The sequence below is a fragment of the Streptomyces sp. NPDC050625 genome (genome assembly GCF_040654755.1).
Lineage (GTDB): Bacteria > Actinomycetota > Actinomycetes > Streptomycetales > Streptomycetaceae > Streptomyces.
The window spans coordinates 1-54,848 of sequence record NZ_JBFAIQ010000036.1 but is presented as its reverse complement, the minus strand read 5'-3'; the positions used below and the strand labels follow the sequence as shown (position 1 = coordinate 54,848).

Here is a 54,848-nt window from a genome sequence, read left to right as displayed (position 1 = left end):
CCAGTTCACCACCCCGCTCGGGCCCACCGGCGCCACCGCGGCGCTGCTGACCCTGGCCACCGGAGCCGCCTGCTGTGCCGCGTGGGCCACGCCCGTGCCGGCCCTGCGGCTCGCCCTGCGCCTGCTGGCCCTCGGGATCACGCTGACCGCGGCCGCCCTGGGCTCGGCCGTCGGATGTGCCCTGGCCGCCGGCGTCCTGCTCTGCTCGCTCGCCGCGGGCCGGATGAGCCGGCGCGGCCCGGGCCTCGTGGGGCTGGCCCTGGCGGCGGCCCTGGCGGCCGGAGTGACCTGGGCGCTGGCCGAGCACACCCTGCCGGAGGGGCTCACCGCCGCCCTGGAGGGCCGGCTCACCCAGCACCGCGTCGGGCTGTGGCAGGACGCGCTGCGGCTGGCCCGCCACAACGCCGCCCTGGGCATCGGCCCCGGCCGCTTCGGCGAACTGAGCACCACCGCACATCAGGCGCTGCTGCCCGACGGCAAGCCGCACTCCGCGACGTTGCAACAGGCGGCCGAACAGGGGCTCGTCGGTGTGCTGCTGCTGGCGGCGGCGTTCTGCTGGGTGCTGTACGCCCTGTGGCGCAGTCCCCGCAGCACTCCGGTCGCGCTCAGCGCGGGCGCCGCGCTCACGGCCCTGGCCGCGATCGCCGCGGTCGGCAACGCGCTGAGTTTCACCACGGTGTCGGTGGGCGCGGGACTGGTGGCCGGCCTGGCCACGGCCCGGCCGCTCGTCGCGCACGCACCCACGGAACGGTGACTCGGGCCGCCCGGCCGCTCGCGCGGGCCGCACCAAGGAGGTCCGATGTGACCCCGCACGGCTCCCGCGACGTCAGCGAGCGGTGCCCGGGGCGATCGACCGCAGCCGGTCGCGGATGGCCGTCACCGCGGACTCCGCGTTGTCCACGGTGATCGTGAACGTGTGGCCGTCCCACAGGCGCAGGACCACACCCTCGCCCCGGCGCACGACGACCGCCGTGCCCTTCTCGGGACGCCAGCGGTAGCCCCAGCCGCCCCAGTGCCGCGGCGTCACCATCGGGGCGAACTCGGCTCCGGCGACCTGGTCGAGCGGGATACGACGGCGGGGCACACCCATATGGCCGCAGCGGACCTCGACGCACTCCCGGTCGAGCTTCAGGTCGACGTGCACGAACGCGAGGGTGCCGAAGAGGACCAGCAGTCCGGCCGCGATGCAGCCCACGACGGACATGACGAGCGGGGCGACGCCCGAGGTCCAGGCGGAGTCCACCGCCAACTCGATACCGAGCGCCATGCAGGCCGCGCCGGCCAGAGCCGGCAGCCACTGGGCCCGGTTCGTCGCGCGTCCGGTCCACACCTCGGGCTGCGCGGAGTCCGCGTCGTGGGGGTGGTCCCTCATGGCTACGAGGTTACTCAGATTTCGCTGCGCGGGTACCGCGTCGCGGAGGGTGACTGCCGCGGACGAGGGGACGGCCGGGGTCAGCGGGCGGGGGTGACGGCGGGCAGGAGCCTGCCCTCGGCGTAGTTCAGCGCGGGCACGGGCAGCTCGCCCTCGCGGCCGCTCAGCAGCACGGTCAGGGTGCCGTCGGCCGGGGCCCCGGGGGCGGGCTCCTCGCCGATCCGGCGCAGCGCCTGTGCGGCCACCGCCCCGGCGGAGCCGTGCAGGACCAACGGCGGCGCGTCCGGCCGCTGCACCGCGGCGCGGATACGTTCCGCCACCAGTTCGTAGTGGGTGCAGCCCAGGACGACGGTCGTCACATCGTCGGGCGTCAGTGCGGCGGCCACGGCGACGGCGGCGTCGATGGCCGCCTCGTCGGCGTGCTCCACGGCCTCGGCCAGGCCCCAGCAGGGCACCTCGGTGACCGGGACGCCGTCGGCGAACTCCTCGATGAGACCGCGCTGGTACGGGCTGCCCGTGGTGGCGGGCGTCGCCCAGATCGCGATTCGGCCGCCGCCGGCCGCGGCGGGCTTGATCGCCGGGACGGTGCCGATCACCGGGATGGCGGGCTCCAGCCGCGCGCGCAGCGTGGGCAGGGCGTGCACGGTCGCGGTGTTGCAGCCGACGATGAGCGCGTCGGGCCGGTGGGCCGCGGCGGCCTCGGCGACGGCCAGGGCACGGCTGGTGAGATCCTCCGGGGTACGCGGCCCCCAGGGCATCCCGTCGGGGTCCAGGGAGAGAACGAGATCGGCGTCGGGGCGCAGGCGCCGTACCGCGGCGGTGGCCGCCAGCAGGCCGATTCCGGAGTCCATGAGCGCGATCTTCACCCGGCCACGATAGACGATGGGCCCCTGTGGACCGGCCGGGTGGTGCAGACTGCGCGGGTGAGCGCGATCGTGTGGATCTCCGCCCTGTCCCTCGCCGCCTGGCTGTGGCTGCTGCTCTGCCAGGGCTTCTTCTGGCGTACGGACGTACGGCTGCCGCCGCGCAGGGATCCGGACGACTGGCCGCCCGTGTGTGTCGTCGTACCGGCCCGGGACGAGGCCGCCGTGCTGCCGGCCAGTCTGCCGTCGCTGCTGGCGCAGGACTATCCGGGGCGGGCGGAGGTCTTTCTGATCGACGACGGCAGTTCGGACGGCACCGGGGAGCTGGCCCGCGAACTGGCCGCACGCCACGGCGGACTGCCGCTGACGGTGGACTCCCCCGGCGAACCGCCCGCGGGCTGGACCGGCAAGCTCTGGGCGGTGCGGCACGGCATCGCCCTGGCACGCGCGCGTGGTCCCGAGTACCTGCTGCTGACGGACGCGGACATCGCCCACGCGCCCGACAGCCTACGCCAACTGGTGGCGGCGGCGCGCACCGGGAACTTCGACGCCGTGTCGCAGATGGCCCGGCTGCGGGTGGAGAGCCTGTGGGAACAGCTCGTGGTGCCCGCCTTCGTCTACTTCTTCGCTCAGCTGTACCCGTTCCGCCGGATCGGCCGGCCAGGGGCCCGGACGGCGGCCGCGGCTGGCGGCTGTGTGCTCCTGCGCGCGGATACGGCACAGCGGGCGCGGATCCCGGACGCCATCCGGCACGCCGTCATCGACGACGTGGCCCTCGCCCGTGCCGTGAAGGGCGGCGGGGGCCACATCTGGCTGGGGCTGGCGGAGCGGGTGGACAGCGTGCGCCCCTACCCGCGGCTGCACGACCTGTGGCGCATGGTCTCGCGCAGCGCGTACGCACAGCTGCGGCACAACCCGCTGCTGCTGCTCGGTACGGTCGCCGGGCTGGCACTGGTGTACCTCGTGCCGCCCGCGGCCGTGGTGGCGGGTGCCGCGGCGGGAAGTACGGCGGGCGCCCTCACCGGTGCTTCCGCGTGGCTGGTGATGACGGCGACGTATGTCCCGATGCTCCGCTACTACCGCCTGCCGGCGTGGCTCGCTCCCCTGCTGCCCTTCACCGCGTTCCTCTATCTCCTCATGACGGTCGATTCCGCGGTGCAGCACTACAGGGGGCGCGGGGCGGCCTGGAAGGGCCGCACGTACGCGCGTCCGGACACCGTGCCCGACGAGGGCTGACCCCGCTACTTCCGGCCGGGGGTCCAGTTCATGCCCCACCCGTAGGCGCGGTCGACGGTCCGCTGCGGGCTCACTCCGCGATCCGGCACCAGGTATCGCGCCTCGCGCTGGACGACGAGGTCGGCGCCCGTGTTGGTGATCAGGGCGAGCGCGCACACGGTGGAGGGGACGGTGCACTCGTCGAGGGAGAAGTCGACGGGGGCGCCGTGCTGCGGCTGGAGCGTGACCGTCGCGTGCAGGTCCGCGAAGGAGGAGGCGCCTTCGTAGATGGTCACGAAGATGAGGATGCGCCGGAAGTCGCGGGTGTGGTCGAGGTTGACGGTGAGGTTCTCGCCGCTCGCCACGGCGCCGGTGCGGTCGTCGCCGTCGAGGTGGATGTACGGGGGCCGGTGCAGCGATCCGAAGGCGTTGCCGAGGGCCTGTACGACTCCCTTGCGGCCGTCGGCGAGTTCGTACAGGGCGCACAGGTCGAGGTCGAGGTCTCCCTGCGCCGCGCCCCGCCGGCCGCCCCAGCTGGGGAACTGCTTGCGCATCTGCCAGTTGAGGTTGACGCGCAGGGTGCCGGACGTACCGCCCTGCTTGGCCAGCGACACCGAGGGGGCCGCCTTGGTGAGCGTCACCTTGCTGAGGCGGACGGGCTGGGCGGGCGGCGCCGACGGGGGCGGAGGCAGATGGACCGGGGGCCCGGACGGCGGGGGGAGGTGGGCGGTGGAACCCGGGGGCGGGGGCATCGGGGCGGGCGGCGCAGGCGGGGGCGGCACGGTCACCGGGGGTGCGACGGGCGGAACGGTGGGAGGTGCCGCGTGCTGCGGCTCGTCCACGGTGATCCCGAAGTCGGTGGCCAGGCCCTCCAGCCCGCTGCTGTAGCCCTGGCCCACGGCCCGGAACTTCCAGCCTCCCTGGCGGCGGTAGAACTCGCCGAGCACGAAGGCCGTTTCCACCGTGGCACCGGGGTTGTCGAAGCGGGCGACCACACCGCCCCGCTCGGCGTCCTGGACCTCGACGTACAGGTCCGGCACCTGCCCGAAGGCGCCGCCGTCCGCGGAGGCCGCGAGGACGACCCGCTCGACGGCGCCCTCCAGGCGCGCGAGGTCGACGAAGAGGGTGTCGGTGACCCGTCCGCCCGTGTTCCGTTTGCCCTCGTGCCGGACCGCGCCGGAGGGGTGCGCCGGCTGGTTGTAGAAGACGAAGTCGCCGTCGGAGCGCACCTTTCCCGCCACGAGGAGCAGCGCCGAGGCATCCGCGTCCGGCACGCCGGGTCCGGAGCGCCAGCCCAATTCGACGCGCAGGGCCTTCGTCGGCACCGGCGCATTCGACCCTTTCGGCATTGACATGTACGCCCCCATCTCCTGTGTCACCCCGCCGGGCCGCACCCCGGCCGTGGGTTTCCATCCCTACCCGCCCAACCTATTCCCGAGGGGCGGCGAACTCCCATGGGCGGCGCAGGAAGATCGCTGGCCAACCCCCGGTAACCCGCTGGGAACTCGGCCTCTACACGATCAGAACGCTGATCGCCGCCCTTTTTTGCCAAGTTCGCTCGGATTAGGGATCCCGCGTCACTGCCGACACGGAAAACAACCCTCTTATCGGTCTCCCCAACCAGCACATCGTGGGCTTAACTTATGTGCCATGACCTCCCCCCGCTCCACTTATGGTGGCGGCTACTACTCCGCCTCCTTCCCGGACACCCCGATCTACGACTCGCTCGTGGCCGAGCGGGGCACCCCGCAGATCGCCCCGATCCGGGTCCCCGCCGCCTACGACATGGGTGGCAACCTGCCGGCGATGGGCAGCAACCTGCCCGCGCTGCCCTCGGCACTGCCCGCGCTCCCCGCGGGTCCGTCGCACCACGTCCCCTCCTACGGCTACCCGCAGGCGGCGCAGCCCGCTCCGCTGCAGCAGGCCCCCGCGGCCTACATCCCGCAGCAGGCCACCGCGCCCCGCGGCTATCCCGGCCCGCAGATGCCGCAGATGCAGCAGCCGCCCCGGCCGATGGCGGCGGGCACCGGCTACGAGGCGATGCGTCCCGCGGCTCCGCGGCCCGCGCCGGCTCCGTACCAGGACCCGTACAACCAGCAGCAGTACCGCGGCTACTGAGCGGTCTCCCCGGCTGTCGGTGCCGCCTGGCACCATGGCTTCATGGGGAACGCGATACTGCAGTCGATTCACGTCCACCCGGTCAAGGCATTCCGGGGCATCTCACTGCGGCAGGCCGTGGTGGAGCCCTGGGGACTGTCCGGGGACCGGCGCTGGGCTCTGATCGACGACGGGGGAAAGGTCGTCACACAGCGCGAGCAGCCACGCTTGGCGCTGGCCGCCGCCGAGCTCGTGCCCGGCGGCGGTGTTCGCTTGTCCGCGCCCGGGCGGGAGCCCCTGACGGTGCCCGTTCCTGAACCGTCGGGCACGGTACCGGTGAACATCTTCGGCACCAAGGTGGAGGCGGTCCTGGCGGAGGACGCCGCCGGCACCTGGTGCGCCGACTACCTTGAGGCCGACGTCCGTCTCGTCCATCTGGACGATCCGGCGACCCGCCGCCCGATCGATCCGGACTTCGCCCTGCCGGGCGAGACGGTGAGCTTCGCGGACGGTTACCCGCTGCTGGTCACCACCGTCTCCTCCCTCGACGCCCTGAACTCCCTGATAGCGCAGGGCGAGCACGCCCACGAGGGCCCGCTGCCGATGAACCGTTTCCGGCCCAGCGTGGTCGTGGCGGGCACCGAGGCATGGGCCGAGGACGACTGGTCGCGCCTCGCCGTCGGCGAGGTGGTGTTCCGCGTGGCCAAGACGTGCGGGCGGTGCGTCGTGACCACGACCGACCAGGGCACCGCGGAACGCGGCCGGGAGCCCCTGCGCACCCTGGCACGGCACCGCCGCTTCGGCACCGCCCTCGTCTTCGGCCAGAACCTGGTGCCCACGTCGCCCGGCACGATACGGGTCGGTGACCCGGTACGGATCCTCGACTAGGGGGTGCGGATCCTCGACCAGGGCTCCAGGAACTCGACCGGCACTCCAGACGGGCGCTGTGTTCTGGAGGAGGGGAACCGGACGCCGGGTCCCGGTCGTTGGGATGTGGTGAGAAGTGCTCAAGGGGTCCCGGTCAGAGGGTCAGAGGTGATTTCGCTCTCTCTTCGACCGGCCCGTGGGTGAACGGCTCCGCCGGGGGTTATCACGGAGCGGGAAGGGGGGTGCGGGACTGTGCGAGCAATCAGCGGTCTGTGGCGCTGGCGGCGCAATCCGCTGCGCCGCACGAGCGATCTGGCCGAGGCCTGGGTGGCCCTCGTGGCCCTGCTCCTCATCGTGGTGGCCGCCCCTCTGATCGGTTCGCTCGTCGGGGCGTTGGCACAGGACGCGCTGCAGCAGTCCGTCGTCGACCAGCACCACTCCCGCCATCCGGTCACCGCCACCGTGGTGCGCAAGCTGGACAGCGCCCGCCTGGAGCCCGACCCCGACTCGACCTCGGCGCACGACAGCCGCAGCCGTGTCCTTGCCGACTGGACCGCGCCCGACGGCACCCGGCACCACGGCCCGGTGATGTCGGACCTCAAGTCCCCGCGCAAGGGCGACCACTTCAGACTCTGGACGGACGCGCACGGCCGCGTGGTCGCCCGCCCGCTGGACTCCGCGACGGCGACGACACACGCCGTGCTCGCCGGGTTCGGCGCGGCGCTCCTGACCGCGGGGGCGGTCGAGAGCGGCAGACGGCTGATCGTGTGGCGCATGGTCCGCCGGAGGTACGCGCGTTGGGACCAGGCCTGGGACCGGGCGGGTCCGGACTGGGGCAGGACCGGCACGGGCAGCTGACCGCCTTCCGTCTCTGGTCAACCCACTGCCTGCGCGCACGCTACGGTGGACCGCCGAACCCTTCGGCATCGACCCGCGCGCGAGGGAGTCGTAGGGGCCGTATGCCCCGAAAGCGAACGAGCCATCAGCACGACGAGGTGGGGGCACAGCAACGCCATGGCACAGGGCACGGTCCAGGTGACGCACACCGGCACATCGCGGTGGCGGCGCCGCACGGGTGAGTACTCTTCGCTCGCCGCCGCCCTGGAGGCCGCGGCCGACGGGGACGTCCTCACCGTCGCCCCTGGTACCTACCGGGAGAATCTCGTCGTCGAGCGGGCGGTGACACTGCGCGGGCCCGAGGGCTCGCCCGGTTCGGTACGCATCGCGCCCACGGACGGGGTGCCGCTGACCCTGCGCGCCTCGGCCGTGGTGCAGGACCTGCACGTGGAGGGGCAGGACGCGGCCGCGCCCGCGCTGCTGGTGGAGGAGGGCACGCCGGAACTGCTGGACGTCCGGGTCGTCACCCGGTCCGCCGCGGGAATCGAGGTCCGCGGCGGCGCCCGGCCCACCGTGCGCCGCTGCACCGTCGACAACCCCGCCGGCGTCGGCATCGCCGTACTCGACGGTGGCGGTGGGGTGTTCGAGGACTGCGAGGTGGTCGCGGCCGGCCAGTCCGGCGTCGCGGTACGCGGCGGTGCGCACCCCAGGCTGGACCGCTGCCGGGTGCACCACGCCTCCGGCGCGGGCCTGATGGTCACGGGCGAGAACTCCGCGCTGGAAGCGGTCGGTTGCGAGGTCTACGAGATCCGGGGCTCCGGAGCCCAGGTGACCTCGCGGGCCACCGCACACCTGACCGACTGCGATGTGCACCGCACCACCGCCGACGGCGTCACGCTCGACACGGAGGCCGTGCTCACCCTGGCCGACTGCCGTATCCACGACATCCCGGAGAACGCGGTCGACCTGCGGTCCCGCTCGGTGCTGACGCTGACTCGGACGACCGTGCGTCAGTTCGGCCGCAACGGCCTGTCGGTGTGGGACCCGGGCACACGCGTGGACGCCAACCAGTGCGAGATCTTCGACAGCACGGGCGACTATCCCGCGGTGTGGGTGAGCGACGGCGCCACCGCGGTGCTCGACTCCTGCCGGGTGCACGACGTGCCGGACGCTCTGTTCGTGCTGGACCGCGGCTCCCGCGCGGACGTCGTCGACAGCGACCTGTCCCAGGTGCGCAACACGGCCGTGTCGGTGAGCGACGGCGCCACCGCGCAGCTGGACGACTGCCGGATCCGGGACGCGGCCACCGGCGCGTGGTTCCGGGACCACGGCAGCGGCGGCACCCTCAACAACTGCACCCTGGACGGCACCCAGACCGGTGTCATCGTCACCAAGGGCGCCGACCCCACCATCGAGCGCTGCACGGTCGACTCCCCGGCGGAGGCGGGCTTCTATGTGTCGGCCGGCGGCCGGGGCAGCTTCACCGGCTGCCGGGTGACGGGCAGCGCCGGATACGGCTTCCACGTGATAGACGGATGCCGTACGACGCTGAAGAAGTGCCGCACGGAACGGTGCGCGCGCGGCGGCTACGAGTTCGCCGACGCGGGCCCGGGCGCGGCATCCGGCACGGGCCCGGTCGTGGAGGACTGCACCAGCGACGAGAGCGGGGCCGGGATCGGGCGCCCGGCCGCGGCGGAGCCGGCGGTGCAGACGGCGAACCAGTCCTCCGGTCTGCTGGGCGCGATCCCCGGGCAGCGCACGACCGAACAGGAACCGCTCGTCACCGCCACCGAGCCGGAGAAGCCGTCACGGACCTCCAAGGCCGTGCTCGGTGAACTCGACGCGCTGGTCGGCCTGGAGAGCGTCAAGCGCGAGGTCCGCGCCCTCACCGACATGATCGAAGTCGGCCGGCGCCGCCAGCAGGCGGGCCTCAAGGCGGCCTCGGTCAAGCGCCATCTGGTCTTCACCGGCTCCCCCGGCACCGGAAAGACCACGGTGGCCCGGCTCTACGGCGAGATCCTCGCCTCCCTCGGCGTCCTGGACAAGGGCCATCTCGTCGAGGTGTCCCGGGTCGACCTGGTCGGCGAGCACATCGGCTCCACGGCGATCCGCACCCAGGAGGCCTTCGAACGGGCTCGCGGCGGTGTGCTGTTCATCGACGAGGCGTATGCGCTGTCGCCCGAGGACGCCGGCCGTGACTTCGGCAAGGAGGCCATCGACACGCTGGTGAAGCTGATGGAGGACCACCGGGACGCAGTGGTGGTCATCGTCGCGGGCTACACGGCCGAGATGGAGCGGTTCCTGTCCATCAACCCCGGTGTGGCGTCCCGCTTCTCGCGGACCATCACCTTCACCGACTACGGCCCCGGGGAACTGCTGCGGATCGTGGAACAGCAGGCCGAGGAGCACGAGTACCGGCTGGCACCCGGCTCCCCGGAGGCCTTGCTGAAGTACTTCACGGAGATTCCGAAGGGCCCCGCCTTCGGCAACGGGCGCACGGCTCGCCAGACGTTCGAGGCGATGGTGGAACGGCACGCGAGCCGGGTCGCCCAGGTCGTCGAGCCGACCACCGACGATCTGACCCTGCTCTACGCCGAGGACCTGCCCGAGCTGCCCTGAGAGCCGGCCTCCCCGTCCGGGTCCGGCCCGGCGGGCGGCTCGCCCCGGTGCCGCGGGCCCGGCACATCCGGCCGCAGCCGGGCCAGCAGCAGGGCCCGTTCCTCGGCGAAGGCCGGGTCCGCCTGGTAGTCGGAGTGGCCGAGGATGGGGGCGGGCAGCGGGTGCAGGGCGGTGCGGCCGTAGGCGAGCGGGTCGTGCAGCGGCTCGCGGTCCACCTCGGGCCCGCAGTCGCCGGGCAGTCGGACGGGGCCGCCGATGGGGTCGGTGAGGCGGTAGAGATTGCGCCAGCAGGCGACCTCGCGGTGCAGGGAGCTCAGCGCGGGCGGCCCGAAGTGGGCCGGGAACCAGCGGCCGTACAGGCGCTCCAGCGGGGAGCCGTACGTCAGCAGCGCGACCTTCTTGCGTACGGACGGTTCGAGCTGCCAGGCCGCGGCGGCCGCGAGCACGCTGCCCTGGGAGTGCCCGGAGATGACCACGCGGCCGCCGGTGCGCCGCGTCCAGGTCGCCATCCGCCAGGTCAGATCCGGCACCGCGCGCTCGGCGTAGCAGGGCGGGGCGAAGGGGTGGGCGGCGCGCGGCCAGAAGGTGCCGACGTCCCAGAGGATGCCGATGGTGCGCCGGGCCGAGGCGTCCTTGTAGGCGCGGCGGCCCCAGGTGACGAACAGAATGAAGCCGAGTCCGACCAGCCATGAGCCCAGTGCCTGCGCGGTCTCGGCCGCGCCCTGGACCACGGCGTTGGCGCGCCGGGCCGCCTCGCCGGGGGTCCGCTCGCTGACCTGGGCGCCCGCCAGCGCCCCGGCGCCCAGCAGGAACGTGGCCGCGGAGACGACGGCGACCACGAGGGGTGCCCGGTCGGTGAGGGCGGCCATCGCCCGGGTGCGTGCGATACGGCGGGTACGTGCCGTGTCCTCGGGCTCTCCCCGGTGGCCGTGTTCCACCGTGCGCCGCTCGGCGCGGCTGCGCCGCCAGGTGAGCCAGGTCAGCACCGCGGCCAGGGCCAGCACGGCCAGCAGCAGGGGTGGGATCACCAAGGCCTGCCAGGTCAGCAGCACGGGCGGGCCGGTGAGGGAGCCGCCGGTGCCGTCCAGCCAGTCGGCCACGCGCTGTGCGACACCTCCCGACATCACCCCGCCCAGCGCGCAGGCGAGCAGGGCGACCGCCGGTCCGCCCAGGCCGCGCAGGGCGGCGCGCGGGTCGGGGTGCCGGCGGTGCAGGTCGTGGGCGACCACGCCGAGGGCGATGACCAGCACGCCCTGTGCGAGGGCGATGCCGCCGAAGGCCGTGTCGCCGGGCAGCCGCCCGGTCGAGTGCCACCCCGGCCGCGGCCAGAGCGCGTACACCAGGGTGAGGGCGAGCAGGGCCAGGGCGCCGAGCGGCAGGCGTCGTACGAGGTGCTCGTCGAGCTCCTGGTCGAGGCGGTTCTCGCTGCGGCCCCGGCGGCAGATCACCCCCACCGCGACGGCCGCCCACAGGGCCGTCGCCGCGGCCAGGAGCGGGCCCAGGATCTCCGGTGCCGCGGATCCGCCCGCCCGGCGGTCGAAGCCGAGCACCGGTGTCATGACCGCCGCGGCGACCGTCAGCAGTCCCGCCGTGGTGTGGGCGGCGCGCAGCCGGGCCACCGGGCGGCGGCCGTACCAGAAGCCGGGGCGGCCCAGCGAGGTGCGGTCGTCGTGGTCGTCGGGTCCGGGATCGCGGGTCATCGGCTTCTCGGACTCGTACGCGGCCCAGGTGCGGTGCGAGAGGTACCAGAGCAGGCCGGTGAGCGCGGTCGGGACCAGCGCCGCCACGGCGAGCCGCCGCCCGGGGCGGCTCCACCAGCCGTCGCCGGAGACGGCGGGCGAGAGGAAGCCCAGCCAGGAGTGGTGCCGGGCGCAGGCACCGGTGCCCGCGCACTGCCAGGCAGCGAGGTCGAGTGCCACCTCGCAGGCGGCCGCCACCAGCAGCACCGTCAGGGTGAGTCCCGCGAGGCGCACCAGCAGGCCGTACAGCCGCACCGCCCGTTTCCGGCCGCGTGCGGCGGGGCGCATCCAGTGGGCGAGGTTGACGACCATGAAGGGCAGCAGCAACAACCAGAGGGCGCGGGCTCCGTTGCCGGAGGTGAGGTTGCACCAGACGTACGCCTCGGGCACGGGCGCGTCCCGGTGATCGTCCGGTGCGGACTCCGCGTCGGCGTCGGCGGCGCGCCGGAAGACAGCGGCGGTGTCGTCGCCGGTGATCCGTACCGTTCGCGGGTCGCCGAGCATCTCCTCGGGTGTGGTGCCACCGACTCCGTGGACGAGGAGTTCCAGGTCGGTCCGCGGTCCCCCGGGCCGTGCGGCGAGGCCGTCCGGTCCGTCCTTCGCTGCACGTTCCTGCGCACGTTCCACTGTTCTCGCACTTCCCCCGTGACCCGCCGTCGGCTGTGTCCGTGCGGCCTTCAGGATCTCCGCTCCGGATGCGATGTACACCTCTCGTCACGGAATCTCCCCGGTCCGAGTGACATCCGCCGGGACAGGTGGTGACCGAATGGCATGTGCGCGTCGGTACGGGTAGTGGCGCAACCCGCACCCTCCCGTGAAAGGATGAGACGCCCGCGCACCGGAGAGGGGCGGAACGTCCTGGTAGGGGCAGGTGCGCAGGGCGTGTCGGACGGCTTGTCGAGACGAGAGGACCGGAGCGTACGTGAGTGAGAATCAGAACCTCCTCGCGGAGCAGCGGCGCGCCCTGATCCTGGACGAGGTCCGGCGCCGCGGCGGTGTGCGCGTGAACGAACTGACCCGCAAGCTCGGCGTGTCGGACATGACCGTGCGCCGTGACCTCGACGCGCTGGCCCGCCAGGGTGTGCTGGAGAAGGTGCACGGCGGTGCCGTGCCGGTGGTCGAGGCGAGCACGCACGAGCCGGGTTTCGAGGCCAAGTCGGGTCTGGAGCTCAGCGCCAAGGAGGACATCGCGCGGACCGCGGCCCAGCTGGTCACCCCGGGGACCGCGATCGCCCTGTCGGGCGGTACGACGACCTATGCGCTCGCTCATCATCTCGTCGAGGTGCCCGATCTGACCGTGGTGACGAACTCGGTGCGGGTCGCGGACGTCTTCCACGCGGCGCAGCGCACCTCGGGACCCCGGCAGGGCGCGGCCACGGTCGTGCTGACCGGTGGGGTGCGCACCCCGTCGGACTCGCTCGTGGGGCCGGTGGCCGACCAGGCGATCGCGGCACTCCACTTCGATCTGCTGTTCCTCGGTGTGCACGGGATATCGGTGGAGGCCGGCCTGTCGACGCCGAACCTCGCGGAGGCGGAGACCAACCGGCGGCTGGTGCAGTCGGCGCGGCGGGTCGTGGTGGTCGCCGACCACACCAAGTGGGGCACGGTGGGCTTGAGTTCGTTCGCGGCGCTGGAGCAGGTCGACACCCTGGTCACGGACGCGGGCCTGCCGGCCGAGGCGCGGGCGGAGATCTCCGAGCATCTGCGGCGGCTGGTGGTGGCGGGCGAGACCGACGACGAGGATGCAGACTTCTGACGGACCGTCAGCTAGGGTGACCGGCCAACGGCCCGTTCGCTCCCGTGTCTTCACAAGGGGGTTGTCGTCCATGGCTCACCGTCTGCGCCCGGTGGGGATCGACTTCGTCGAGACCGCCCCCGTACGTCTCGTGTTCGCACAGGAGATCACGGCCGCCCCGGACGCGGTCTTCCGTGCGCTCGCGGAGGACGTGCCGGGCTGGCCGCAGTGGTTCTCGGCGGTGGCCTCCGCCCGGCCGACCGAGGGCGGACGCGAGGTCCGGCTCAGGGGCGGTACGCGCTTCGAGGAGACGGTGATCGTCACGAGGGCGCCCGAGGTGTACGCGTACCGGGTCGACCTGACCAACATCCCGGGCACCCGCGCCTGGGCCGAGGAGTGGCGGCTCTCCCCGGCCGGCACCGGCACACGGGTGCAGATGACCTTCGCCGTCGACGGAACGGCCCCGTTCCGCTTCCTGTTCGGCCTCGCCCGCGCGGGCACGGGCAGGGCGTTCCGGAAGGCGGTCACGGCCCTGGACCGGCGCCTGGCCGGCTAGGGTCCGCGCGTGCCCAGCGCCGCGTGGCGGGCGGGATTGTCGGACGGGCCCCGGGTCCGAGGGCCGGCCGGGGTGAAAGCGCCGCTCAGTCGGGCCAGACGCCAGTCTCCAGCAGGGACTCGATCGCCGCCGCGTACGGCGTGATGTCCAGGCCCTGTTCCGCCAGCCACGCGTCCGAGTAGTACTTGTCGAGGTAGCGGTCCCCGGGGTCGCACAGCAGGGTCACCACGCTGCCCCGGCGGCCCTCGGCGACCATCTCGGAGACGATCTTCAAGGCGCTCCACAGGCCGGTGCCCGTCGAGCCGCCGGCCTTGCGGCCGATGGCCCGCTCCAGGGCGCGGACGGCGGCGACGCTGGCCGCGTCGGGAACCTTCATCATCCGGTCGATGGCACCGGGCACGAAGCTCGGCTCCATGCGCGGCCGGCCGATGCCCTCGATGCGCGAGCCGCAGTCGCAGGTGACGTCCGGATCGCCGGTGGTCCAGCCCTCGAAGAAACAGGAGTTCTCCGGATCGGCTACGCAGATGCGGGTGTCGTACTGCATGTAATGGACGTAGCGCGCGATGGTCGCGGACGTGCCGCCGGTGCCCGCCGTGGCGACGATCCACGTGGGCTCCGGGAAGCGCTCCAACTCCAGTTGCCGGAAGACGGATTCGGCGATGTTGTTGTTGCCGCGCCAGTCCGTGGCCCGTTCGGCGTAGGTGAACTGGTCCATGTAGTGGCCGCCGGTCTCCACCGCGAGGCGGGCGGACTCCTCGTACATCTTGCGTGAGTCGTCCACGAAGTGGCACTGCCCGCCGTGGAATTCGATGAGGCGGCACTTCTCGGCGCTCGTCGTGCGCGGCATGACCGCGATGAAGGGCACACCGATGAGCCCCGCGAAGTAGGCCTCGGAGACGGCCGTCGAGCCGCTGGACGCCTCGATCACCGGACGGCCCGGCCGGATCCAGCCATTGCACAGGCCGTAGAGGAACAGGGAGCGCGCGAGCCGGTGCTTGAGACTTCCGGTGGGGTGGGTCGACTCGTCCTTCAGATACAGGTCGATGCCCCATTTCTCGGGCAACGGGAAACGCAGCAGGTGGGTGTCCGCCGAGCGGTTCGCATCCGCCTGGACCTTCCGGACAGCCTCTTTCAGCCAGCTCCGGTAGTCGGCGTCGCTGTGGTCGACGTCCAGAGTGGCGCCGGTCCGGGTCTGTGGGGTGGTGCTCACGGCGGGGCTCCTTACGCTTCGCGCCGACGGCGCCCGAGGCGGCCGCCACCTCGATCATAGGCAGCTTCCAGACCACTTCTCACCTGCATAAACACACCTTTGGCCAGCCCAAAGAAGCCCCTGGGGCACACCCGTGCGCACACCCGGGGGGCGCATTCGGGCGAGTGCTCCGTCCACTCGCCCCACACACCTCGTGCGTACTGGTGCTCTCCGCAGGCTGCGGGCACACTGCACCGGACGGGACGAACGTCCCGAACGGGGGCGCACACTGGATCACGACACGAGCCGGATCCCGGCGGGCCGCGGCCCACGAGGAATCCGGCACGGCGACCGACGCGCACAAGGGGGCGGGGAAGGATGGCGGAGCCCGAGTTCACGGCCACGGGCGTGCGGATCGGCAAGCGACTGCGGTCGCTCACCCGGGCCGGGCAGGTCCGGATCAGCGACGGCAGGCTGGAGTTGCTCACCAGCTACGGCAGTGAGATCGACAGCGCCCCGGTGCAGGCGGTACGCGCCTCCAGGCCCTGGTTCGCCCCGGACGACCGGGCGTTGGCCGACCTCAACGGCAATCGCTACTCGCTGACTCTGGGCGAGCACGACCCCGCACCGGGCGAGCCGGGTCCGCCCGCCGCACGCCGGTTCATCGAGGCGGTGCGCAGGGCGGCGGGGCGCGGCGGCTGAGCGGCGCCGGTCCGCGGCGAGTTGCGGGAGCGTGACCACTGCGTCACGCTGGTCTCACGTCACTCTGGGTTTACCGGCGATAACGCTGCGAACCAGCCCGCCGGCCACGACAGCAGGCGGCCGCTTGACGCATGCACCCTGCTGGATCCGTTCTCCGTGTTCTTCCGGACCTCACGTCGGGGAGTCGCAGCCGTGATCAGTCATCCGAGCAGGCACTGCACGGTGGAGCTTCAAGCCCTGCCGTCGCGGATCGGCCAGGTCCGCAGAATCGTATCTGCGCAGTTGCGCTACTGGCATCTCGACCCCTTGATAGACCGGGCCGCGCTCGGTGTGACGGAGCTGCTGAGCAACGTCCACCGGCATGCCCAGCCCGACAAGTCGTGCACCGTGGAGATGGAGCTGCTGCTCGACCGGCTCACGGTCTCCGTGCGTGACCACGATCCCCGCCTCCCCGAGGTCTCCGAGGCGGCCGACATCGCACCGCTGGCCACCTGTGGCCGCGGGCTGGCGATGGTGGCCGCGGTGAGCGAGAGCTGGGGGGTGCGCCCCGACGGCGACAACGGCAAGGTCGTGTGGTTCACCCTGCCCGCGCCTCAGGCGGCGAAGCCCAAGCCGGCCCGGCCGCTGCGCCGTGCGGCCGTGGAGCAGCCCGCGCATCCGTTCGCGGAGGCCGGACCGGCGGCCTGCGGCCCGTCTCCCGCGCACGCTCCCGCCCGGTCGGCCGTTGCCGGCTGACCGGGCGGTGACGTTCTTCTTCGCTCTTTCGTGCGGCGCCCGGGGGCGACGGCGGTAGGTCGTCACTCGGTGGCGATGGCCCGCAGCACGTCCAGCCGGGCCGCCCGCCGTGCCGGGCGCAGGCCCGCCAGGGCTCCGGCGGCGAGGCCGACCAGGGCGACCACCGCGAGCCGTGCGGGCGGGAGCGCGAAGGCGAAGGCGCTGTCGCTCGCGCCGTCCGAGGCCCGCACCAGCACCCAGCCGAGGAACGCGCCGAGGCCGAGCCCGCCCGCCGTGCCGAAGGCGGCGACCAGCACCGACTCCCAGCGGACCATGGCCCGCAACTGGGACCGGGTCTGGCCGACGGCCCTGAGCAGGCCGAGTTCGCGGGTGCGCTCGTGCACGGCCAGCGTCAGCGTGTTGGCGATGCCGAGCAGGGCGATGAACACCGCGAGGGCGAGCAGCGCGTAGACGAGGGTGAGCATCATGTCGATGCCTCCGGCCGACGACTGTGCGTACTCGTCGCGGGTCTGCACCTGCGGATCGCCGTACCGGGCGGCCACCTTCTCCACCGCGGCCTTGCCGACCGCCGTGCTCACACCGTCCTTGAACGTCACGGCGACCAGCCGGTCGGAGTCCTGGGTGCGGTGCGGCGCCCAGGCCGCGCGCGTGATGACGTAGTCACCGGCGAGTTCGGACTGGCCGTAGACCGAGCGGACGGTGAACTTCTGCGTCGTGCCGTCGGTGAAGGTGAGCCGGGCGGTGTCGCCGGTGCGCAGTCCCTGCCGGTCGGCCTCCTTCCGGGTGACGGCGATGCCGTCGGCGCCGAGGCCACGCAGGTCGCCTCGGACCGTGCCGAGGTCGAAGGAACGGGCGAGCGCCGCCGGGTCGGTGACGGTCAGCGCCCGTCCCCTGCCGTCGACCTGCGCGACCCCGCGGCCCAGTCCGACGGCGGTGTCCACCTCGGGCAGCCGCTGGACGGCCGGGGCCAGTTCGGGGCTGAGCCCGCTGCCGCCCGCGCCGAAGGACGGAGTGCTGACGGCCACGTCACCTGCGAAGGAGCGGGACACGGTCTGGTCCATCGTCGCCTTGAGCGAGGCCCCGAACACCGTGAACAGGGAGACGACGGCGACACCGATCATCAGGGCGCTCGCGGTGGCGGCCGTCCGCCGGGGACTGCGCAGGGCGTTGCGCCGGGCCAGGCCACCGGTGACACCGCGCAGCCGGTCGAGCGGGCTGCCGAGGAGCCGTACGGCCGTGGCGGAGGCGACCGGGCCGAGGACCACGAACGCGACCAGGGCCAGGACGGCGCCGAGTCCCGCCAGCCACACGGACGGAGAGACCAGCACGCCGGTGAGCGCCACCGCGACCGCCAGGGCGGCGAGGACCGTGCCGGTGACCGCACGGAGCCGGGAGGCGCCGGAGGTGTCGACGGCCGTCTCGCGCAGCGCGGCCAGCGGGGCGGTGCGTCCGGCCCGAACGGCGGGCATCAGCGCCGAGCCCAGGCAGACCACGACACCCACGGCGAGCGGCAGCACCATCGACAGTGTCTTGACGACCAGGTCGCCCCCGGGGAAGGGGAATCCGATCGCCGGGAACAGCGCCTGCAGCCCGGCGGCGATCCCGATGCCGCCGGCCAGCCCGGCGGCCGACGCGGTCACCGCGACGACGCTCGCCTCCACCAGCGTCGACGCCGTCACCTGACGCCGGGAGGCGCCGAGGGCACGCAACAGGGCGTTCTCACGGGCGCGTTGGGCCACGACGATCGCGAACGTGTTGTGGATGGAGAAGGTCGCGACCAGCAGGGCGACGCCGGAGAAGACGAGGAGGAAGGTGGTGAAGACGGTCAGGAACTGGCTGGAGATCATGTCGGTGTTCTCCTGCGCCGACGCCTGGCCGGTGATGGCCTCGACTCCCTTGGGCAGTACGGGTGTCAGCCGGTCGACGAGTTGCTGCTGGCTCACCCCGGGTCCGGCCCGCACCTCGATGCTCGCCGCCTGGCCGGGCCGGGCGGTGAGGTACTTCTCGGCGTCGGCCTGGGTCATGCCGGTGAAGGTCACCTGTGCCATGCCGTCCTCGCCGCCGAAGGTCGCGAGGCCGACGATCGTCACCTTGACGGGACCGGGGGTACGCAGCGTCGTCGTGTCGCCGATCTTCAGGTGCCCCTTCTTCGCGGTGCCGCGATTGACCACGACCTCACCGGACTTCAGGGGGGCGTGGCCCTCGGCGAGCCGGTACGGGTTGAGCTCCGGGTCGGTGATCCAGTTGCCGGCGAGGGTGGGCGGACCCTGGCCGCCGATGGGCTTGCCGTCGGCGCCGACCAGTTGGCCCGCGCCCTGGATGTCCGGGGCGGCGGCCGCGACGCCGGTAACCTTCTCGACGGTCTTCACCAGCGAGGTGTCGACCGGCCGCCGCACCCCCTGTGCCTCGCCCGGTGTGGTGATGGCGTCGGCGCCGCGCACGACGGCGTCCGTGCCGCTGGTCGCCTCGCCGAACATGGAGCCGAAGCTCGCGCGCAGGGTGTCGCCCATGACCAGGGTCCCGGCCAGGAAGGCGACGCCGAGGAACACCGCGAGGAACGTGCCGGCGAAGCGGCGCCGGTGGGCGCGCAGCGAGGACAGACTCAGCCGTACCGAGGCGTTCATGTCCTCACCTCGAAGGCCTTCATACGGTCCAGGACCTTGTCGGCGGTCGGCGACTCCATACGGTCCACCAGGCGCCCGTCCGCGAGGAAGACGACCTCGTCGGCGTGAGCGGCGGCGACCGGGTCATGGGTGACCATGACGACCGTGCGGCCGGTCCGGCGTACGGCCGAGCCGAGGAGCCCGAGGACCTCCTCGCCGGAGCGGGAGTCGAGGTTGCCGGTGGGCTCGTCGGCGAAGACGACGTCCGGCCGTCCGGCGAACGCCCGCGCCACGGCGACGCGTTGCTGCTGCCCTCCGGAGAGCTCGGAGGGGCGGTGGTGCAGCCGGTCGCGCAGGCCGACGACGTCGATCAGCGCGTCGATCCATTCCGGGTCGCCCCGGTCCCCGGCCAGGTCCAGCGGCAGGGTGATGTTCTCCGCGACGGTCAGCGTCGGCACCAGATTGAACGCCTGGAAGACGAAGCCGACGCGGTCGCGGCGGAGCAGGGTCAGGCGCCGGTCGTCGAGCGAGCCGAGGTCGGTGTCGCCGATGTAGGCGGTGCCCGAGGTGAGCGTGTCGAGCCCGGCCGCGCAGTGCATCAAGGTGGACTTGCCGGAGCCCGAGGGCCCCATGATCGCGGTGAAGCGTCCGACGGGAAAGTCCACGTCGATCCCGTCCAGCGCCCGTACGGCGGTGTCGCCGCGGCCGTACACCTTCACGGCGCCCTCGACCCGGGCGGCCGTACGGGCGGAGGTCATGGTGGTGGTCGTGGCGGTCATGCCGCACCGCCCTTGCCGACGCGGCCGAACTGCTCGTCCAGGACGGACAGCCGCCGCCAGTACTCGTCCTCGTCGATCTCGCCGGTGGCGAAGCGCCGGCCGAGGATCGCGATCGGCGAGTCGCCCTCCGGGCGCCGGCCGTCCATCGGGCGCCACGGTCCGGGGCGGCCGCGCCACACCGTGCGGCGAAGGACGGTGACGGCGCCGATCACGACGGCCGCCCAGATCAGCGGGAAGAACAGGATCCACGGGCCGGGGCCGCCGTCCCAGTGCGCCAGGGTCTGCATCTCGGTTCATCTCCTGTGCCGAAGCGTGTGGTGGTGATGCATCGAGACTGGCTCGGGGGAGGGGTCCGGGTCGTCGTACGGCCAGCGGCAGTGGGCGTACCTCCGCGGGAGTACGCGGGTGTGCGGCGGCTCCTCCCCCGGGCGGCGGCCGAAAGGGTGGCACCAGCCCGAGGGCCGTCCTGGAACGCGCGGGTGCCGGCCAGGGCGGCATGTACCGCCACTTCAAGGGCGAGCCGGACCTGGCGCCTGCGGCGATCCGGCGTACGGCCGAGGAGCTGAGGGCTACCGCCGAGGGAGTACTCGGCGGGCCGGGATCGCCGTACGAGCGCATCGAGACGTATCCGCTGCGCGAGCGCGATGTGCTGCGCGGCTGCCCGGTCGGCCGGTCAGCCGGTCAGCCGGTCAGCCGGTCAGCCGGTCAGCCGGTCAGCCGGTCAGCCGGTCGGCTGACGATGGACCCGGACGTGGCGCCGGGCCGGGACCGGCTGCCGAGCCGGTGGCGTTCCGCGCGGCGGGCGGGGCGCCACCTCGACCGCTCCCCCGACCCGGTCGTCCACCGTCAGGCCGCCGGGGCGGGCTGCCGGCCGGCCTTCGACGGCCCGTCGCGCGCCCGTCACGCCACCGACCGGCGCGTGCCGGACGCCGTACTGGCCCTGGCCGAGGCCGGGTTCGGGCACCGGCTGCCGCTCGGCGGGGACACCGTGGGCGCCGGCGCCCGGTCGGTCGACGACGGGCCAGGGATGCCGTACCTGCCGCGTCGGCGGCGTCCACGGCTCGAAGTGGCCCTCGGCGCGGAGCCGGTGGGGCGCGTCCTCACGCGGAACCCGTTGGAGGCGTTCGGCGTGGAGTGGCGGTGAGGACGCGTCGCGGTCGGGGACCGGGACGGCGTCCGATTGTCACTGGAGCGCGGCCAGCGGGTCGTCCAGTACCGGCTGCCAGGCCAACTCCGCTGCGCCGACCAGGCTGTTGTGGTCGAGGGTGCACGCGAGGATGGGGACACCGCCGCTCTGGCCCCACAGACTGCGGTCGGCGACGACCGCGCGGAGCCGGTCGGGGTCGGCGTCGAGCAGGGTGCGGTGCAGGCCGCCGAGGATGATGCGGTCGGGGTTGAGGATGTTCACCAGCCCGGCGAGGCCCAGGCCCAGACGGTCGATCAGGGCCTCGGCGGCGGTGCGCACGGTGGGGTCGTGGTAGTGGTTGCGGAGCAGGTCGTTGGCCTGCTGGAGCAGCGACACCTCGGGGCCGGGTTCGCGGCCGGCCTCGATGAGCAGGGCCAGTGGATCCGCCTCGACGTCCAGGCAGCCGCGGCTGCCGCAGTGACAGGGGCGGCCCTCGGGGTTCACCGTGAGATGGCCGACCTCGAGGGCCAGGCCCGAACTGCCCGTGTGCAGGCGGCCGTCGAGGACCAGTGCGCCGCCGACTCCCCGGTGTCCGGTGGCCACGCAGAGCAGGTCCCGGGCGCCGCGGCCCGCGCCGTGCCGGTGCTCGGCAAGCGCGGCGAGGTTGACGTCGTTGCCCGCGAACGCCGGGCCGCTGATCCCGGCCTCGGCAACGCACTCGGCGAAGATACGGCGGACCGGCGCGCCCACGGGCCAGGCCAGGTGCAGGGGGTTGAGGGCCAGGCCGTCGGGTTCGGCGACGGCGGACGGCACGGCGAGCCCGGCGCCCACGCAGCGGCGGCCCGTCGTACGGAGCAGTTCGGCGCCCGCCTCGACCACCGAGCCCAGCACCTTCGCCGGGTCCGCGTCCACGGTCTCGCAGCCCGGTGCCGTCGCCACGATCCGGCCGCCAAGCCCGACCAGCGCGGCCCGGAAGCCGTCGGCGTGCACCTGGGCGGCGAGCGCCACGGGCCCGTCGTCGGCCACCTCCAGCCGGTGCGAGGGGCGCCCCTGGGAACCGGCCGCCGCGCCCGGCCGGGCGTCCACCCGGATCAGCCCGAGCGCCTCCAGCTCGGCGGCCACCGCACCGGCCGTCGCCCGGGTCACCCCCAGTTCGGCGGTGAGCACGGCCCGGGTCGGCGCGCGCCCGGTGTGCACGAGCTCCAGCGCGGGCCCCAGCGCGCCGCGCCCCCGGTCCAGTCGCGTCCTGGAGGTGGTTCCTTCCCCCGCCGCCCGGGGGTCCGCCTTGCCGCTCATGAAGGCGAGTCTCCCATGATCCGCAGACCGGCCGGCCTGCGCCGCAATCTAGAGTCCACTCACCCTCAGGGTGATGTTCAACCGCCCGGTGAGCCCGAGTCCGGGCGGCGCCGTGCCGGGGTGCACCCGCGGCACCCCGTGGTGGGCCAGGCGCGACACGCCGCCGAAGACGAACAGGTCCCCGCTGCGCAGCTCCACGTCCGTATAGGGCCTGGTCCGGGTCTCGGTGTTGCCGAAGCGGAAGACGCAGGTGTCGCCGAGGCTCAGCGACACCACCGGCGCGTCGGACTTCTCGTCGCTGTCGCGGTGCATTCCCATGCGGGCGTCGCCGTCGTAGAAGTTGATCAGTGCGATGTCGTACGGCGCCGATGCCACCGCCCGCGGGCCCAGCGCGTCGGCCACCGCCCGGCGGCCCAGCTCGCCCAGCCAGGAGGGGAACGGTTTCACCCGGGCCCCGTCGCCGTCGACGACCGTGCGGGCGTAGGCGTACGGGTACCAGTGCCAGCCCAGGCAGACCTGGCGGGCGGTCATGGTGCCGCCGCCGGGGGTGCGGACCGTGCGCAGGCCCGCCGGCGGGCGCGCCCACTCCCGGCAGGCCGCAAGCAGCCCCCGCTGGGCGCGGGTGTCGAGCCAGTCCGGCATGTGCACGGCGCCGGGGGCGACCTCGGTGCGCTCCCTGGGGAACAGCTCCACGTCCATGCGTTCCATCCTGCCCCAGGACCCGCCCGACCGGGTCTGAGCTGCGGCTCCGCTAGCCTGGACACACAATGAGCGATCGCATGACGACTGCGTGGGGCGAGTTCGAGCTGTCCCGCTTCCCCGAGGATCCACGTGACCGACTGCGCGCCTGGGACGCCTCCGACGCGTATCTGCTGCGGCGTCTGGCCCAGGAGCGAATCCCGTTGTCCGGCACGGTCGTGGTCCTGGGGGACCGCTGGGGCGCGCTGGTCACGGCACTCGCGGAGCACGGGCCGGTACAGATCACCGACTCCTTCCTCAGCCAGGAGGCGACCCGGGCGAACCTCGCGCGGGCCGGCGTCGAGCCCGGTGCCGTACGGCTCCTCACCACCCAGGATCCCCCGCCGGACCGCGTCGACGTCCTGCTGGTGCGGGTGCCGAAGAGCCTGGCGCTCCTGGAGGACCAGTTGCAGCGGCTGGCGCCCGCCGTGCACGAGGGCACGGTCGTCGTGGGCACCGGGATGGTGAAGGAGATCCACACCTCGACGCTGGAGCTGTTCGAGCGGATTCTCGGGCCGACCCGGACCTCGCTCGCGGAGCAGAAGGCCCGGCTGATCCTCTGCACCCCGGACCCGGCGCTGGAGCGCGCCGCCAATCCCTGGCCGTACAGCTACGCCCTCCCCGAGGGCATCGGCGCGGTCTCCGGGCGCACCGTCGTCAACCACGCGGGCGTGTTCTGCGCCGACCGGCTGGACATCGGCACGCGGTTCTTCCTCCAGCATCTGCCGGCCGGCCGCGGCCCGCGCCGGGTCGTGGACCTGGGGTGCGGCAACGGGGTCGTGGGTACGGCGGTGGCGCTGGCCGATCCCGCGGCCGAGGTGCTGTTCGTGGACGAGTCGTTCCAGGCCGTGGCGTCGGCGGAGGCCACGTACAAGGCCAACGGGGTGCCGGGGCACGCGGAGTTCCGGGTCGGGGACGGGCTGGCGGGGGTGGCGCCCGGCAGCGTGGACGTCGTCCTCAACAACCCTCCGTTCCACTCCCACCAGGCGACGACGGACACGACGGCGTGGCGGATGTTCACCGGGGCGCGGCGCGCGCTGCGGCCGGGCGGCGAGCTGTGGGTGATCGGCAACCGCCACCTGGGCTACCACGTGAAGCTGCGGCGCCTGTTCGGCAACAGCCGACTGGTGGCCTCCGACCCGAAGTTCGTGGTGCTCAAGGCCGTCAAGCGGTAGCGGTCGAACCCGGTCGGCCGAGCCCCGTCGGCCGAGCCCTGTCGGCCGAGCCCCGTCCGTCGAATACTGTTGGCCGAAACCGGTCGGCGGGCTAGCCGAGCACCCCGATGATCCGTGTCACCTCCCGTGCCATCGCCTCCCGCCCCACGCTGAGGTACTTGCGCGAGTCGACCGCCTCGGGATGGGCGGCGAGGAAGTCCCGAATGGCGCCGGTCATCGCCATGTTGAGGGCGGTCCCGACATTGACCTTGGCGATGCCGCCCGCGACGGCCGCGACGAGTCCCTCGTCCGGCACGCCCGAGGAACCGTGCAGCACGAGCGGAACGGACACGGTGGCGGACAGCCGTTTGAGGAGTTCGTGGTCGAGGGCTGCCGTGCGGGTCGTCATGGCGTGGACGCTGCCGACGGCAACGGCCAGGGCGTCGACGCCGGTGTCCGCGACGAAGGCGGCCGCCTGGCCGGGGTCGGTACGGGCTCCGGGCGCATGGGCGTCCAGCGGTGGTCGGCCCTTTCCGCCGATCTCCCCCAACTCCGCCTCGATCCAGAGCCCTTGGCCGTGCGCCCAGTCGACCGCGGAGCGGGTCGCGGCCAGGTTCTCGGCGTACGGAAGGCGGGCCGCGTCGTACATCACGGAGCCGAAGCCTGCGTCGGCCGCCTGGCGCAGCAGGTCGTCGCTCTGTACGTGGTCCAGGTGCAACGCGACGGGCACACCGGAGCGTTCGGCGGCGGCCGCGGCCGCGCGGGCCAGCGGGAGCAGGCGTCCGTAGCGGAACCTGACGGCGTTCTCGCTGACTTGGAGGACGACGGGCGCGTCCGCCGCTTCGGCTCCGGCGATGACGGCCTCGACGTGTTCGAGCGTGATGATGTTGAAGGCGGCGACGGCTGAGCGTGCCTCGGCGGCGCGGGTGACGAGCTCGCCGGTGCGTGCGAGGGGCACGGCTTCTCCTCCCGGGTCGTGGGTCAGGGGGTGAGGATCACCGAGCGGGTGAGGTGGCGGGGCCGGTCGGGGTCGAGGCCCCGGCGGGCGGCGACGGCCACCGCGAGGCGCTGGGCGCGGACGAGTTCGGCGAGCGGGTCGAGCGAGCCCTCGACCCACAACCCGCCGGTGGTGCGCACCTGTTCGGCCAGTCCGTCCGGCGCCCCGCCGAACATCCAGGTCGCCGTCCCGCGCGTGGTGATGCTGATGGGGCCGTGCCGGTACTCCATCGCCGGGTAGGCCTCCGTCCAGGACAGCGAGGCCTCGCGCATCTTCAGCCCGGCCTCGCTCGCCAGTCCGACGGTCCAGCCGCGGCCCAGGAAGGTGAACTGGGTGCAGTCGGCGAGTCCTTCGGGCAGGGGGGTGGACAGCGCGGCGCGGGCGTCGGCGACGACCGTGTCGGTGTGCAGGCCGAGGTGGGCGCGGAGCACTGTGAGCGCGCTGGTGGCGAACCGGGTCTGCACGACGGACCGTTCGTCCGCGAAGTCCAGTACGACGACGTCGTCGGCGGCCGTCAGCACGGGGGTGTCCGGGTCCGCGGTGATCGCGGTGGTGCGGGTGCGTCCCTTCAACTGCCCCAGCAAATCCAGCACTTCGGTGGTGGTGCCGGAGCGGGTGAGGGCGACGACACGGTCGTAGGGGCGCCCGTACGGGAACTCGGACGCGGCGAAGGCGTCGGTCTCGCCCCGGCCTGCCCCTTCCCGCAGGGCCGCGGCCGCCTGCGCCATGAAGTACGAGGTGCCGCAGCCGACGATCGCGACCCGCTCCCCTTCTCCCGGCAGCGCCCTGCCGCTGTGGGCCGCCTGTTCGGCCGCACGTATCCAGCACTCGGGCTGGCTGCTCAGCTCGTCCTCGACATGGGTCATGCCGTGCCCCTCCCCTGGCTGATTTTTCTTGCAAGATATAGCCAGCTTTCAAGCACAATCAAGCATTCGAGGCGAGACGGGGTGCGCTAGGGTCGCGGAAGATCGAGGAACGGAGGCTCCGGATGTCGCGCGACGCCCGCTGGAAGGCGCTGCTGGAACTGCTCGTGGAACGCGGCCGCCTGGACGTCGAGGAGGCGGCGGCGGAACTGTCGGTGTCGGCCGCGACCATCCGCCGGGACTTCGACCGGCTCGCCGAGCAGCAGATGCTGGTGCGCACCCGGGGCGGTGCGGTCGTGCACGGGGTGTCGTACGAACTGCCGCTGCGCTACAAGACGGCCCGGCACGCCTCCGAGAAGCAGCGCATCGCCAAGGCGGTGGCGGACCTGGTCGCGCCGGGCGAGGCGGTGGGCCTGACCGGCGGTACGACCACGACCGAGGTGGCCCGCGCGCTGGCCGTGCGCGCGGACCTCGCCTCCGGGTCACCGGCGCTGACCGTCGTCACCAATGCGCTCAACATCGCCAACGAGCTGGCCGTACGGCCCCAGTTCAAGATCGTGGTGACGGGCGGGGTCGCGCGTCCGCAGTCGTACGAGCTGATCGGGCCGCTGGCGGACGGTGTGCTCGGCCAGATCACGCTCGACGTGGCGGTGCTCGGGGTGGTGGCCTTCGACGTCACGCACGGCGCGGCAGCGAACGACGAGGCGGAGGCCGCGATCAACCGGCTGCTGTGCGAACAAGCCGAACGAGTGATCGTCGCGGCCGACTCGAGCAAGCTCGGCCGGCGGGCGTTCGCCCGGATCTGCGCGGCCGAGATGGTGGACACACTCGTCACGGACACGGCGGTGGAGCGGGACACCGTGCGCCGGTTCGAGGAGGCGGGGATGCGGGTCGTCGCCGTGTGACGCCCGGTCGCACCGCGTCAGATGCCGCCGGGATCGGCCCGGACGAACCCCGCGCCCCGCTGGTCGTTGCAGCCGGCCTCGAACCGGCCGACGGGGTCCGGCCAGACCTGCTGGGCCTGGAGCGCAACGCTGACCAGGGTCATCAGCAGATCGACGTCGCTCGTGGCGTCGAGGCGTATGGTCACCCACTGCGAACCCGGGACGAGCCGGATCGCCCCCGAACCCATGAGGTCCTTGGTGAATCGCCGGATGGCACGGTCCGTCAGATGCAGGTCGACGTCCCGGTCCGAATGGAAGTGGACGATCTCACCCCGGTCCGAGCTGAGCGCCTGCCCCAGGCCGCAGCTCGGTACGGCCTGTCTCAGGTCCGGCCAGGTCGCCAGTTGCGTGAGAGCACGCGAGGCCAACGTCATGGGCCCATCATGGCCCGCTCACTCTTCCGCAACCAGCACGTGAGCAAGCATTAACCGACCCGTATCCATGGTCTGTCCGAAGACGCACCGCCGGAGAATCGTCCCCATGTCCTCCCGGACCAGGCACTTGCGCATGTTCTGCCCACCCCGACCAGGCGAGCGGGTGGCCGGAAGACGTCAGAAGTCACCGCCGGGCCGCAGGTGTTCGATGCCGACGACGGTCCGGCGGCCGCGCACGAACAACCGGATGACGACTCCGTACGGCTCGGACACCCACCACCCCCGGCCGTCAGCCCGCGCGCCAAGGCAGGCGTGCCACGACCAGGTTCGGGTCCCGCATGGTGAGGTACGCCGCGCTGGGCACGTAGACGCTGCGGTCGCGCACGGCCACCGAGGTCGGGTCGGCCAGGCCGTCCTTTCGTGCGAGCACGGTCGTGCGGGTGCCGTCCGGTCGCACCAGGGCGACCTGCCCGGTGGCGGCCAGGGCCGCGAGGACGGTGTGCCCGCGGCCGGTGAAGGCGAAGTCGTCGATCCCGTGCAGCCCGGTCGCCCTGGTCTCGATCGTGTCCGCGGAGTCGTCCGGCCGTACCGGGATGCGCAGCAGCGTCCCCCGGTCGCTGTTGGACACCCATACGGAATGGCCGTGGACCTTGATGCCGTTGGCGCCGAAGCCGCCCGAGGGGGCGCGGGACGGGGCGAGCGCGGGGGCCTTGGCCCATTTCGTGGCGGTTCCGCCCGTCTGCGGGACGCGCCAGACGGTGCCCAGCACCGAGTCGGCGGCGTAGAGCACACCGCGGTGCTCGTCGAGGGCGAGCCCGTTGGGCAGTCCGTCGGCCGGGAGCTTCGCGATCTGCTCGGGTGTGCCGCCGTCGCGCGTGATGCGCCAGATGCCGGTCTTGCGGGTCCCGGTCGCATAGGTGACGTAGAGCGTGCCGTCGTGGGCCCGGGCGATGCCGAGGACCACGGCGCTGTGGACGATGGGGGTGTTCGGGTTCTTGACCTCGGGCAGGGTCGCGAGGATGCGGGTGCGGCCGCGCGGGGTGACGTTGGCGACCTGCCGGGCGAACGCGAAGGCCAGATCGGCGGAGCCGTCGCGTTCCAGCGCGATGTTCTCCGGTGTCTGCCCGGCGGCGAAGTCGAAGCGGGCGACGACACGCGCGTCCGAGCGCTCCGGCTCACCGCCCGACGCGGTGGCCGACGCGAGCACGCTGACGGTGACGGCTGCCACGGCGGCGCCGGCCAGACGCGGAAGACGGGGCATGGAAACCTCTCTTCGAACAGGACATGAGCACCGCCACACGGGCCCGGACCACGATGAGGGTGCGCAGGTGAGCGGCGTCGGCAGCCGGGGCCGGAGGGTCGCCCGCGCGGGCCATGCCATGGGGCTGCTTGCCGCACACATGGAGGACGGAGCGTGCGTCCGGCCCTGCCCTTGTCCGGCCTTCGGCACCCCTCTAGGCTGACTTTGTGCCGCTAATAAACAAAACCCGATCGCACAGTGTCGTGCCGGGCAGCGACCTCACCCGTCTCCGTGTCGCCCTGACCGTGTTCTTCGCGCTGGACGGCTTCGTCTTCGCCGGCTGGGTCGTCCGCATCCCGGCCATCAAGGAGCAGACCCACGCCTCGGCCACCGGGCTGGGCTTCGCGCTGCTCGGCGTCTCGGCCGGCGCGGTGATCACAATGATGCTCACGGGGCGGCTGTGCCGCCGCTACGGAAACCACCCGGTGACCGTCGTGTGCGCCGTCCTCCTCTCCCTCAGCGTCGCGCTGCCACCGCTCACCCACTCGGCGCCCGCGCTCGGCGCCGTGCTGCTGGTGTTCGGGGCGGCCTACGGCAGCATCAACGTCGCCTTCAACAGCGCGGCCGTCGACCTGGTGACCGCGCTGGGTCGACCGGTCATGCCCAGCTTCCACGCCGCGTTCAGCCTGGGTGGCATGACCGGGGCGGGCCTCGGCGGGCTGGTCGCGGGGTCCCTCTCCCCCACCCGCCATCTGTTCGGCCTCACCCTGGTCGGCCTGCTGGTCACCGCCGTCGCGGGACGCATTCTGCTGCGCGAGCAGGTCCCGGTTCCGCCGGACGGGCCCCGGCCCCGGTCCGGGCCTGCGAGCAGCGACCCGGCCCCGCCCCGGGGCGACACCCCGCGCCGCGCGGATCGCCGTACGCGCGGGCTCGTCGCCGTCTTCGGCCTGATCGCGCTGTGCACGGCGTACGGCGAAGGCGCCATGGCCGACTGGGGCGCGCTCCACCTCGAACAGGACCTCGACGCCTCACCCGGTCTCGCGGCCGTCGGGTACTCGTGCTTCGCGCTGGCCATGACCGTGGGGCGGCTGACCGGCACCGCGCTGCTCGAACGTCTGGGCCGCACCCGGACCGTCGTCGCCGGAGGCGGCACCGCCGCGGCCGGCATGCTGCTCGGCTCGCTCGCCCCGTCCGTGTGGGCGGCGCTGATCGGGTTCGCCGTCACCGGACTCGGCCTCGCCAACCTCTTCCCGGTCGCCGTGGAGCGGGCCGGTGCCCTGGCCGGCCCGTCCGGCGTCGCGGTCGCCTCCACCCTGGGCTACGGCGGCATGCTCCTCGGGCCGCCCGCGATCGGCTTCATGGCCGACTGGTTCTCCCTGCCGACCGCGCTCACCAGCGTCGCGGCACTGGCGGCGGTGGCGGCCCTGATCGGCGTCATCACTCGCCGCGCGGCATCGGGCTGACCCCACGTCAGGCCCGCGGACACAACTCGCCCAGCAAAAGGTGCGGAGCCTCGGTGCATGCCCCAGCATGATCATCATGGCTCAGGCTCAGACCCAGTCGACCGAGAGTCCCGGCTCCGCACCGCCTACGGCCAAGCCGGCGCCTGCGGCCAAGCCGACGACTGCGGTCAGGCTCACGCCCACGGCCAGGCTGACGCGGCCCACGCTGACGGCGATGGTCGTCGGTTCCATGGTGGGCGCCGGTGTCTTCGCGCTGCCCCGGCGCTTCGCCGAACAGACCGGTGTCGCCGGTGCCCTGATCGCCTGGGGGGTCGCGGGTAGCGGCATGCTGATGCTGGCGCTCGTCCTGCGGACCCTCGCGCTGCGGCGGCCGGACCTCGACGCGGGCGTGTACGCCTATGCCAAGGCGGGGTTCGGCGAGTACCTGGGCTTCTTCTCGGCGTTCGGGTACTGGGCGAGCGTCTGCGTCGGCAATGTGGCGTACTGGGTGCTGATCATGTCGACGGTGGGCACGGTGTGGCCCGCGCTGGGCGAGGGCGACACGGTCGTGGCCGCCGCCCTGTCCACGGTCGGCCTGTGGGGGTTCTTCCTGCTGATCCGGCGAGGTGTCAGGGAGGCCGCCTCGGTCAACAGGATCGTCACGGTGGCGAAGGTCGTCCCCGTCCTGCTCTTCGTCGTCCTGGCCCTGTGCTACCTCGACACGGACGTCTTCGCCGCCAACTTCCACGGCACCGCCCACGCCGGTTCGCTGTTCGACCAGGTCCGCGGCACCCTGCCTGTGACGGTGTTCGTGTTCCTCGGGGTGGAGGGCGCCAGTGTCTACTCCCGGCACGCGAAACGGCGCGAGGACGTCGGCCGCGCGACCCTGCTCGGGTTCCTGAGCGTCCTGTGCGTCTTCGCCTCGGTGACGATCGTGTCGTACGGGATCATGCCCATGAGCGAGATCGCCCAGCTGCGCCGGCCCTCCATGGCGGGCGTCCTGGAGCACGCGGTCGGCACCTGGGGCGGGGTCCTCGTCGGCGTCGGGCTGATCATCTCGGTCCTCGGGGCGTACCTCGCCTGGACGCTGATGGCCGCCGAGGTGCTGTTCGTCGCCGCCCAGGACGGCGACATGCCGCGCTTTCTGCGCCGGGCGACCGCGGACGGCGTGCCCGTACGCGCGCTGCTGATGACGACCCTGCTGTCCCAGGCCGTGCTGGTCATCACGCTGTTCGCGAAGGACGCCCTCACCTTCGCGCTCCGTCTGACGAGCGCGCTGTCCCTGGTCCCGTACCTGCTGGCGGCGGCCTTCGCGGCGAAGGTCGCGGGGCAGCGAAGGACCCGGCGGCGCGGCACCTGGGAACTGGTGGTCGCCTGCCTCGCCACGGTCTGCACGGCCTTCCTCCTCTTCGCGGCGGGCCCGAAGTTCCTGCTGGTGTCGTTCATCGTCTACGCCCCGGCGACCGTCCTGTTCGTGATGGCCCGCCGGGAACAGGGCCGCCGTCTCTTCTCGGAGCGCGAACGCGTCGTCCTCGCCGTCTCGGTCGCCGGAGCGGGCCTCGGGACCCTCGCCCTGACGCTCGGCTGGATCAGCCTCTGACCCCCGTAGGCAGGCTGCGGAAGGTTCTCGTATGCGCGGTCGTTCCATACGGCACACTCACCTGCATGGAGACTGCCGACTTCCTTCAGACCCTGGACCGGGAGGGCCGGTTGCTGGCCGCGGCCGCCGAGGCGGCGGGGACCGACGCCAAGGTGCCGACCTGCCCACAGTGGCAGGTGCGCGACCTGCTGCGGCACACCAGCGCGGTGCATCGCTGGGCCGCCGGGATCGTCGCCGACGGGCACACGGCGCCGCGCCCCTTCGGTGACCTCCCGGACCTCGACGGCGCCGAGTTGGTGGCCTGGTACCGGGACAGCCATGCCCGCCTGGTCGACACCCTGGCCGCGGCGCCGTCCGACCTGGAGTGCTGGACCTTCCACCCCGCGCCCTGCCCCTCGCCGCTGGCGTTCTGGACCAGGCGGCAGGCCCACGAGACGACCGTGCATCGCTATGACGCCGAGTCCGCGCGGGCCGGGGCTGCGTCCCCGGTCGCCCGGGACTTCGCGGTGGACGGCATCGACGAGTTGCTGCGCGGCTTCCACGCCCGCACGAGGAGCCGGGTGCGCACGGACGAGCCGCGTGTGCTGCGGGTGCGCGCCTCGGACTCCGGGGACGTGTGGACCGTACGGCTGTCCGCGGAGCCGCCCATGACCACGCGGGACGAGTCCGGCGTGGCGGAGGCCGAACTGTCCGGCCCGGCCGACCAGTTGTACCTCGCCCTGTGGAACCGGGCGCCGATGCCCGACGTGACCGGTGACGCCGCGCTCGCCGCGCTGTGGCGGGAGCGGTCCGGCATCTGACGGCGGCCGGTCAGCCCGCCAGCATCCGGATCAGTACCGCGCGCTGCACCGGCAGCACCTCGCCGTGCAGCGCGCGCCCCTTCGGTGTGAGCGCCACCCGCACGCCCCGCCGGTCCTCCGCGCACATGGCCCGGTCGACCAGGCCGTCCTTCTCCAGACGGGCGATCAGCCGGGACAGGGCGCTCTGGCTGAGATGCACCCGCTCCGAGATCTCCTGGACGCGATAGGCGCAGCCGCCATCCGCCGCGCGGCCCTCGGCGAGCAGGTCGAGGACCTCGAAGTCGCTGGCGCACAGGCCGTGTCCGTGCAGGGCGCGGTCGAGCTCGCACTGGGTGCGGGCGTGCAGCGCCAGGATGTCCCGCCACTGGTTCACGAGCGCCTGCTCGGCATTCTTCGCCGCCATGGCCGCACCGTAGCAGAGAAATGGATTCCTTGCATCGGAATTAAATGCGCTTGCAGTCGATGCATATGCATGTAGTCTCTTCGTCATGACCTCTCCGCTCACCACCCCCGCGGCCCCGTCGTCGGCGGTTCGCTGGACTCCCCGGCTGTGGGGCACCCTGCTGGTGCTCTGCGCCGCGATGTTCCTCGACGCGCTCGATGTGTCGATGGTCGGCGTCGCCCTGCCGTCCATCGGCTCCGACCTCCAACTCTCCACGTCGACGCTGCAATGGGTCGTCAGCGGCTACATCCTGGGATACGGCGGGCTGCTCCTCCTCGGCGGCCGCACCGCCGACCTGCTCGGCCGGCGTCAGGTGTTCCTGGTGGCCCTCGGCGTCTTCGCGCTCGCCTCACTGCTCGGCGGCCTCGTCGACTCGGGTCCGCTGCTGATCGCCAGCCGTTTCATCAAGGGCCTGAGCGCGGCGTTCACGGCTCCCGCGGGCCTCTCGATCATCACCACGACCTTCCCCGAGGGTCCGCTGCGCAACCGCGCCCTGTCCATCTACACCACCTGCGCGGCCACCGGCTTCTCCATGGGTCTGGTGCTCTCCGGCCTGCTGACCGAGGCCAGTTGGCGGCTCACCATGCTGCTGCCGGCGCCCATCGCGCTGCTCGCCCTGCTCGCCGGCCTCAGGCTGCTGCCGCGCACCACGCGCGAACGCGACCACGACGGCTACGACATCCCGGGCGCCGTCCTCGGCACCGCGTCGATGCTGCTGCTCGTCTTCACCGTCGTCCAGGCGCCCGAGGCAGGCTGGGCATCCGCCCGCACCCTGCTGTCGTTCCTCGCGGTGGCCGCCTTGCTGACCGTCTTCGTCCTGGTCGAGCGGCGCGCGGTGAGCCCGCTGATCCGGCTCGGCGTGCTGCGCTCCGGCAGCCAAGTACGGGCCCAGCTCGGCGCGGTGGCCTTCTTCGGGTCGTACGTCGGATTCCAGTTCCTGACCACGCTGTACATGCAGTCGCTGCTCGGCTGGTCGGCGCTGCACACCGCGCTGGCCTTCCTGCCCGCGGGCGCGCTGGTGGCGGTGTCCTCGACGAAGGTCGGCTCGGTCGTCGACCGGTTCGGCACACCGCGGCTGATCGCGGTGGGCTTCGCGCTGATGGTCGTCGGGTACGCCCTGTTCCTGCGTATCGACCTCGACCCGGTGTACGCGGCCGTCGTCCTGCCGTCGATGCTGCTGATCGGCGCGGCCTGCGCGCTGGTCTTCCCGTCGCTCAACATCCAGGCCACCAACGGCGTCGAGGACCACGAGCAGGGCATGGTCTCCGGTCTGCTCAACACCTCGGTCCAGGTCGGCGGCGCGATCTTCCTGGCGGTGGTCACGGCCGTGGTCACCGCGGGCGCCCCCGACCGCGCGACCCCGCAGGCCGTGCTCGACAGCTACCGGCCCGGGTTCATGGTGGTCACGGGCATCGCCGTGGCCGGGCTGCTCATCACGCTCACCGGTCTGCGCGGTCGCCGCACACGGCCGTCGATCGTGGTCGCCAGGTCCACCGTGGAGGAGGCGCCGGCGGAACCGGTACCGGTACCGGTCCGCGACTAGCGGGACGCCTCCGCGCGTGCGCCCGGCGGGGTTTCGCTTGCCCCGCCGGGCGCACGGCTGTGAGACTTCCCGCATGAACGGGTACGGGGGACGACGCACCAAGGCCGAGCAGGACGCGGCGACGGTCGAGGCCGGGTACGCGCTGCTCAGCGCGGGGTTCGCGGCGGCGGTGGTCTTCGGAGCCGTGGCCGGACCGGCGTTCCTCTTCGAGCTGCCGGACCTGCTGTCCGCCTTGCTGCTGCGCTCGGGTCTGGCGCTGGCGGCGGTCGTCGGCGTCGCGCGGGTCGTGTCCGTGCTGGTCCGCTTCCGTCGCGGGCCTCATCCCAGCCAGCCGGGCCGCACCAGCCCCGACTCGTAGGCCAGCACCACGAGTTGGGCCCGGTCGCGCGCCCCCAGCTTCACCATCGTGCGGCTCACATGGGTCTTCGCGGTGAGGGGGCTGACGACCAGGCGGCGGGCGATCTCCTCGTTGGACAGCCCGATGCCGACCAGGGCCATCACCTCCCTTTCCCGCTCCGTGAGTTGGGCCAGTGCGTCGGCGGCCGCCGGCTCCTTGGAACGGGCCGCGAACTCGGCGATCAGCCGGCGGGTCACCCCCGGCGAGAGCAGTGCGTCGCCCTCGACCACCGCCCTTACGGCGCGCACGAGTTCCTCGGGCTCGGTGTCCTTCACCAGGAAGCCCGACGCGCCCGAGCGGAGCGCCTCGAAGACGTACTCGTCGAGTTCGAAGGTGGTGAGCATGACCACCTTCACGTCCTTCAGCTCCGGCGCACCGGTGATACGGCGGGTGGCGGCCAGGCCGTCCAGGAGCGGCATGCGGATGTCCATCAGGACGACGTCGGGGCGCAGTTCGCGCACCTCGCGCAGGGCCTCCTCGCCGTCGGCCGCCTCACCGGCCACCTCGATGTCCTGTTGCGCGTCCAGCAGCGCCTTGAAGCCGGCCCGCACCAATGACTGGTCGTCGGCGAGCAGTACACGGATCATGGGCCGTCCTCCTTGACCTTCACCTTCAACGGCAGTACGGCGAGCACCCGGAAGCCCCCGTCGGGACGCGGGCCCGCCTCGATCGTGCCACCCAGCGCGGCGGCCCGTTCCCTCATCCCCGCCAGCCCGTTCCCGCTGCCGCCCGCGTCCTCGCCGGTCGCGGGTCCGTCGTCGTCGATCCGCAGCCGCAGCACGCCGTCGTCGTCCTCGAAGCACACGCGCGCGTGCCGCGAGCCGGAATGCCGTACGACATTGGTCAGCGCCTCCTGGACGATCCGGAACGCCGCGAGGTCGGCGCCCGGCGCGAGGCGCGGCGGCTCGCCCTCGACGTCGACCGTGAGGCCCGCGCCCGCCGCCTGTTCCACCAGCTCCGGCAGCCGGTTCAGGCCGGGCGCGGGGGCGCGCGGCGCGGCGCCGGGGGCACGCAGGGTGTCCAGGACCTGGCGCACCTCCCCGAGCGCCTCCTTGCTGGCGGCCTTGATGGTGGTGAGCGCCTCGCGTGCCTGCTCCGGGTCGGTGTCGAGGAGGGCGAGGCCGACACCCGCCTGCACATTGATGACGGAGATGCTGTGGGCCAGGACGTCGTGCAGCTCGCGGGCGATCCGCAGCCGCTCCTCGTCCGCGCGCCGGCGGGCCGCCTGGGCGCGGTCGGCACGCTCCCGCGCCCACTGCTCCCGCCGTACCCGGGCCAGTTCGGAGACCGCGACGACGGCCACGACCCAGGTCGCGATGACGATCTCCTGGTTGAGGCTCGCGGCCTGGTCGCCCGGTGGCGGAAGCCAGCGGTAGAGCCAGAGCGTGATCAGGGCGTGCCCGGCCCAGAGCATCCCGACCGACGTCCAGGCCGCGAGTCGGTGGCCCGTGACGACGGCACTGAAGCAGCTGACGGCGACGGTCAGGAAGATCGGTCCGTACGGGTAGCCGGCGCCCAGGTAGACCAGGGCGGTCGTGGCCGTGCCGAACGCCACGAACGTGGGGTACCGCTGGCGCCAGAGCAGCAGCCCCGAGGCCACGAGCAGCAGCACGCGCGCGTAGCCGTCGAGCTGCACGCGATGGAGCTGTTCGCGCGCGGCGAAGTTCGAGCCGAACACCACGAAGACCATGAGCGGCAGGGTGGAGCGCCACGGCAGGCGGGCGCGGCCCGGCTCGGCGTCGCCGTCCGGGTGGTGCCACCACGGCGGTCCGTACCGCCACCACTGCGGCGGGCCGTGCCCGCGCACGCGCTGCTCTCCCATGTCCGCCACGCTAGACGTCCGCGGTCCGCAAGGACGTCAGCCGGGCGAGGTGATCACACGTACTCCCCGGGGAGTACGCCCGCCGGCGTGATCAGTGACCGCCCGCCAGCTCGTCCACCTCGGCGGCGAACAGCAGCTCGGGGTCGAATCCCATGCCGGTGAAATGACCCGCGAGCTCCAGTGAGAGGTGCCCGTGCAGACGGGTCCAGCACAGCAGCGCCCGGTGCAGGGCCGCGGGCGGGGCGGGGTGGCCGCCCGCCCACTGCCGGTGATCCGCGAGGTGGGCGTCGAAGGTGTCGGGGCCGTGAGTGTCGGCGGCGCCGTGGGTATCGGGGCCGTGGGTGTCGGCGTCCGCGGCCACGCACACGTCGAGCAGTGCGGCCATGATCTCCTGGGCGATCGCCGTGATGTCGTCCGGGGCGTGATAGCCGGGTACCGGCGTGCCGTAGACCAGGAAATACCGCTGGGGGTCCGCGAGCGCCCAGCGGCGCAGGGCGTGCGCGAGACCGGGCAGTCCGCCGCCCGAGTCGGCGGCGGCGCGGAAGGTGTCCGCCAGGCTGCGGTAGGCGTCGCGGATCAGCTCGGTGATCAGTTCGTCCCGGCCGCCGAAGTACCGGTAGAGAGCCGGGCCGCTCATGCCCAGCTCCTTGGCGATGGCGTTGAGGGAGAGCCCCGTCGCTCCCGCCGAGGCGATCTGTTCCCAGGCCCGCGCCTTGATCTCCGCACGCACCTGGCTGCGGTAACGCTCGCGAGGGCTCGCCGCGCCTGCCGTCATCGCCTCCACGCTCCTCTCCGTCCGGTTCGTTTCAACCTATCACTGCAGCGATAGCCAATAACGGACATTCTCGCGAGAGCTTGACACTCACGCTATCCATCGTCATGTTAGTTACAGCTTCTAACGCAAACGAATGGCTCTACACGGAGGTCGTCATGGAAAGCACGGAACTCGTCGAGGTCGTCCTACCGGGAACGGTCGAACCGGAGGGGCTCCAGTTCCGGCGCCGGGACATACCGGCCGCGGGTGCCGGGCAGATCGTGGTCCGGGTGGAGGCCACCGGGGTCTCCTTCGCGGAGCAGCAGATGCGCCGCGGCCGGTACTACGACCAGCCGCCCTTCCCCTTCGTGCCCGGCTACGACCTGGTCGGCACGGTGCTGACGGCCGGCCCCGGCGTCACCCCCGGCCTCGTGGGCAAGCGGGTGGCGGCGCTGGTGAAGGTCGGCGGCTGGGCCAGCCATGTGGTGCTCGACGCCGCCGACGCGGTGGAGGTGCCGGCCGGCATCGGCGCGGCGGAGGCGGAGACCCTGGTGGTCAACGGCATCACCGCCTGGCAGATGCTCCACCGCAAGGCCCGCGTGCGCAGCGGCGGCACGATCCTCGTCCACGGGGCCAACGGCGGTGTGGGCACTGTCCTCGTCCAGCTGGCGCTGGCGGCCGGCCTGAAGGTGATCGGCACGGCGTCGGCCCGTCATCACGACGCGCTGCGCGAACTGGGCGTGACTCCCGTCGACTACCGCACCGAGGACGTCCCGGCCCGGGTCCGCGCACTCGCCCCTGGTGGAGTCGACGCCGTCTTCGACCACGTCGGCGGCCGGAGCGTGATCGACTCCTGGCGGCTGCTCGCGCCCGGCGGCACGCTCGTCTCCTACGGCAGCGCCGCCGCCCGGGACGACACGGGCTCCAAGCAGTGGCCCGTCCTGAAGATCCTCGGCCGGGTGTGGCTGTGGAACGCGCTGCCCAACGGCCGCCACGCGTACTTCTTCAACGTCTGGGCCGGCCGCGCCCTGAGCAAGGACCGCTTCCGGGCCCGCCTGGGCGCCGACCTCACCGAGGTGTTCCACGCCCTCCAGCGCGGCGAGGTCACCGCCCGGATCGCCGCCCGGCTGCCTCTGACGGAGGTCGCCGAGGCCCTGCGGCTGGCCGAGTCCGGCACGGTGGCCGGCAAGGTCGTCCTGATCCCGCAGGAGCAGGAGCAGGACCAGCAGGACCAGCAGGACCAGCAGGAGCAGGACTAGTCGTGCTGAGCATGGGGGAGGACCAGACCCACACCGTGGGCGAGCCGGGCCGCCGCGTGCCGGAAGAACGGCTCACGGTCCTCCACCACCTTGGTGAACTGCCCGAACAGCTCGAACCCGACCAGGCCGTACAGCTGCGCCCAGGCCGCGACCAGGGCCACGACCACCTCGGGCGGCAGGTCGGGGGCCAGGTCGGCGGCCATGCGCCGGGCCTCGGGCGCCAGTTCGGCGGGCAGCGGCGTACGGGCCACACCGCGCCGCTCGTAGGCCTCGCGGACGATGCCGATGAGCAGGACCCCCACCCGGGACGCGGGCGGGACGGTCGCCTCGGGTGCCGAGTAGCCGGGCACCGGCGAGCCGTAGATGAGCGCGTACTCGTGCGGATGCGTGAGGGCCCAGCGACGTACCGCCTCGCACACGGCGACCCAGCGCTCGGCGGGGGCGGCGTCCCGGACCTCGGCCGCGACGGCTTCGGCGGCCTCGCCGAGGGAGTCGTACGCGTCGATGATGAGCGCGGTCAGCAGGTCGTCACGGCTGGGGAAGTAGCGGTACAGCGCGGAGGAGACCATGCCGAGTTCGCGCGCCACGGCCCGCAGCGACAGCCTGGCCGCACCCTGAGCCGCCAGCTGTCTGCGTGCCTCGTCCTTGATGGCCGCGGTCACTTCGATCCTGGCCCGCGCGCGGGCGCCTCCTGCTTTGGTCATGGGAAGCAGTCTGCCACGAAGCGAGAGCACTGCACACAAAAGAGAGCACCGCTCTTGCAATAGGGTGCCGGGGGGTGCACACTCGTCGCAAGTGAGAGCACTGCTCTCCCAAATAGTGAGAGCACTGCTCTCCCAAATAGTGAGAGCACCCGCTCTCCCATCCGCAGGGGGTCGTCATGTCCGCGCACGTCAAGAAGCCCGGCTGGTTCACCGTCAACGTCTTCAACCGCTTCGTCGCCTGGCTGACCCGTCGCGGTGTCAGTGTCTGGGGCTCCCGGGTCCTGGCGGTGCGCGGCCGCAAGAGCGGCGAGTGGCGCACCACCCCCGTGAACCTGCTGACCGTGGACGGACAGCAGTACCTGCTCGCCCCGCGCGGTCACGTCCAGTGGACGCACAACATACGGGCGGCCGGCGGCGGCGAGCTGCGGCTGGGCAAGCAGGTGGACGTGTTCACCGCGACCGAGATCGCCGACGAGGACAAGGTCCCGCTGCTGCGCGCCTATCTGAAGCGCTGGAAGGCCGAGGTCGGCATCTTCTTCGACGGGGTCGGCCCGGACTCCCCCGACGACGAGATGCGTCGTATCGCCCCCGACCACCCGGTCTTCCGGGTCACGGTCACGAGCTGACCGCGTCCCCCGAGGCCGGGGGCGAGGCGGGGGCCGGGGCCACGGCCTGGCGCCGGTCCAGCGCGGTCAGGGCGCGCTGGGCCATGGGGTGGGTGCGGACGAGCTCACCCAGCGACGTCGAGCCGCGGGTGATGTCCCTGAAGGCCCTCCAGGCGGGGCGGAAGCTCGTCAGCGCCGCGTGGAACAGGCCGGGACGGCGCTCGAACACCGTCAGCAGCCGCTTGCCGACGCTCATCTCGACGCCCAGCCCCGCCTTGATCGCGAACGCGTAGTTCAGGGCCTGGCGGCGGGCGTCCACGGCGTCGTGCGCCTCGGCGATCCGGACCGCCCACTCCCCCGCGAGCCGACCCGAGCGCAGCGCGAAGGAGATGCCCTCGCGGGTCCACGGCTCCAGCAGCCCCGCCGCGTCACCGCAGACGAGCACCCGGCCGCGGGACAGCGGCGAGTCGTCGGCCCGGCAGCGGGTCAAGTGGCCCGAGGAGATGCTCGGTTCGAAGCCGGCGAGGCCCAGCCGGGCCACGAAGTCCTCCAAGTACCGCTTGGTGGCGGCGCCTTCTCCGCGCGCCGAGATCACACCGACCGTGAGGGTGTCCCCCTTGGGGAAGACCCAGCCGTAACTGCCGGGCATCGGGCCCCAGTCGATGAGGACCCGTCCCTTCCAGTCCTCCGCGACCGTCTCGGGCACCGGGATCTCCGACTCCAGGCCGAGGTCGACCTGCTCCAGCTTCACCCCGACGTGCGCTCCTATGCGGCTGGCGCTGCCGTCGGCGCCCACCACCGCCCGGGCCAGCAGCGTCTCGCCGCCCTGCAGCACGACGGCGACCGTGCGCCGGTCCGGCACCGCCGAGCCGTGCTGCTCGACCCGCGACACCGTGACGCCCGTACGCAGCTCGGCGCCCGCCTTCTGCGCGTGCTCGACCAGCTGCTGGTCGAACTCGGGCCGGTTGATCAGCCCGAACAGCGTCTGCTTGGAGCGGCGGGTGCGGGTGAAGCGCCCGTTGTTCGAGAAGGTGACCGCGTGCACCCGGTCCCGCAGAGGCAGCTCGAAGCCGGGCGGCAGCGCGTCGCGCGAGGGGCCGATGATGCCGCCGCCACAGGTCTTGTAACGCGGCAGCTCCGCCTTCTCCAGCAACAGCACGCGCCGTCCCGTGACCGCGGCCGCGTAGGCCGCCGAGGCCCCCGCGGGGCCCGCGCCCACCACGACGACGTCCCACACCCGCTGCACGCCGTCCGCCGAAGAGTTCTCGCTGCTCACGATGGTCCGCCGCTCCGATCAAGCCGTCTGCCGCTCCTGTCCCCCGCATCCTACGGCGCAGGTCGTCGCGGGCCGCTGTGGGAGGATCGGGTCTATCCAGAGGTACAACGTCGCACCTACAAGGAGCGTGCCCATGTCGTCGAATCCGGTCGCCGAGACCGTCGCCTCGCTGCTGCCAAGGGCGAGGGCGGAGCTCACCGAGCTGGTGGCCTTCAAGTCGGTGGCGGACTTCGACCAGTTCCCGAGGAGCGAGAGCGAGGGCGCCGCGAACTGGGTCGCCGACGCGCTGCGCGCCGAGGGCTTCGAGGACGTGGCCCTGCTCGACACCCCGGACGGCACGCAGTCGGTGTACGGCTACCTCCCGGGCCCGGAGGGTGCCGAAACGGTCCTGCTCTACGCCCACTACGACGTGCAGCCGCCGCTGGACGAGTCCGCCTGGACCACCCCGCCCTTCGAGCTGACCGAGCGTGACGGCCGCTGGTACGGCCGTGGAGCCGCCGACTGCAAGGGCGGTGTGATCATGCATCTCCTCGCGCTGCGCGCCCTCAAGGCGAACGGCGGCGTCCCGGTGCACATCAAGGTGATCGTCGAGGGCTCGGAGGAGATGGGCACGGGCGGCCTGGAGCGGTACGCCGAGCAGCACCCCGAGCTGCTGCGGGCCGACGCGATCGTGATCGGCGACGCGGGCAACTTCCGCGTCGGTCTGCCGACCGTCACCACCACGCTGCGCGGCATGACCCTGGTCCGCGTGCAGATCGACACCCTTGCGGGCAATCTGCACTCCGGCCAGTTCGGCGGTGCCGCCCCGGACGCGCTGGCCGCGCTGATCCGCGTCCTGGACTCGCTGCGCGCCGAGGACGGCTCGACGACGGTCGACGGGCTCGCCCCCGAGACCCGGTGGGAGGGCCTGGAGTACACCGAGGAGCAGTTCCGCACCGACGCCAAGGTGCTGGACGGCGTGGGGCTGATCGGCGACGGCTCGGTCGCCGACCGCATCTGGGCCGACCCGGCCGTCACGGTCATCGGCATCGACTGCCCGCCGGTCGTCGGCGCCACCCCGTCCGTGCAGTCGAGCGCCCGCGCCCTGGTCAGCCTGCGGGTGCCGCCGGGCGTCGACGCGGCCGAGGCCACCAAGCTGCTCCAGGCCCACGTGGAGGCGCACACGCCGTGGGGCGCCCGGGTGCGCACCGAGCAGGTCGGTCAGGGCCAGGCCTTCCGCGCCGACACCGGCAGCCCGGCGTACCGGGCGATGGCGGACGCGATGGGTGTCGCCTACCCGGGCGAGACGATGCAGTACGCCGGTCAGGGCGGCTCCATCCCGCTGTGCAACACCCTCGCGGGCCTCTACCCGGAGGCGGAGATCCTGCTCATCGGCCTGAGCGAGCCCGAGGCCCAGATCCACGCGGTCAACGAGAGCGTCTCTCCCGAGGAGCTGGAGCGGCTGTCGGTGGCCGAGGCCCTGTTCCTGCGGAACTACGCGGCGGGCTGAACCTCTCTGCCCACAGCAGAGGGCCCTCGCCGACGGGCGGGGGCCCTCCCTACGGTCGGCGCATGGACGTCATCGAGCTCCTTCCCCGGCTCCATCTCCTGCGCTTCCCGGTCGGCCAGGCCTATCTCTGGCGCGACGGCGACGAGTTGACGCTGATCGACGCCGGCACGATCGGCTCCGGCCGGGTGATCGCCGACGCGGTCCGGGCCCTTCGGCGGGACCCTTCGGACGTACGCCGCATCGTGCTCACCCACTTCCACGAGGACCACGCGGGCGGGGCGGGCGAGTTGGCCGCGCTGACCGGCGCCGAGGTGCTGGCGCACGGCCGGGACGCTCCGGTCGTCAGGGGTGAGATGCCCGGCCCGCCGCCGGTCTTCGAGGACTGGGAGCTGCCGATCCACGCGGAGGCCGTGAGGCATCTGCCCCAGGGCGCCCCCCTGCGCCCGGAGCGGGTCACCGAACTGTCCGACGGCGATGTCCTCGACTTCGGCGGCGGAGCCCGTGTCGTCCACGTCCCGGGGCACACCGAGGGCAGCATCGCCCTCCAGCTCCCCGAGCACGGCGTGCTGTTCACGGGGGACACGGTGGCCGCGGCACCGGTCACCGGATCGGTGATGCCCGGCGTGTTCAACCTCGACCGGGCCCGGACTGTCGCGTCCTTCCAGCGGCTGGCGGACCTGGACGCGGACCTGGCCTGTTTCGGCCACGGCGATCCCGTCACCCGTGGGGCCTCGACGGTCCTACGGAAAGCCGCGGACACCTGCGCAAGTCCGCGCTGACCAGGGACTCCGCCACTACGACAGCGAAGCCATCCGGTCTCAGCCGACCGGAACGCCCGCCTCCAGATACAGCGCGGCCCCGCGCTCACGTGCCCGAAGCGCCCAGCACAGCCGCTGGTAGCGGACGGGCGGCAGCAGGTCGGCGGCCTCCTGCTCGGTGACGAAGCGCCAGTCGCGCAGTTCGGGCCCCGGCAGCAGCAGCCGGCCGGTCTCGGCCGAGTCGAGCCGGCCGCCGTCGAAGAGCAGCCGCAGTCCGCCGAAGCCCGGGGGCACCGGCTGCTCCCAGTCCACGACGAGCAGCCGCGGCACGTCCTCCAGCCGTATCCCGGTCTCCTCGGCGACCTCACGCATACCGGCACGGGCCGGGGCCTCCCCGCGCTCGACCACGCCGCCGGGGAACTCCCAGCCGGGCTTGTAGGTGGGGTCGACGAGCAGCACACGATCCTGTTCGTCGAAGAGGAGCACGCCCGCGGCGAGGGTCTCGGCGGTGGGCTCCGGGGTCTGCACGATGTCGCAGGGCGCGACGGCACCGCTGCTGACGGCCTCGGCGACGCGGACGGCCGTCTCGTACGGGGTGAGGGCACTGGTGTCGACGGGGTGGGCGTCGGCGGTGAGCCAGGAGGCGAGCGCGGCACGGTACGGCTCGATGTGGTCGTACGCCCACTGCCGTTGCCGCAACTCGCCGTCGGGGAGGTCCGGCGGGACCTCCCGCCCGGCTATTCGCTCCCGCAGGATCGTTTCCGCCGGGGCGAGCAGGACGTGCCGGACGGTGATGCGGCGCGCGGCGAGGCCGCCGAAGATCTCGTCGCGGTACTCCTGGCGCAGCAGGGTCATGGGGACCACGAGGGTTCCGCCGAGCTCGGCGAGCATCGCTGCCGCGGTGTCGATCACGAGTCGCCGCCAGATCGGCAGGTCCTGGAAGTCACCGACCTCGGCGAGGCGCTTGGGCGGGAGCAGGTGCGTGAGCGCTCCGCCGATGACCTCCGGGTCGAAGAGCGTGCTGTTCGGGATCAGTTCGATCAGTTCCCGTGCGGTGGTGGTCTTCCCCGCACCGAACGCGCCGTTGATCCAGACGACGGTCACGGACTCCCCCTCTTCTGTTGGCCCCCTGTGGCTTGCCCGCTCCACACTGCCATGGAAACCAGCCCCAGCTGAGGGCATGCGAACGAGGCGCCGGCGCCCCGCTACGAGGCCCCGGCGCCGCACAGTGCCTGTGTGTGGTTCTACTCCTGTCCCAGGGCGTTGTCGTCGACGGCGAGGCTTTCCTGGCTGACGAGGTTGCCCACGGTGTCGACCGTGTCCGAGACGTTCAGGTCGCTGACGGCGTGGGTGTCCTCGCCGTGGGACGGGCTGATCGCGGCCACGACGAACCCGGTGGCGAGGGAGGCGATGGCGAGCATGCTGCGCTTCTTCATGCCCCGTTCAACTACGCAGGTCGCCGGGAGTCACGCGGATCACCGCGGTTCCGCTCTCCAGGTCGATCGTCGTCCTGTGCGGGGGTGCGCCGTCCTCGTCGTCGTCCCGCAGCAGCAGTGCCGACTGCCGCTCCTTGAGCTCGTGCTGCTTGCCCGGGGACAGGGCGCCGTGCAGTTGCTCGAACCCCGTGGCCGACACCTGGCCGAGCCTGGCTGCGTTGCGCCACGGCAGGATGCCCGCGCGTCCGGCACGCATCAGCAACTGATCGACGAGGGCCACGGCGGTGAGCACGATGACCAGCCCCGGCAAGGTCATGAAGACGGCGAACCCCATGCACCGAGTATCCACGGCCGCCGAGCGGCACCGAAACCCCGTGGAACCGAAGATCGCGTTCCCGGTATCGTGCCGATTCCCGAACCGCGGGCACCGCGTGGCCCTCAACCAGGAAAGCGACCGAGATGACCGGCTCCCGGCCCACGACCACCCTCTGGCGCCCCACCGGCCCCAAGGAACTGGACCTGGTCCGCGAGCTGGACTGGCGCGCCTGGCCGCCCCGCCTCCCCGAGCAGCCGATCTTCTACCCGGTGCTCAACGAGGACTACGCGATCAAGATCGCCCGCGACTGGAACGTCAAGCACGACGGCGCGGGCTTCGTGACCCGCTTCGAGGTCGACACGGAGTTCCTGACCCGCTATCCCGTCCAGCGCGCGGGCGGCGAGACGATCCTGGAACTGTGGGTCCCCGCGGAGGAACTCGACGAGTTCAACACCCACATCGTCGGCACGATCCGGGTGGTCCACGAGTTCCGGTGACGGGTCGGCCGCCGGCCGTAAGGCCAGGCGGTCACGACCAGTTGATGGCACTTCAGACCGGGGCCCGGCGGCCGCAGACCGCTGCGCCCATCCCCCTCCCCGGAGCGCGACCCAACACAACCGAACGCGCGCCCGCCGTCACCCGCAACTGGTCGACGAATCAAGGCCCGTGACGGGATATCGAACAAACGCCAACGCACCCCTTCCATCACAGTCCAACAAGTCCTACCGTAAGCGCGCACCGATGACACGTACATGAAGGACATACGGCACTCACAGTCATCCCACCTTTCGCGAGTCGGAGGAACGTAACGATGCGTCACCCTCACACCCGCACAACCCGCCGAAGAGTGGTCGGAGCGCTCTCCGCAGGACTCCTGTGCACAGGACTCCTCGTCGCGGCAGGACACGGCGCACCCGCCGTGGCCGCACCCGTCACGGACCCCGTCACCCCCGCCCCGGCCGACGGCCTCGCCTCCACTCCGCCCATGGGCTTCAACAACTGGAACTCCACGCACTGCCGGGCCGACTTCAACGAGGCCATGGTCAAGGGGATGGCGGACCTGTTCGTCGAGAAGGGCCTCAAGGACGCCGGGTACCAGTACGTCAACCTCGACGACTGCTGGGCCCTGCCGTCCCGGGACGCGAACGGCAAGCTGGTGCCCGACCCCGTCCGCTTCCCCCATGGGATCAAGGCCGTCGCGGACTACATACACACCAAGGGACTCAAGCTCGGCATCTACACCAGCGCGGGCACGAAGACCTGCAACAGCGCGGGCTTCCCGGGCGCGCTGGGCCACGAGTACAGCGACGCGCAGCAGTTCGCCGACTGGGGCGTGGACTACCTCAAGTACGACAACTGCAACAACCAGGGCGTGGACGCCAAGCAGCGCTACACCACCATGCGTGACGCGCTGAAGGCCACCGGCCGGCCCATCGTCTACAGCATCTGCGAGTGGGGCGAGAACAAGCCCTGGCAGTGGGCGGCCGACGTCGGTCAGCTCTGGCGCACCACCGGGGACATCAGCGACAGCTGGGGCTCGATGCTGTCGATCCTGAAGCAGAACCTGCCGCTCGCGCAGTACGCCGGCCCCGGCCACTGGAACGACCCCGACATGCTGGAGGTCGGCAACGGCGGCATGACCGACACCGAGTACCGCTCGCACTTCTCGATGTGGTCGGTCATGGCGGCCCCGCTGCTCATCGGCACCGACCTGCGCAAGGCCTCCCCGGCGACCTTCGACATCCTGGACAACAAGGAGGTCATCGCGGTCGACCAGGACCCGCTGGGCAAGCAGGGCACCGTCGTCTCCGCCGAGGGCGGGCGCTGGGTCGTGGCCAAGGAGATGCGGGACGGCAGCCGTGCCGTGGCCCTGTTCAACGAGTCCAACACCGCCCAGCGCATCACGACGACCGCCGAGGCCGTCGGGCTGCCGGACGCCCCGGCCTACACGCTGCGCGACCTCTGGCAGCACCGGACCCACAACACCGCCGGCACCGTCTCCGCGACCGTCCCGGCCCACGGCACGGTCCTCGTCAGGGTCACCGCCGACCGCAGCTGGGCCGCGTACCCGCCCGCCGTCGAACTCGGCCTGGACAGCACCCCGTTCGTGGAGGCCGGCACACCGGCCGCACTGACGACCACGGTCACCGACCTCGGCCGCACGCCCGCCCTGCGGGTGTCCGTCTCGCTGACCGGCCCCACCGGCTGGACCGTGACTCCGACGTCGCCGACGAGTGCCGATTCCCTGACGACCGGACGTACGCTGCGCACCGGCTGGACGGTGACCGCGCCACCGGGGACGCCGACGGGGTCGTACGACCTGACACTGCGCGCCGCCTACCGCTCGCCGTTCGGGACGCGTGTCGACAGCACCCTGCCGCTGACCGCCACCGTGGTGGTGCCGCCGCCGTCGGGGACGTCGTACCTCGGTGACCTGCCCTGGCTGTCGACCACGAACGGGTGGGGCCCGGTCGAACGCAACACCAGCAACGGGGAGAGCGCCGCGGGCGACGGACACCCGATCACCCTGGGCGGCGTGGTGTACGCCAAGGGGCTCGGGGTGCATGCGGAGAGCAGCGTCGAGTACTACACCGGGAAGGCGTGCCAGACGGTCACCGCGGACGTCGGCGTCGACGACGAGAAGGGGGCGAAGGGCACCGTCGCCTTCGAGGTCTGGGCCGACGGCACCAAGGTCGCCTCGACCGGCGTCCTGACCAACGCGATGCCCGCCCAGCGGCTCACCGCGGACGTCACCGGCGCCGAGGTGGTCCGCCTCGTCGTCACGGACGGCGGCGACGGCATCGACTCGGACCACGCGGACTGGGCGGACGCCCGGCTCGGCTGCTGAGCCCATGCCCCACTGACCGGTCGGAAACCGAGACCCTCGGCCCGACCGGTCACAAGCCGAGGCCCTCGGCCCCGTGGGCGCACCGCGGGGTCGTCGGCCGACCCGGGGGAGGACGAAGAACCCCGAGCCCGGTCCGCCGGCACAGGCAAAACGTTCCTGCGCGCCCGGCCCCCCGCCGCGACGTCCGCCGTCAGACGCCGGCCGCCGTCGCGTCCGGCCGTCGGGCCAGCGCCGCGGCCGCCGCGCCCACCAGGCCCGCGTCCGTGCCCATCTGGGCGGGTGTCACCGTCAGGCGCCGTACGAAGGACAGGGTCGCGTAGTCGGCCAGGGCCTTGCGCAGCGGTGTGAACAGGACGTCGCCCGCCTTGCCCACTCCCCCGCCGATGACCGCGATGTCGATCTCGACGAGCGTCGCGGTGGCCGCGATTCCGGCGGCGAGCGCCTGCGCCGCACGCTCGAAGGAGGCCACGGCGACCGGGTCGCCGGCCCGGGCGGCGGCGGCCACCGCGGCGGCGGAGGTGTCACCGTCCGGGCCGGGCCGCCAGCCGTCCTCCCGTGCGCGCCGGGCGATGTTGGGGCCGCTGGCGATGCGCTCGACGCAGCCCCGCGAACCGCACGGGCACGGGTCGCCGTCGAGGTCGACACTGATGTGGCCGATGTGACCCGCGTTGCCGGTGGGTCCCGGATGCAGCCGGCCGTTCAGGACCAGGCCGCCGCCGACCCCCGTCGAGACCACCATGCACAGCGCGTTGTCGTGGCCGCGGGCGGCGCCCTGCCAGTGCTCGGCGGCCGTGATCGCCACGCCGTCGCCGATCAGCTCGACCGGCAGGCCGCCGGTGGCCGCACGCACCCGCTGCACGAGCGGGAAGTCCCGCCAGCCGGGCACGTTCACCGGGCTCACGGTGCCCGCCGAGGCGTCCACCGGCCCCGCGCTGCCGATGCCGACGGAGCCCGCGCGTCCCCACAGGGGCGAGCCGGCGAGCTCCGCGAACACCTCCTCCACGGCCCGCATGACCGTCTCGCCGTCCTCCTTGGCGGGCGTCGCGCGCTGCGCGCGCAGCTGGATCCGTCCGTCGCCGTCCACCAGCGCGCCGGCGATCTTCGTGCCGCCGATGTCGAGCGCCGCCACGAGGTCGGTGTGCATCAGAGTCAGATCTCCCCGTCAACCGTGAGCAAGATGGCCGGTCAAGCGGTGGGGGCGCAGGCCGGTTGATTGCGGTGGACAGTGTCTCCCGCATCTGACAACGTTGTCCAGGCTCTATGCTCGACGCCACATCCTCATACAAAACCATGGACCGACGCATCCCCGTGGACGACAGGACAGGACACCGCATCGTGCCCGAGACCACCCGCCGCGCCGCCGGCCTCCCCGACCGCCACTCCGGGAGCCGGTACGGCAACCGTCCGACCATGAAGGACGTCGCCGCGCGAGCCGGAGTCGGGCTGAAGACGGTGTCGCGCGTGGTCAACGGCGAGCCGGGCGTCACCCCGGACACCGAGCGCCGTGTCCAGGAGGCCATCGACGCGCTCGGCTTCCGCCGCAACGACAGCGCGCGGGTGCTGCGCAAGGGCCGTACCGCGAGCATCGGGCTGGTCCTGGAGGACCTCGCCGACCCGTTCTACGGCCCGCTCAGCCGCGCGGTCGAGGAGGTGGCCCGCGCCCACGGGGCGCTGCTGATCAACGGCTCCAGCGCCGAGGACCCCGACCGCGAGCAGGAGTTGGCGCTGGCGCTGTGCGCACGGCGGGTGGACGGGCTGGTGATCATCCCGGCCGGGGACGACCACCGCTATCTGGAGCCGGAGATCAAGGCCGGCGTCGCGACCGTGTTCGTGGACCGTCCGGCCGGGAAGATCGACGCCGATGTGGTCCTGTCCGACAACTACGGCGGTGCCCGCGCCGGTGTCGCCCATCTGATCGCCCACGGTCACCGCCGGATCGGGTTCATCGGCGACATGCCCCGCATCCACACCGCGGCCGAGCGTCTGCGCGGCTACCGGGCGGCGATGGAGGACGCCGGGATACCCGTCGAGGACAGCTGGATGTCCCTGGGCGCCACCGACCCGGAGCGGGTGCGCCGGGCCGCGGAGGAGATGCTGTCCGGCCCCGCACCGGTGACCGCGGTGTTCGCGGGCAACAACCGGGTGACGGTCACCGTCGTCCGCGTCCTGGCCGAGCACTCCCGCCGGGTCGCCCTCGTCGGCTTCGACGACATCGAGCTCGCCGATCTGCTCCAGCCGGGCGTCACGGTGATCGCCCAGGACTCGGCCGCCCTCGGCCGCACCGCCGCCGAGCGCCTCTTCCGCCAACTGGACGGGACGCTCGTCGTCCCGGAGCGCATCGAGCTGCCGACCCGGCTGATCACCCGCGGCTCGGGCGAGCTGCCGCCGGCGGACTGAGCCGCGGATGCCGGGCCGCACCCTGGAGGAACTGGGCCTCGCGCGGGCGCCGCGCGACCATCCGCTGACCTATCCGGGCGCCTGGCCGAAGGACTCCGGGCTGCTGCGGGGCGACCGGATACTGCCGCTCGACCGCCTGGTGCACGAGGACCGGGTGCCGGTCCTCGCGGTCGGCTCCAACGCCTGCCCCGGTCAACTGCGCCACAAGCTGGCCGAGTCCGGGATCACCACGCCCGTCCCGATGGTGCGGACCCGGGTCACGGGTCTCGACGTCGGCGTCTCCGCGCACGTCAGCCGCCTGGGGTACGTCTCCGCCTCGCCCGTCGCGACACCGGCATGCACCCGTGAGTTGTTCGTCATCTGGCTCGACGCCCGTCAGTTGACCGTGATCGACGCGAGCGAGGGCGTGCCCCTGCGGGACGGCAACTACGACCGCGCCTGGCTGCCCGCGCCGGACGTATGCATCGAGCTGTCCGACGGCGGGACGCTCACCGGCGCGTACGCGTACGTCAACCGGCACGGCGTCCTGCACAACGGCTTGGGCACACCGCGCGGCCACCCGGGGCAGCGGCGGCTGCTCAGCGAACTGCTTGCGGGGTCGGCCCCGTTGCGGGAGCTGTTCGGAGTCACGCCGGAGGACTTCTGCGCGCGGGCCCGCGCCGACGCCGCGCTGTGCCGACGGGGCACACGGCTGTTCGCCGAGCACAGGTGGGTGACGGCGTCCGGTCTCGAAGGGTTCGTGCGGCCCGAGCGGAGCTGAGGCCTGCGCCGGCCCTACTTGGCGGAGGCCGTCAGATCGCCCCGCCGCGGCGACGCGAAGCCCTCCAGGTCGGCCCGGGTCAGACCGGTCGGCCCGGCCACCTCGGCGATGTCGAGCGCGCCGCAGTCCAGACCGCGCAGCAGATAGCCGCTGAGGGCCTTGGCGGTGGCGGGCTCGTCCATGACGTCGCCGCCGGTCCGGTCGGCGTAGCGGGCGAGACGGGCGGCCGCCTGCTCGAAGCCCTCGCGGTAGAAGGCGAAGACGGCCGCGTAGCGGGTGGGGATGTGACCGGGGTGCATGTCCCAGCCCTGGTAGTACGCCCGCGCCAGGGCCCGCCGGGTGAGGCCGTAGTGCAGTCGCCAGGCGGCGTGGACCTTCTCGGTCGGGCCGACCGGCAGCACATTGGTCGAGCCGTCCGAGACCCGTACGCCCGTGCCCGCCGCCGCGACCTGCATGATCGCCTTGGCGTGGTCGGCGGCGGGATGGTCGCTTGCCTGGTAGGCGGCGGAGACGCCGAGGCAGGCGCTGTAGTCGAAGGTGCCGTAGTGCAGACCGGTGGCACGGCCCTCGGCGGCCTGGATCATCCGGGCCACGGTGGCGGTGCCGTCGGTGGCGAGGATGGACTGGCTGGTCTCTATCTGTATCTCGAAGCCGATCCTGCCGGGCTTGAGGCCGCGCGCCTTCTCGAAGGCCTCCAGCAGCCGGACCATGGCGGTGACCTGCTCGGGGTAGGTCACCTTCGGCAGGGTCAGGACCAGTCCGCCGGGCAGTGCGCCCGCCTCCAGCAGGCCGGTGAGGAAGATGTCCAGGGTGCGGATGCCCCGGTCGCGTACCGCGGCCTCCATGCACTTCATGCGGATGCCCATGTACGGGGCCGCCGTGCCGTTCTCGTACGCCTGCGCGATCAGCCGGGCCGCGCGGGCGGCCGCCCGGTCCTCCTCGGCGTCCGGGCGGGGGCCGTAGCCGTCCTCGAAGTCGACCCGCAGGTCCTCGATCGGTTCGCGCTCCAGCTTGGCACGGACACGGGAGTACACGGGTTCGGCGAGCTCGTCGGTGAGGCCGAGGACGGCGGCGAAGGAGGCGGCGTCCGGGGCGTGTTCGTCGAGGGCGGCGAGCGCCCGGTCGCCCCAGGAGCGGATGGTGTCGGCGGCGAAGACATCACCGGGGACGTACACGGTGTGGACGGGCTGGCGGGTGCCGGGGTCTCCGGGGTAGCGGCGCTCCAGTTCGGCGTCGACCGGCGCGAGGGAGGCGCTGATCTCCTCGCTGACGGCACCCGCGAGGCTTGTCGCCACCTTCTCCTGCTGGCCCTGGCCCATCCCACACCCTCCATTTTTCCGCTCTACGGAATCAACAATCCGTTGAATGAAGTTATCCGGGGATGTTCGGGATGGTCAACACCATGTTGAAGGAGTGCCACTTCATCATCTCGTCATGTTCACGCCCAACTCATCCCGCGGTGTCACACTTTCGTCCGCTCGAGTCACCGGCCGTTCCACCGAAGGAGCCCGTGTGCCGAACCACAGCCGAGTCACGCGCCGACTGGGCCTCAAGGTCGCGCTGGCCGCCGCCGTCACCGTCCCGCTCTCCAGTACAGCACTGTCCGCCTCGTCCGCCTCGGCGGAGGAGCACCGGGCCCACCGCCTGGGGATCATGTCCTTCAACCTGCGCTTCGCGAGCACCGCCGAACCCAAACAGCTGGACCGTGCGCCGGCCGGTGATGCGCGAACTGCTGCGCCGCGAGCGGCCCCACGTCATCGGCACCCAGGAAGGCCTCTACCAGCAACTGCGCGACATCGACGCCGACCTCGGAGCGCACTACGACTGGATCGGGACCGGCCGCGAGGGCGGCAGCCGCGACGAGTCCTCGGCGATCTTCTACGACACCCGGCGCCTGTCCCCGGCCGAGCACTACACTTTCTGGCTCTCCGACACCCCGGAGGTGATCCGCTCGAACACCTGGGGCGCCGCGTTCCCCCGCTTCGTCACCTGGATCCGGTTCCGCGACCTGCGCGACGGCGGGCGGGAGTTCTACGTCCTGAACACCCATTTCGACCACGCGAGCCAGTACGCACGCGAACGCAGCGCCGCCCTCGTGGCCCAGCGCATCGCCGAGCTCGACCGCCGCCTGCCGGTCGTGGTGACCGGGGACTTCAACGTCGCCGCGCACAAGAACCCGGTCTACGACACGATGCTGGGCGCCGGCCTCCTCGACAGCTGGGACACCGCCGCCGAGCGCAGCACGCTGTACGGCACCTTCCACGGCTACAAACCGCTCACGCCGAACGGCGACCGCATCGACTGGATCCTGGCCACGCCTGGCGTCACGGTCCGCCGGGCCTCGATCAACACCTTCTCCAGGAGCGGCCAGTTCCCGAGCGACCACCTGCCCGCGCAGACGTGGCTGACCCTGGGATGAGCCGAGGCCCCCGTGACCGGCACGCGGTCACGGGGGCCTCGTACAGCCCGGAGGTGCTCAGCCCTTGCGGGCCTTGATCTCCTCAGTCAGCTGCGGGACGACGTCGAACAGGTCACCGACGACGCCGTAGTCGACCAGGTCGAAGATCGGGGCCTCGGGGTCCTTGTTGACGGCCACGATCGTCTTCGAGGTCTGCATACCGGCGCGGTGCTGGATCGCACCGGAGATGCCGTTGGCGATGTACAGCTGCGGCGAGACCGACTTACCGGTCTGGCCGACCTGGTTGGTGTGCGGGTACCAGCCCGCGTCCACCGCGGCACGCGAGGCGCCCACGGCCGCGCCCAGGGAGTCGGCCAGGGCCTCGATGATCGAGAAGTTCTCCGCACCGTTGACGCCACGGCCACCGGAGACCACGATCGCGGCCTCGGTCAGCTCCGGACGCCCGGTGGACTCACGCGGCGTGCGGGCGGTGACCTTGGTGCCGGTCGCCTTCTCGGAGAAGGAGACGGACAGGGCCTCGACCGCGCCGGCGGCCGGGGCGGCCTCGACGGCGGCCGAGTTCGGCTTGACCGTGATGACCGGGGTGCCCTTGATGACACGGGACTTGGTGGTGAAGGACGCGGCGAACACCGACTGGGTGGCCACCGGGCCCTCGTCGCCGGCCTCCAGGTCGACGGCGTCGGTGATGATGCCGGAGCCGATGCGCAGCGCCAGACGCGCGGCGATCTCCTTGCCCTCCGCGGAGGACGAGACCAGCACGGCGGCCGGGGAGACGGCCCCGACAGCGGCCTGCAGCGCGTCCACCTTCGGGACGACCAGGTAGTCGGCGTACTCGGACGCCTCGTGGGTCAGCACCTTCACCGCACCGTGCTCGGCGAGCGTGGCGGCGGTGTCGGCGGCGCCGTTGCCGAGCGCGACGGCGACGGGCTCGCCGATGCGGCGGGCCAGCGTCAGCAGCTCCAGGGTGGGCTTGCGGACGGCACCGTCCACGTGGTCGACGTAGACGAGGACTTCAGCCATGGGATTGCTCTCCTGCGTAACGAAGTTGAGGGGCGGTCAGCGGGGGCGAGCCTCAGATGAACTTCTGGCTCGCGAGGAACTCAGCGAGCTGCTTGCCGCCCTCGCCCTCGTCCTTGACGAT

At 72.6% G+C, this 54,848-nt stretch carries 51 protein-coding genes and 3 pseudogenes (1 of these 54 running past the window's edge); 28 read left to right on the top strand and 26 right to left on the bottom strand.

Annotated elements, in window-relative coordinates; translation table 11 throughout:
• Positions 1-754, top strand: the 3' portion of a protein-coding gene (locus tag AB0I54_RS41565) for an O-antigen ligase family protein (protein WP_363301554.1). Its footprint begins 278 nt before the window's first position; 754 of the gene's 1,032 nt are visible here — the last part of the coding sequence; its start codon lies beyond the left edge, outside the window; the stop codon is at positions 752-754.
• A 72-nt stretch (positions 755-826) separates the two neighbouring features.
• Here AB0I54_RS41565 and AB0I54_RS41560 read toward each other — a convergent pair whose 3' ends face one another.
• A complete protein-coding gene (locus AB0I54_RS41560; protein WP_363301542.1) occupies positions 827-1,372 on the bottom strand; it encodes a hypothetical protein in 546 nt (181 codons plus the stop codon).
• 80 nt (positions 1,373-1,452) lie between these two features.
• Complete coding sequence (locus AB0I54_RS41555; protein WP_363301541.1) at positions 1,453-2,238, bottom strand: aspartate/glutamate racemase family protein; 786 nt, start codon at positions 2,236-2,238, stop codon at positions 1,453-1,455.
• A gap of 57 nt (positions 2,239-2,295) precedes the next feature.
• Between AB0I54_RS41555 and AB0I54_RS41550 the strand changes: the two genes are divergently transcribed.
• The gene (locus tag AB0I54_RS41550) at positions 2,296-3,471 is read left to right on the top strand and encodes a glycosyltransferase (RefSeq protein ID WP_363301540.1); all 1,176 of its coding nucleotides are present in this window, start codon (positions 2,296-2,298) and stop codon (positions 3,469-3,471) included.
• Between the two features lie 5 nt (positions 3,472-3,476).
• Here AB0I54_RS41550 and AB0I54_RS41545 read toward each other — a convergent pair whose 3' ends face one another.
• Positions 3,477-4,799: a TerD family protein gene (locus AB0I54_RS41545; RefSeq protein WP_363301553.1), complete on the bottom strand. Its 1,323-nt coding sequence runs from the start codon at positions 4,797-4,799 to the stop codon at positions 3,477-3,479.
• Positions 4,800-5,100: 301 nt separating this feature from the next.
• On the opposite strand from AB0I54_RS41545, the gene AB0I54_RS41540 reads away from it, so the two are divergent.
• From AB0I54_RS41540 to AB0I54_RS41525, 4 genes are all read left to right on the top strand, one after another.
• Positions 5,101-5,568, top strand: a complete 468-nt coding sequence (locus AB0I54_RS41540) for a DUF6643 family protein (protein ID WP_363301539.1) — start codon at positions 5,101-5,103, stop codon at positions 5,566-5,568.
• A 42-nt stretch (positions 5,569-5,610) separates the two neighbouring features.
• Complete coding sequence (locus AB0I54_RS41535; RefSeq protein WP_363301538.1) at positions 5,611-6,435, top strand: MOSC N-terminal beta barrel domain-containing protein; 825 nt, start codon at positions 5,611-5,613, stop codon at positions 6,433-6,435.
• 231 nt (positions 6,436-6,666) lie between these two features.
• Positions 6,667-7,272, top strand: a complete 606-nt coding sequence (locus AB0I54_RS41530; protein ID WP_363301537.1) for a hypothetical protein — start codon at positions 6,667-6,669, stop codon at positions 7,270-7,272.
• A gap of 156 nt (positions 7,273-7,428) precedes the next feature.
• A complete protein-coding gene (locus tag AB0I54_RS41525) occupies positions 7,429-9,870 on the top strand; it encodes a right-handed parallel beta-helix repeat-containing protein (RefSeq protein WP_363301536.1) in 2,442 nt (813 codons plus the stop codon).
• Here AB0I54_RS41525 and AB0I54_RS41520 read toward each other — a convergent pair.
• Positions 9,840-12,236 carry a hypothetical protein gene (locus AB0I54_RS41520; protein WP_363301535.1) on the bottom strand — a complete coding sequence of 799 codons (2,397 nt, stop codon included), beginning with the start codon at positions 12,234-12,236 and terminating at the stop codon, positions 9,840-9,842. The two genes, AB0I54_RS41525 and AB0I54_RS41520, sit on opposite strands and share 31 nt — an antisense overlap.
• A 295-nt stretch (positions 12,237-12,531) precedes the next feature.
• Here AB0I54_RS41520 and AB0I54_RS41515 point away from each other — a divergent pair, with 295 nt between their 5' ends.
• Positions 12,532-13,365: a DeoR/GlpR family DNA-binding transcription regulator gene (locus tag AB0I54_RS41515; protein ID WP_363301534.1), complete on the top strand. Its 834-nt coding sequence runs from the start codon at positions 12,532-12,534 to the stop codon at positions 13,363-13,365.
• A 70-nt stretch (positions 13,366-13,435) separates the two neighbouring features.
• Complete coding sequence (locus AB0I54_RS41510) at positions 13,436-13,900, top strand: SRPBCC family protein (RefSeq protein WP_363301533.1); 465 nt, start codon at positions 13,436-13,438, stop codon at positions 13,898-13,900.
• A gap of 85 nt (positions 13,901-13,985) precedes the next feature.
• Here AB0I54_RS41510 and AB0I54_RS41505 read toward each other — a convergent pair whose 3' ends face one another.
• Positions 13,986-15,110: a PLP-dependent cysteine synthase family protein gene (locus AB0I54_RS41505; protein WP_363301532.1), complete on the bottom strand. Its 1,125-nt coding sequence runs from the start codon at positions 15,108-15,110 to the stop codon at positions 13,986-13,988.
• 357 nt (positions 15,111-15,467) lie between these two features.
• Between AB0I54_RS41505 and AB0I54_RS41500 the strand changes: the two genes are divergently transcribed.
• Positions 15,468-15,791 (top strand): hypothetical protein, encoded by a 324-nt coding sequence (locus AB0I54_RS41500; RefSeq protein WP_263205774.1) that lies wholly within the window; start codon positions 15,468-15,470, stop codon positions 15,789-15,791.
• A 192-nt stretch (positions 15,792-15,983) separates the two neighbouring features.
• Entirely contained in the window at positions 15,984-16,526 is a 543-nt protein-coding gene (locus tag AB0I54_RS41495) for an ATP-binding protein (RefSeq protein WP_363301531.1), read from the top strand.
• A 62-nt stretch (positions 16,527-16,588) separates the two neighbouring features.
• On the opposite strand, the gene AB0I54_RS41490 is transcribed toward AB0I54_RS41495, so the two are convergent.
• From AB0I54_RS41490 to AB0I54_RS41480, 3 genes are read right to left on the bottom strand one after another with little or no spacing between them, the layout of a single operon-like run.
• Positions 16,589-19,150: an FtsX-like permease family protein gene (locus AB0I54_RS41490; protein ID WP_363301530.1), complete on the bottom strand. Its 2,562-nt coding sequence runs from the start codon at positions 19,148-19,150 to the stop codon at positions 16,589-16,591.
• Positions 19,147-19,908: an ABC transporter ATP-binding protein gene (locus AB0I54_RS41485; protein ID WP_363301528.1), complete on the bottom strand. Its 762-nt coding sequence runs from the start codon at positions 19,906-19,908 to the stop codon at positions 19,147-19,149. The genes AB0I54_RS41490 and AB0I54_RS41485 overlap by 4 nt, the downstream gene beginning before the upstream one ends.
• Positions 19,905-20,195, bottom strand: coding sequence for an SHOCT domain-containing protein (locus tag AB0I54_RS41480; protein ID WP_363301526.1), 291 nt, complete (start codon positions 20,193-20,195; stop codon positions 19,905-19,907). The genes AB0I54_RS41485 and AB0I54_RS41480 overlap by 4 nt, the downstream gene beginning before the upstream one ends.
• Before the next feature lie 158 nt (positions 20,196-20,353).
• On the opposite strand from AB0I54_RS41480, the pseudogene AB0I54_RS41475 reads away from it, so the two are divergent.
• Positions 20,354-20,575 (top strand): annotated as a pseudogene (locus AB0I54_RS41475) (TetR/AcrR family transcriptional regulator); the annotation flags it as partial.
• A 144-nt stretch (positions 20,576-20,719) separates the two neighbouring features.
• A pseudogene (locus AB0I54_RS41470) lies at positions 20,720-21,052 on the top strand (phosphotriesterase); the annotation flags it as partial.
• 39 nt (positions 21,053-21,091) lie between these two features.
• Here the strand turns inward: AB0I54_RS41470 and AB0I54_RS41465 are convergent.
• Together AB0I54_RS41465 and AB0I54_RS41460 are read right to left on the bottom strand one after the other, a co-directional pair.
• Positions 21,092-22,330 (bottom strand): ROK family protein, encoded by a 1,239-nt coding sequence (locus tag AB0I54_RS41465; RefSeq protein WP_363301525.1) that lies wholly within the window; start codon positions 22,328-22,330, stop codon positions 21,092-21,094.
• Between the two features lie 48 nt (positions 22,331-22,378).
• Entirely contained in the window at positions 22,379-23,029 is a 651-nt protein-coding gene (locus AB0I54_RS41460; protein WP_363301524.1) for an alpha-ketoglutarate-dependent dioxygenase AlkB, read from the bottom strand.
• Between the two features lie 80 nt (positions 23,030-23,109).
• Between AB0I54_RS41460 and AB0I54_RS41455 the strand changes: the two genes are divergently transcribed.
• Positions 23,110-24,243: a methyltransferase gene (locus tag AB0I54_RS41455; RefSeq protein WP_363301523.1), complete on the top strand. Its 1,134-nt coding sequence runs from the start codon at positions 23,110-23,112 to the stop codon at positions 24,241-24,243.
• Between the two features lie 91 nt (positions 24,244-24,334).
• Here AB0I54_RS41455 and AB0I54_RS41450 read toward each other — a convergent pair whose 3' ends face one another.
• Together AB0I54_RS41450 and AB0I54_RS41445 are read right to left on the bottom strand one after the other, a co-directional pair.
• Positions 24,335-25,180, bottom strand: coding sequence for a class II fructose-bisphosphate aldolase (locus AB0I54_RS41450; protein WP_363301522.1), 846 nt, complete (start codon positions 25,178-25,180; stop codon positions 24,335-24,337).
• A 23-nt stretch (positions 25,181-25,203) separates the two neighbouring features.
• A complete protein-coding gene (locus AB0I54_RS41445) occupies positions 25,204-26,085 on the bottom strand; it encodes an SIS domain-containing protein (protein WP_363301521.1) in 882 nt (293 codons plus the stop codon).
• 122 nt (positions 26,086-26,207) lie between these two features.
• Between AB0I54_RS41445 and AB0I54_RS41440 the strand changes: the two genes are divergently transcribed.
• Positions 26,208-26,987: a DeoR/GlpR family DNA-binding transcription regulator gene (locus AB0I54_RS41440; RefSeq protein ID WP_363301520.1), complete on the top strand. Its 780-nt coding sequence runs from the start codon at positions 26,208-26,210 to the stop codon at positions 26,985-26,987.
• A gap of 17 nt (positions 26,988-27,004) precedes the next feature.
• On the opposite strand, the gene AB0I54_RS41435 is transcribed toward AB0I54_RS41440, so the two are convergent.
• Together AB0I54_RS41435 and AB0I54_RS41430 are read right to left on the bottom strand one after the other, a co-directional pair.
• Positions 27,005-27,400 carry a luciferase family protein gene (locus AB0I54_RS41435; RefSeq protein WP_363301519.1) on the bottom strand — a complete coding sequence of 132 codons (396 nt, stop codon included), beginning with the start codon at positions 27,398-27,400 and terminating at the stop codon, positions 27,005-27,007.
• Between the two features lie 289 nt (positions 27,401-27,689).
• Positions 27,690-28,661, bottom strand: a complete 972-nt coding sequence (locus tag AB0I54_RS41430; protein WP_363301518.1) for a hypothetical protein — start codon at positions 28,659-28,661, stop codon at positions 27,690-27,692.
• 242 nt (positions 28,662-28,903) lie between these two features.
• On the opposite strand from AB0I54_RS41430, the gene AB0I54_RS41425 reads away from it, so the two are divergent.
• The 3 genes from AB0I54_RS41425 (at position 28,904) to AB0I54_RS41415 (ending at position 32,482) form a co-directional block, all read left to right on the top strand.
• The gene (locus AB0I54_RS41425) at positions 28,904-30,103 is read left to right on the top strand and encodes an MFS transporter (RefSeq protein ID WP_363301517.1); all 1,200 of its coding nucleotides are present in this window, start codon (positions 28,904-28,906) and stop codon (positions 30,101-30,103) included.
• A gap of 76 nt (positions 30,104-30,179) precedes the next feature.
• Positions 30,180-31,682, top strand: coding sequence for a basic amino acid/polyamine antiporter (locus tag AB0I54_RS41420; RefSeq protein ID WP_363301516.1), 1,503 nt, complete (start codon positions 30,180-30,182; stop codon positions 31,680-31,682).
• Positions 31,683-31,747: 65 nt separating this feature from the next.
• Complete coding sequence (locus AB0I54_RS41415; RefSeq protein WP_363301515.1) at positions 31,748-32,482, top strand: maleylpyruvate isomerase family mycothiol-dependent enzyme; 735 nt, start codon at positions 31,748-31,750, stop codon at positions 32,480-32,482.
• Positions 32,483-32,492: 10 nt separating this feature from the next.
• Here the strand turns inward: AB0I54_RS41415 and AB0I54_RS41410 are convergent, their stop codons facing one another.
• Complete coding sequence (locus AB0I54_RS41410) at positions 32,493-32,885, bottom strand: MarR family transcriptional regulator (RefSeq protein ID WP_363301514.1); 393 nt, start codon at positions 32,883-32,885, stop codon at positions 32,493-32,495.
• 85 nt (positions 32,886-32,970) lie between these two features.
• Between AB0I54_RS41410 and AB0I54_RS41405 the strand changes: the two genes are divergently transcribed.
• Positions 32,971-34,467, top strand: coding sequence for an MFS transporter (locus AB0I54_RS41405; protein WP_363301513.1), 1,497 nt, complete (start codon positions 32,971-32,973; stop codon positions 34,465-34,467).
• Between the two features lie 73 nt (positions 34,468-34,540).
• Positions 34,541-34,825 carry a DUF6332 family protein gene (locus AB0I54_RS41400; RefSeq protein ID WP_363301511.1) on the top strand — a complete coding sequence of 95 codons (285 nt, stop codon included), beginning with the start codon at positions 34,541-34,543 and terminating at the stop codon, positions 34,823-34,825.
• Here the strand turns inward: AB0I54_RS41400 and AB0I54_RS41395 are convergent.
• The 3 genes from AB0I54_RS41395 to AB0I54_RS41385 all read right to left on the bottom strand — a co-directional run bounded on the left by AB0I54_RS41395 (position 34,786) and on the right by AB0I54_RS41385 (position 37,461).
• Complete coding sequence (locus tag AB0I54_RS41395) at positions 34,786-35,451, bottom strand: response regulator transcription factor (protein WP_363301510.1); 666 nt, start codon at positions 35,449-35,451, stop codon at positions 34,786-34,788. The two genes, AB0I54_RS41400 and AB0I54_RS41395, sit on opposite strands and share 40 nt — an antisense overlap.
• Positions 35,448-36,686 carry a sensor histidine kinase gene (locus tag AB0I54_RS41390; RefSeq protein ID WP_363301509.1) on the bottom strand — a complete coding sequence of 413 codons (1,239 nt, stop codon included), beginning with the start codon at positions 36,684-36,686 and terminating at the stop codon, positions 35,448-35,450. Before AB0I54_RS41390 ends, AB0I54_RS41395 begins: the two co-directional genes overlap by 4 nt.
• Positions 36,687-36,777: 91 nt before the next feature.
• Positions 36,778-37,461: a TetR/AcrR family transcriptional regulator gene (locus AB0I54_RS41385; protein ID WP_363301508.1), complete on the bottom strand. Its 684-nt coding sequence runs from the start codon at positions 37,459-37,461 to the stop codon at positions 36,778-36,780.
• 155 nt (positions 37,462-37,616) lie between these two features.
• On the opposite strand from AB0I54_RS41385, the gene AB0I54_RS41380 reads away from it, so the two are divergent.
• Positions 37,617-38,699 (top strand): medium chain dehydrogenase/reductase family protein, encoded by a 1,083-nt coding sequence (locus AB0I54_RS41380; RefSeq protein WP_363301507.1) that lies wholly within the window; start codon positions 37,617-37,619, stop codon positions 38,697-38,699.
• Here AB0I54_RS41380 and AB0I54_RS41375 read toward each other — a convergent pair.
• Entirely contained in the window at positions 38,696-39,403 is a 708-nt protein-coding gene (locus AB0I54_RS41375) for a TetR/AcrR family transcriptional regulator (RefSeq protein ID WP_363301506.1), read from the bottom strand. The genes AB0I54_RS41380 and AB0I54_RS41375 overlap by 4 nt on opposite strands.
• Positions 39,404-39,579: 176 nt before the next feature.
• On the opposite strand from AB0I54_RS41375, the gene AB0I54_RS41370 reads away from it, so the two are divergent.
• Positions 39,580-40,029 carry a nitroreductase family deazaflavin-dependent oxidoreductase gene (locus tag AB0I54_RS41370; RefSeq protein WP_363301505.1) on the top strand — a complete coding sequence of 150 codons (450 nt, stop codon included), beginning with the start codon at positions 39,580-39,582 and terminating at the stop codon, positions 40,027-40,029.
• Here AB0I54_RS41370 and AB0I54_RS41365 read toward each other — a convergent pair.
• The gene (locus AB0I54_RS41365) at positions 40,019-41,284 is read right to left on the bottom strand and encodes a geranylgeranyl reductase family protein (RefSeq protein ID WP_363301504.1); all 1,266 of its coding nucleotides are present in this window, start codon (positions 41,282-41,284) and stop codon (positions 40,019-40,021) included. The two genes, AB0I54_RS41370 and AB0I54_RS41365, sit on opposite strands and share 11 nt — an antisense overlap.
• Positions 41,285-41,417: 133 nt before the next feature.
• Between AB0I54_RS41365 and AB0I54_RS41360 the strand changes: the two genes are divergently transcribed.
• Together AB0I54_RS41360 and AB0I54_RS41355 are read left to right on the top strand one after the other, a co-directional pair.
• A complete protein-coding gene (locus AB0I54_RS41360; protein WP_363301503.1) occupies positions 41,418-42,773 on the top strand; it encodes a dipeptidase in 1,356 nt (451 codons plus the stop codon).
• A 62-nt stretch (positions 42,774-42,835) separates the two neighbouring features.
• On the top strand, positions 42,836-43,552 hold the full coding sequence (locus AB0I54_RS41355; protein WP_363301502.1) for an MBL fold metallo-hydrolase: 717 nt from the start codon (positions 42,836-42,838) through the stop codon (positions 43,550-43,552).
• A 39-nt stretch (positions 43,553-43,591) separates the two neighbouring features.
• Here AB0I54_RS41355 and AB0I54_RS41350 read toward each other — a convergent pair whose 3' ends face one another.
• From AB0I54_RS41350 to AB0I54_RS41340, 3 genes are all read right to left on the bottom strand, one after another.
• Entirely contained in the window at positions 43,592-44,635 is a 1,044-nt protein-coding gene (locus AB0I54_RS41350; protein WP_363301501.1) for an NUDIX domain-containing protein, read from the bottom strand.
• A gap of 140 nt (positions 44,636-44,775) precedes the next feature.
• The gene (locus tag AB0I54_RS41345; RefSeq protein WP_263205860.1) at positions 44,776-44,967 is read right to left on the bottom strand and encodes a hypothetical protein; all 192 of its coding nucleotides are present in this window, start codon (positions 44,965-44,967) and stop codon (positions 44,776-44,778) included.
• Positions 44,968-44,974: 7 nt separating this feature from the next.
• Positions 44,975-45,301 carry a DUF6191 domain-containing protein gene (locus AB0I54_RS41340; protein WP_363301500.1) on the bottom strand — a complete coding sequence of 109 codons (327 nt, stop codon included), beginning with the start codon at positions 45,299-45,301 and terminating at the stop codon, positions 44,975-44,977.
• A gap of 125 nt (positions 45,302-45,426) precedes the next feature.
• On the opposite strand from AB0I54_RS41340, the gene AB0I54_RS41335 reads away from it, so the two are divergent.
• Together AB0I54_RS41335 and AB0I54_RS41330 are read left to right on the top strand one after the other, a co-directional pair.
• The gene (locus AB0I54_RS41335; RefSeq protein ID WP_363301499.1) at positions 45,427-45,780 is read left to right on the top strand and encodes a hypothetical protein; all 354 of its coding nucleotides are present in this window, start codon (positions 45,427-45,429) and stop codon (positions 45,778-45,780) included.
• A gap of 314 nt (positions 45,781-46,094) precedes the next feature.
• Positions 46,095-48,131 carry an NPCBM/NEW2 domain-containing protein gene (locus AB0I54_RS41330; RefSeq protein WP_363301498.1) on the top strand — a complete coding sequence of 679 codons (2,037 nt, stop codon included), beginning with the start codon at positions 46,095-46,097 and terminating at the stop codon, positions 48,129-48,131.
• Positions 48,132-48,321: 190 nt separating this feature from the next.
• Here AB0I54_RS41330 and AB0I54_RS41325 read toward each other — a convergent pair whose 3' ends face one another.
• Positions 48,322-49,275 (bottom strand): ROK family protein, encoded by a 954-nt coding sequence (locus AB0I54_RS41325; RefSeq protein ID WP_363301497.1) that lies wholly within the window; start codon positions 49,273-49,275, stop codon positions 48,322-48,324.
• 146 nt (positions 49,276-49,421) lie between these two features.
• Here AB0I54_RS41325 and AB0I54_RS41320 point away from each other — a divergent pair, with 146 nt between their 5' ends.
• Together AB0I54_RS41320 and AB0I54_RS41315 are read left to right on the top strand one after the other, a co-directional pair.
• Positions 49,422-50,528 (top strand): LacI family DNA-binding transcriptional regulator, encoded by a 1,107-nt coding sequence (locus AB0I54_RS41320; RefSeq protein ID WP_363301496.1) that lies wholly within the window; start codon positions 49,422-49,424, stop codon positions 50,526-50,528.
• A gap of 7 nt (positions 50,529-50,535) precedes the next feature.
• The gene (locus tag AB0I54_RS41315; protein WP_363301495.1) at positions 50,536-51,288 is read left to right on the top strand and encodes a hypothetical protein; all 753 of its coding nucleotides are present in this window, start codon (positions 50,536-50,538) and stop codon (positions 51,286-51,288) included.
• Between the two features lie 14 nt (positions 51,289-51,302).
• Here the strand turns inward: AB0I54_RS41315 and AB0I54_RS41310 are convergent, their stop codons facing one another.
• Entirely contained in the window at positions 51,303-52,607 is a 1,305-nt protein-coding gene (locus AB0I54_RS41310) for an aldolase/citrate lyase family protein (RefSeq protein WP_363301494.1), read from the bottom strand.
• Positions 52,608-52,800: 193 nt separating this feature from the next.
• On the opposite strand from AB0I54_RS41310, the pseudogene AB0I54_RS41305 reads away from it, so the two are divergent.
• Positions 52,801-53,707: pseudogene (locus tag AB0I54_RS41305) on the top strand (endonuclease/exonuclease/phosphatase family protein).
• 57 nt (positions 53,708-53,764) lie between these two features.
• On the opposite strand, the gene AB0I54_RS41300 reads toward AB0I54_RS41305, so the two are convergent.
• Positions 53,765-54,727 carry an electron transfer flavoprotein subunit alpha/FixB family protein gene (locus tag AB0I54_RS41300; protein WP_363301493.1) on the bottom strand — a complete coding sequence of 321 codons (963 nt, stop codon included), beginning with the start codon at positions 54,725-54,727 and terminating at the stop codon, positions 53,765-53,767.
• Between the last annotated feature and the right edge of the window lie 121 nt (positions 54,728-54,848).

What these genes read in the sequence shown, in the direction of transcription:
- AB0I54_RS41545 (WP_363301553.1), bottom strand. Translation starts at nt 4,799, where the DNA reads ATGCCGAAAGGGTCGAATGCGCCGGTGCCGACGAAGGCCCTGCGCGTC.
- AB0I54_RS41435 (WP_363301519.1), bottom strand. Translation starts at nt 27,400, where the DNA reads ATGACGTTGGCCTCGCGTGCTCTCACGCAACTGGCGACCTGGCCGGAC.
- AB0I54_RS41310 (WP_363301494.1), bottom strand. Translation starts at nt 52,607, where the DNA reads ATGGGCCAGGGCCAGCAGGAGAAGGTGGCGACAAGCCTCGCGGGTGCC.
- AB0I54_RS41445 (WP_363301521.1), bottom strand. Translation starts at nt 26,085, where the DNA reads ATGACCCATGTCGAGGACGAGCTGAGCAGCCAGCCCGAGTGCTGGATA.
- AB0I54_RS41455 (WP_363301523.1), top strand. Translation starts at nt 23,110, where the DNA reads ATGACGACTGCGTGGGGCGAGTTCGAGCTGTCCCGCTTCCCCGAGGAT.
- AB0I54_RS41440 (WP_363301520.1), top strand. Translation starts at nt 26,208, where the DNA reads ATGTCGCGCGACGCCCGCTGGAAGGCGCTGCTGGAACTGCTCGTGGAA.
- AB0I54_RS41540 (WP_363301539.1), top strand. Translation starts at nt 5,101, where the DNA reads ATGACCTCCCCCCGCTCCACTTATGGTGGCGGCTACTACTCCGCCTCC.
- AB0I54_RS41370 (WP_363301505.1), top strand. Translation starts at nt 39,580, where the DNA reads ATGTCCGCGCACGTCAAGAAGCCCGGCTGGTTCACCGTCAACGTCTTC.
- AB0I54_RS41485 (WP_363301528.1), bottom strand. Translation starts at nt 19,908, where the DNA reads ATGACCGCCACGACCACCACCATGACCTCCGCCCGTACGGCCGCCCGG.
- AB0I54_RS41380 (WP_363301507.1), top strand. Translation starts at nt 37,617, where the DNA reads ATGGAAAGCACGGAACTCGTCGAGGTCGTCCTACCGGGAACGGTCGAA.
- AB0I54_RS41385 (WP_363301508.1), bottom strand. Translation starts at nt 37,461, where the DNA reads ATGACGGCAGGCGCGGCGAGCCCTCGCGAGCGTTACCGCAGCCAGGTG.
- AB0I54_RS41405 (WP_363301513.1), top strand. Translation starts at nt 32,971, where the DNA reads ATGACCTCTCCGCTCACCACCCCCGCGGCCCCGTCGTCGGCGGTTCGC.
- AB0I54_RS41430 (WP_363301518.1), bottom strand. Translation starts at nt 28,661, where the DNA reads ATGCCCCGTCTTCCGCGTCTGGCCGGCGCCGCCGTGGCAGCCGTCACC.
- AB0I54_RS41360 (WP_363301503.1), top strand. Translation starts at nt 41,418, where the DNA reads ATGTCGTCGAATCCGGTCGCCGAGACCGTCGCCTCGCTGCTGCCAAGG.
- AB0I54_RS41490 (WP_363301530.1), bottom strand. Translation starts at nt 19,150, where the DNA reads ATGAACGCCTCGGTACGGCTGAGTCTGTCCTCGCTGCGCGCCCACCGG.
- AB0I54_RS41340 (WP_363301500.1), bottom strand. Translation starts at nt 45,301, where the DNA reads ATGGGGTTCGCCGTCTTCATGACCTTGCCGGGGCTGGTCATCGTGCTC.
- AB0I54_RS41415 (WP_363301515.1), top strand. Translation starts at nt 31,748, where the DNA reads ATGGAGACTGCCGACTTCCTTCAGACCCTGGACCGGGAGGGCCGGTTG.
- AB0I54_RS41375 (WP_363301506.1), bottom strand. Translation starts at nt 39,403, where the DNA reads ATGACCAAAGCAGGAGGCGCCCGCGCGCGGGCCAGGATCGAAGTGACC.
- AB0I54_RS41460 (WP_363301524.1), bottom strand. Translation starts at nt 23,029, where the DNA reads ATGGACGTGGAGCTGTTCCCCAGGGAGCGCACCGAGGTCGCCCCCGGC.
- AB0I54_RS41525 (WP_363301536.1), top strand. Translation starts at nt 7,429, where the DNA reads ATGGCACAGGGCACGGTCCAGGTGACGCACACCGGCACATCGCGGTGG.
- AB0I54_RS41420 (WP_363301516.1), top strand. Translation starts at nt 30,180, where the DNA reads ATGGCTCAGGCTCAGACCCAGTCGACCGAGAGTCCCGGCTCCGCACCG.
- AB0I54_RS41510 (WP_363301533.1), top strand. Translation starts at nt 13,436, where the DNA reads ATGGCTCACCGTCTGCGCCCGGTGGGGATCGACTTCGTCGAGACCGCC.
- AB0I54_RS41500 (WP_263205774.1), top strand. Translation starts at nt 15,468, where the DNA reads ATGGCGGAGCCCGAGTTCACGGCCACGGGCGTGCGGATCGGCAAGCGA.
- AB0I54_RS41560 (WP_363301542.1), bottom strand. Translation starts at nt 1,372, where the DNA reads ATGAGGGACCACCCCCACGACGCGGACTCCGCGCAGCCCGAGGTGTGG.
- AB0I54_RS41390 (WP_363301509.1), bottom strand. Translation starts at nt 36,686, where the DNA reads ATGGGAGAGCAGCGCGTGCGCGGGCACGGCCCGCCGCAGTGGTGGCGG.
- AB0I54_RS41395 (WP_363301510.1), bottom strand. Translation starts at nt 35,451, where the DNA reads ATGATCCGTGTACTGCTCGCCGACGACCAGTCATTGGTGCGGGCCGGC.
- AB0I54_RS41400 (WP_363301511.1), top strand. Translation starts at nt 34,541, where the DNA reads ATGAACGGGTACGGGGGACGACGCACCAAGGCCGAGCAGGACGCGGCG.
- AB0I54_RS41355 (WP_363301502.1), top strand. Translation starts at nt 42,836, where the DNA reads ATGGACGTCATCGAGCTCCTTCCCCGGCTCCATCTCCTGCGCTTCCCG.
- AB0I54_RS41315 (WP_363301495.1), top strand. Translation starts at nt 50,536, where the DNA reads ATGCCGGGCCGCACCCTGGAGGAACTGGGCCTCGCGCGGGCGCCGCGC.
- AB0I54_RS41330 (WP_363301498.1), top strand. Translation starts at nt 46,095, where the DNA reads ATGCGTCACCCTCACACCCGCACAACCCGCCGAAGAGTGGTCGGAGCG.
- AB0I54_RS41465 (WP_363301525.1), bottom strand. Translation starts at nt 22,330, where the DNA reads ATGAGCGGCAAGGCGGACCCCCGGGCGGCGGGGGAAGGAACCACCTCC.
- AB0I54_RS41535 (WP_363301538.1), top strand. Translation starts at nt 5,611, where the DNA reads ATGGGGAACGCGATACTGCAGTCGATTCACGTCCACCCGGTCAAGGCA.
- AB0I54_RS41410 (WP_363301514.1), bottom strand. Translation starts at nt 32,885, where the DNA reads ATGGCGGCGAAGAATGCCGAGCAGGCGCTCGTGAACCAGTGGCGGGAC.
- AB0I54_RS41480 (WP_363301526.1), bottom strand. Translation starts at nt 20,195, where the DNA reads ATGCAGACCCTGGCGCACTGGGACGGCGGCCCCGGCCCGTGGATCCTG.
- AB0I54_RS41345 (WP_263205860.1), bottom strand. Translation starts at nt 44,967, where the DNA reads ATGAAGAAGCGCAGCATGCTCGCCATCGCCTCCCTCGCCACCGGGTTC.
- AB0I54_RS41320 (WP_363301496.1), top strand. Translation starts at nt 49,422, where the DNA reads ATGGACCGACGCATCCCCGTGGACGACAGGACAGGACACCGCATCGTG.
- AB0I54_RS41325 (WP_363301497.1), bottom strand. Translation starts at nt 49,275, where the DNA reads ATGCACACCGACCTCGTGGCGGCGCTCGACATCGGCGGCACGAAGATC.
- AB0I54_RS41300 (WP_363301493.1), bottom strand. Translation starts at nt 54,727, where the DNA reads ATGGCTGAAGTCCTCGTCTACGTCGACCACGTGGACGGTGCCGTCCGC.
- AB0I54_RS41335 (WP_363301499.1), top strand. Translation starts at nt 45,427, where the DNA reads ATGACCGGCTCCCGGCCCACGACCACCCTCTGGCGCCCCACCGGCCCC.